This window comes from Cellulomonas sp. KRMCY2 (assembly GCF_000526515.1).
In the GTDB taxonomy this organism is placed as follows: domain Bacteria; phylum Actinomycetota; class Actinomycetes; order Actinomycetales; family Cellulomonadaceae; genus Actinotalea.
Genome location: NZ_JAGF01000001.1, coordinates 624,076 through 679,360, shown reverse-complemented (window position 1 = coordinate 679,360; position 55,285 = coordinate 624,076). Strand labels below are relative to the sequence as shown.

The window sequence follows — 55,285 nt, the reverse complement described above, 5'->3', positions numbered from 1 at the left end:
CGAGGCGCCCCAGGGCGCGCAGCAGCTCGTACTCGCGGTAGGCGACGGACTCGCCGATCTCCTTGACCGCGATGACCCGGCCGGAGAGCTTGACGAAGCGCACGACGTGCCGGGAGATGCCTCGTGGCAGCGCGGCGAGGTTCTCGGCCGGCCAGTCCTCGAGCGGGATGTGCCAGGGCAGGTCGAGCAGGGCCGGATCGGGCGCAGCGGCCGTGATCTGCAGCGACTGTGGCATCGCGTGCTCCTTCACAAGTGCGAGAGGGCGGGACGGCACATGGCCGTCCCGCCCTCTCGACCGAACGTCGGTCGGACCGTGCAGGTCAGACGTCGATGCGGTTGCCGGTCGAGGCCGAGAAGACGTGACGCTCGCCGGGCCGGATCGCTGCCCAGACCGTCTCGCCCTTCTGTGGCACCTGACGCGGGTCGACGCGCACGATGATCTGAGCCTCACCGGCACCCGAGTGGATCTCCTTGGCCGCTGCGCCGGCACCGGCGAGCTCGCCGTAGACGAACGCGTCGGAGCCGAGCTCCTCGACGAGGAGGACCTTGATCGGGATGGCGCCCTCGTTCGCCTGCGTGACCACGTCGAGCGACTCGGGACGGAAGCCGATGACGATGTGGCCCTTGTCCTCGGGGGCGATCTTCGCGATGACGCTGCGCTCGAGCGGGATGCGGGTCTGGCCGAGCTGTGCGGCGCCCTCGACGACCTGGAACGAGCCGATGTTCATCGCAGGCGAGCCGATGAAGCCGGCGACGAACACGTTCGTCGGGGTGTCGTACATGTCGCGCGGCGTGCCGACCTGCTGCAGGAGGCCGTCCTTGAGGACCGCGATCCGGTCGCCCATGGTCAGGGCCTCGGTCTGGTCGTGGGTGACGTAGACCGTCGTGACGCCGAGGCGGCGCTGCAGGGAGGCGATCTGGGTGCGCGTCTGGACCCGGAGCTTGGCGTCGAGGTTCGACAGCGGCTCGTCCATGAGGAACACCTGGGGCTGGCGGACGATCGCACGGCCCATCGCGACACGCTGACGCTGGCCACCGGAGAGGGCCTTCGGCTTGCGGTCCAGGTACTCGGACAGGTCGAGGATCTTGGCGGCTTCCTCGACGCGCTTGCGGATGTCGGCCTTGGGCGTGCCGGCGATCTTCAGCGCGAAGCCCATGTTGTCCGCAACCGACATGTGCGGGTACAGCGCGTAGTTCTGGAACACCATGGCGATGTCCCGGTCCTTGGGCTGGACGTCGGTGACGTCGCGGTCGCCGATCAGGATGCGGCCGGAGTTGACGTCCTCGAGGCCCGCCAGCATGCGGAGCGAGGTGGACTTGCCACAACCCGAGGGGCCGACGAGGACGAGGAACTCGCCGTCCTCGACGTGCAGGTCGAGCTGGTCGACCGCGGGACGTTCGGTCCCCGGGTAGGTACGAGTTGCCTTGTCGAACGTGACAGTTGCCATGGTGCTGATCCCTCCACCGGCAGGTACGTGCCGGACGATCCGTTGTGAATGGGAGTGTCAGGTGTCCTCTGTGACACCGGCACGGATGCTGCGGTCAGGTCTGACCAGCCTCATCCGTGCGACGAGGTCATCTTGCCACACATCGCTCCGGCCCACACAAGGGTCCCTCCGGCTCACACCAGGGCGGCGAGCCTGGTCAGCGCGGCCGCGAGCCCGTGCGGATCGGGCACCCGGAAGCGGGCGGCCGTGGGCCCCGGACCGACCCGGATCGTGACGTCGTCGGGCCGCAGGGCGGCGAACGCGCGCTCGTCCGTGACGTCGTCGCCCGCATAGAGCAGGACGCCGACCGCGAGGTCGCGGCGCAGGTCGGCGAGGGCGTCGCCCTTGGTCACCTGCAGGACGGACAGCTCGACCACGTCCTTGCCGCGCATCGTGTCGACGCCGTCGCGGTCCCCGACGGCCAGCGCGTGCGCGGTGAGCCGGGCAGCCTCCTGCGGCGTCGCGGTGCGGGTGTGCAGGACGACGGACGCCGGCTTGTGCTCGACCCGGGCGCCACCGGACGTCTGGCCGACGGCGGCGTCGAGCTCGGCGCCGATGCGGGCCCGCAGGGCCGACGACGCATCGTCGAGCACGAGGTCCGACCGCTGCAGCCCGCCGTCTGCCCAGAGACCACGTTCGGCACCGTGGCTGCCGACCAGAACCGTCCCGTCGGGCACCTCCGCCTTGTCCGCGAGGTCGTCGATCGTCCGGCCGGAGACCAGGGCGAGGTGGATGCCGGGGTTCGCGGCAAGGGCGGCGATCGCCCGGACCGCCGACGGCAGCGCGCGGCTCGCCGCCGGGTCGTCCCCCAGCGGTGCGAGCGCGCCGTCGAAGTCCAGCGCGACCAGTGCGGTGCCGCCGCCACGCACGTGGTCGGCCAGCGCGCCGAGCGCCGCGTCCAGGGTGGGGTCGGCTGCCGGGTCCGGGGAGTCAGCCATGGTCGGTCCCGCCCTGCGCCGCGTGCGCGGCGTCCTCGCCGCGAGCGGCCTGCCCGTCGTGGTCGTCGTGCGCCGTCTGCCCGTCGCGCCCGTCGCGTGCGGTCAGGTCGTCGCGGCGGTCGTGCCCGTCGCGCTCGTCGTGCACCGCATGCGTCAGGTGGCCGTCGTCCGGCAGGTCCGCGAGCGCCGCGAGGAAGCCGCGCGACCACTTGGCGACGTCGTCCTCGAGCACGCGGCGGCGCAGCCTGCGCATCCGCCGACGCATCTCGGGACGGTCCATCCGCACGGCGCGCTCGATGGTGTCCTTCATCCCGTCGATGTCGTGCGGGTTGATCAGCAGCGCGCCGGACAGCTCGTCGGCCGCGCCGGTGAACTCGCTGAGGACCAGCACCCCGTGGTCGTCGGTGCACGCCGCGACGAACTCCTTGGCGACCAGGTTCATGCCGTCGCGCAGGGCGGTCACGAGCATCACGTCGGCCGCGAGGTAGAGGGCTGCCATCTCCTGCGGCGGGTAGGAGTGGTGCATGTAGTAGATGGCCGCCGACCCGATGTGACCGTGCTCGCCGTTGATCCGACCGACCAGGGTCTCGAGCTCGTCACGCAGCTGCTGGTAGGCCTCGACGTTCTCCCGGCTCGGGCTGGCGACCTGCACCAGCGCGGCGTCCGGGACCTGCAGGCGCCCCTCGGCGAGCAGCTCACCGTAGGCCTTGATCCGGTGCCGGATCCCCTTGGTGTAGTCGAGTCGGTCCACCCCGAGCAGCAGGACGGCGGGGTCGCCGAGGTTCGTCCGGATCTCCCGGGCACGGGCCTTGACCTCCTCGGTGCGGGCCATCGCGTCGAAGCCGGCCGAGTCGATGGAGATGGGGAACGCCGCGGCCCGGACGTGGCGGATGCCGTGACCGTGGTGGTGCGCACCGCCACGCGTCGCGTGCCGGTGCGCCCGGGCGCCGACGACCGTCGCTCCGGGCCCGGTCGGCCCGACCGGGACGGAGATGATCTGCCCGCGCGTCGCCAGGTCGGTCAGCCGCCGCACGACGCGGACGAAGTTCGCCGCGTCACCGGTGCGCTGGAACCCGATCAGGTCCGCGCCGAGCAGACCCTCGACGACCTGCCGCCGCCACGGCAGCTGGGCGAAGATCTCCAGCGGCGGGAAGGGGATGTGGTGGAAGTAGCCGATCCGTACGTCGGGGCGCAGCTCGCGGAGCATCGCCGGCACGAGCTGCAGCTGGTAGTCGTGCACCCAGACCACGCCGCCCGGTGCAGCCTGAGCCGCCGCCGCCTCGGCGAAGCGCCGGTTGACCCGCTGGTACGCGTCCCACCAGTGCCGGTGGAACTCCGGCGGGCTGATCACGTCGTGGCACAGCGGCCACAGGGTGTCGTTCGAGAAGCCCTCGTAGTAGTCGGCGACCTCCTCGGCGGTCAGGAGCACCGGGACCAGGCGCATGCCGTCGGCCTCGAACGGCTCGGCCGTGACGTCGGCCGTGCCCGACCAGCCCACCCAGGCGCCGTCGGCCGCCTGCATCACGGGCTCGAGCGCGCTGACCAGGCCACCGGGGGAGCGCTGCCAGCTCTCGCTGCCGTCCTCCGCGACCGTGAGGTCGACCGGCAGGCGGTTCGACACCACGACCAGCTGGTACGCCGCGTCCGTCACTGGATCAGCTCCTTCGGATCAACCTCGAGGCTATCGGTGTGGGTGGCGGGCCGCTCGGCGCGTGCCGCGTCCTGCCCGGTCGGCGGCGGCTAGCGTGACGGCATGGAGCGCATCGGCGTCGTCCCCGGAACCGAGATCGGTGGCTACCGCATCCTCGGCCCGCTGGGGCAGGGCGGCATGGGTGCCGTCTACCGGGCGGTCGACGGCGAAGGCGTCGTCGTCGCCCTCAAGCTGCTGCACCCCCACCTCGGCGCCGACCCGGATGCGCGCGAGCGGCTGTCCCGCGAGGTCGCGAACCTCCAGCGGGTCCGGCACCCTGCGGTGGCCCGGGTGCTCGACGCCGAGATCGACTCGGCCGAGGCGTTCGTCGTGACCGAGCTGGTCGACGGTGAGGACCTGGCCGCCTGGGTGCGCTCGCACGGGTCGATGGGCTCCGTCGAGCTCGCGGACCTCGCCGAGAAGCTGCGGGCGGCGCTCGAGCTGGTGCACGACGCCGGGGTGCTGCACCGCGACCTCACGCCGGGCAACGTGCTGGTGACCGACCGCGGGCCCGTCCTGATCGACTTCGGGATCGCGCAGGCGGCCGAGGACGCCCGGGTGACGTCGACCGGGCTCGTCGTCGGTACGCCCGGCTACCTGTCGCCCGAGCTGCTCGAGGGCGGCGAGCCGTCCGAGGCCGGCGACTGGTGGGGCTGGGCGGCGCTGCTCGCCTTCGCCGCGACCGGTCGGCCACCGTTCGGCACCCGGCCGCTGCAGACCGTCCTGACCCGCGTGCAGACCGGCGAGGCGGACCTGTCCGGGCTGGACCGGCGGACGACCGCCGCTCTGCGCTCGGCGCTCGCGGTGGACCCGTGGCGGCGTCCGAGCCCGGAGCAGGTGGTCGCCGAGCTCCGGCTCGCCGCAGCCGGCGAGCCGGACCTCGAGCCGGACCTCGCGGCGGACGAGCCGGTGACGCAGCTGCTCGCCGACGGGGAGGGCACCCAGGTCACCGGTCCGCCAGGAGCGCCAGGTGCCGGTGGCACCCGGGTCATGCCGCTCGCCGCCGCGGCCCCGGTCGATGCTGCGGCAGGCGCACCGGACGCGGTGGGTGGTTCGGGCGAGGGTCCGTACCAGGAGGACGAGGCATACGAGGACGAGGGGTACGAGGACGACGATCTCGCCGACGACGAGGACGACGAGGACGACGAGGGGGAGTCGCAGGACGTCCCGCCCGAGCCGCGCCGTCGGGTGGGGACCGTCCTGGCGCTCGGCGCGGCGGTCGTCGCGGCGGGCGCCCTCCGGCCCGGCATCGCGCTCCTGGCCGCGGTCGCCCTTGCGGTGCTCGTGCGCAGCGTCGGCCTGGCGGTCTCCGGCGTGCAGGCTCGCCGGGCACGGCGCGGGCCGGGCCGCGGCGATGTCGCACGGGCCGTCGTCGGCTGGCCCTGGTACCTGCTGCGGGCCGTCGTCGGCTGCCTGCCCTCCGCACTCGTCGGCGCCAGCGTCGTGGTCGTCGCGGGCGGGGTCGGCTGGTGGCTCATCGACTCCGGACGGGTGCTGGTCGCGGAGCCCGCCGTCGGCGAACGCGCGGGCGAGCTGGCCGGCAACGCCGCATGGGTCACCCCGGCCCTTCTCGCCGTCGCGGTTCTCGCCGGCGTGCTGAGCCTGTGGTTCGGCCCGATGAGCCGCAGCACCCGCGTCGGTACGCGCTGGACGCTCGCCGCTGTCGCCCCGGGCCGAGCGGGCGCGGCCGCGCTGATCCTGGTGGCCCTCGCCGCGGCCGGGGTGCTGCTGACCTTCGTCGTGCTCGGTCACGGCACCGTCTGGTGGCCCCTGCCCGGTCCGCCCGACCTGCGGTGAACGTCACCGCGGCACCGTGCGCGGGTCCGTCCCGGTCAGAAATCGGTGCCGCCGCGTATCGTGTGCGCATGGCCAGCCCGCGTCAGCGCCGTCCGGGGCTGCTGCTCGCCCCGGTGGCCGTCGCGTTGGCGACTCTCGTCGCGGGTGCTGCGCTGCTCTCCCGCCAGGGTGCGCTCACCGTGCAGCAGTGCGTGCCGGGGGATGGCGCCGCCGGCTGGCTCGGGCTCCGGCTCGCCCTGCTCCGCGCTGACGTCGTCTGCCCGACGGGGACGCTGGCCGTCGGGGGCGACAGCCGGCAGGTCATGGGTGTCGTGGTCCTGGTGGCCCTGCCTGCCCTGCTCGCCCACGTCGCGGGAGTCGTCCTCGGGCTCGGTCTGCTGGCCCGGGTGCGCACGCTCGTGCGCGCCGCCGCAGCCGTCCTGGCCGCCGTCCTGCCGCGACTGCCCCGTGGCCGCGTGCAGGTCGTCCGCCGCGCGCCCGCTCTCCTGGTCTCGACGTGGTCCCGGGTCGCTGGACGCCTCGGTCTCGAGGTCCCGTGGCGACGCGGTCCACCAGAGCTCCTGTTCGTCTGAACCCGCTGCGCGGTGGGCCGGTGCCCCCGCGCGCCCAGTCGACCCGAGGAGTTCCTGTGCCAACCCTGACCGATGTCCACGCACCACCGGAGACCCGACCTCGCGGCTGGACCCGCCACCAGCCCTGGGTCTCCACCGCCTTGCGCGTCGGCCTGGCTGCCGTCGCCCTGGCTGCCGGGGCCAGCAAGATCGGTGACCTGCCGGCGAGCGTCCGCTCCGTGCGGGCCTACGAGCTCATGCCGGAGACGCTCGCCGTCGTGGTGGGCAACGCCCTGCCGATGGTCGAGATCCTGCTCGGCCTCCTGCTCCTGCTGGGACTGTTCACCCGCTTCTCGGTGATCGTCTTCGGCGCGCTGATGGTCGTGTTCACGATCGGCATCGCCTCCGCGTGGGCACGCGGCCTGGCGATCGACTGCGGCTGCTTCAGCCCTGGTGGCCCGACCGAGCCCGACCAGACGGCCTACCCGCAGGAGATCGCGCGCGACATCGCCTTCCTGGCGGGCGCTGCGGTCCTGGCCCGATGGCCGCGCTCGCGGTTCTCCCTGGACCACCGGCTCGACCTGCACTGAGCCGACCTGCACCTAGCCCGACGGGCACCGAACCCGCACACCCCTGACGCACCTGCTCCTGACCACGACTTCGAGAGGAACCTCATGTCCACCGCACCACGTCCCAGCAAGGCATCGCTCCGCGAGGAGGCACAGGCCGAGGCGCTGCGGCTGCGCGCCGTGCAGCAGCGGGTCGCCAAGCGCCAGCGCACGATCGCGATCGCGGCACTCGTCGTCGGCGTCGCCGTGCTCGCCGTCATCGTCACCCTGATCATGGCGCAGGCCAACAGGTCGCTGCTCGAGGACGTCGCGCGCCCGGCCGGCTCGACCCTGTCCGGAGGCATCCCGGTGGGGCCCGACGGCGTGGCCGGCACGACCGACGGCGCCGCCGCCGACGCGATCGTCGTCAGTGTGTACGCCGACTTCCTGTGCCCGTACTGCGGTCTCTTCGAGACGTCCAACGGTCCCGTCCTCGACGAGCTGCGCGAGGCGGGCGACATCGTCGTCGAGTACCACCCGGTCTCGATCCTCGACCGGCTGTCGGCGGGTTCGGGCTACTCGACGCGCGCCACCACCGCCGTGGCGCTCGTCGCGGACCAGGCACCGGAGTCCTTCATCGAGTTCAACGCGCTGCTGTTCGCGAACCAGCCGGCCGAGAACACCGAAGGGCTGACGAACGCCGAGATCGCGGATCTGGCCACGCAGGCGGGCGTGCCGGACGCCGTCGCGGCGACGATCGAGGACGGCAGCTTCCTCGAGCCGGCGAAGGACGGGTCCGGCGACGAGACGTCGTTCGTCCCGTGGGTGGCCGCCGCCACGGAGCAGGCGTCCAAGGACCTCGGCAGCCTCTCGACCCCGACGATCCTGATCGACGGGGAGAAGCTCGACCCGGAGGTCTACGACTGGCGCCAGGACGGCGTGCTCGCCCAGGCGATCGAGGACGCCCGGGGCTGAGTCGGCTCTCGCCCGACCCGCCGGTCACGGGCGGGTCGGGCCCGGCCGGACGGCGGGGCGGCGGCGCTCTGGCAGAATCTTGGCGTCGCCGCCTTAGCTCAGTGGTAGAGCTCCCGCCTTGTAAGCGGACGGTCGTCGGTTCGAATCCGACAGGCGGCTCGCGAAAGCCCGCATCCGATGATCGGGTTCGTGGTATGGACGCGCTCCCAGGGGCACTGCGCCGAACGGGTGACGGGCCGCTCCGGCAGGGCGTGAGGTTTGTCCTGTTTTGGGCCTCTCGTCGGGTGAAATGCGACCCGTGGCCCGGGTGAACCGGGTAACCAGGGAGTAACGGCGGGCTCCCGTCGGCCAGACTTGTGCTGTCCCGCCGCCCCGGTCTCGTTCCCCCCCAGAACTGACCGGTTCACGACAGGACGACCGGCACCCTCCGGTCAGCACGCCCAGTGGGCGACACCCCCCGGTGTTGCTGTTCCCCGACGTCCTAAGGACTCTCCCATGGCTTCTGCACGCCGCAAGTCTGCCGCCATCGCGCTTGCCGTCGTCGGCATCGCCGGCCTCTCGCTCGCGTCCGCCGCGCAGCTCAACATCGGCGCCTCGTCGCTCGGTGCCGGCGCCTCGGTCGTCTCCGCCTGCCAGGCCGCGCCGATCGGTGTCACCTTCGCGCCGTCCGCCGCCGTCGGTGGCTACAACGCCACCTCGGTCACGCTGACCGGCCTCGCCGCCACCTGCAACGGCCTCAGCTACAAGATCCAGGCGACCGGCGCCGCGGGCGTCCTGCTCGGCACCGAGGTCAGCGGGACCACCGGCACCGGCACCTCGCTCACCGCCGCGCTCGCGGGTGTCAAGGCCGACGCCGTCACCGGCATCTCGGTGGTCATCTACAGCTGACCACTGCGACGATTCGCGGCGATCTGATCGTTGTGGACGCCACTGAGGGTGCCGCAGCAGTCGGCGTGGGTCTCCCACGCCGACTGCTGAGCGGCGCCGTGAGCGTCCTGTGGATCGTCGGCTCGTTGACCGTCGGATGGTTCCTGTGGCCCAGCTCGTTGGGCGGCTGCACCACCCTGACGATCGTCTCGGGTCACTCGATGGAGCCGACCTACTACACCGGTGACCTCGTGGTCTCCCGGTGCGGGCCGGTCGAGGTGGGTGACGTGATCGTCTACAACCCGCCGAACATCGACGGTGCCCGGGTCATCCACCGCGTCATCGGTGGGGACACCGACGAAGGACTTGTCGTCCAGGGTGACAACAACGACTTCATCGACCCGTGGAGCCCGCGCAGCGAGAACGTGCTCGGCTCCGCCGTCCTGCACCTCCCGCACGTGGGCACCTTCGCCTCGATCCTGCTGAGTCCGCTGACCTGGGTCTCCCTGCTCGTGGTCGCCCTGGCCGTCGTCATCTGGCCAGGTCGTGATCTGCAGGACGACGAGACGGAGCAGTCGGCCGGCGAGCCGGAGTCGACGGACGAGGAGCCCGCCGAGGCGGATCTGCCGGGGCTGTGGGCACCCGAACCTGAAGGAGTGGAGGCAACGCGATGAGGCGCACGTTCGTCGGCCTGGTCGTCATGTCGCTGCTTGCTCTCGGCGGTCTGACCACCGCCAGCGCGGCGGGCCTGAACCTGGGCGCCGGAAGGATGACGGCAGCCACGGCGCATGCCTGCACGACGACCGCCATCCCGCTGGTCAGGTCGGATCCGGTGTGGGGAGGACTCGCCGGCTACGAATCCGTGACCGTGACCATCCCCTCGTCGTGCGCCGGTCTGCCGCTCCAGGTCACCGTCTACCAGACGTCCGACGGCAGGTCGCGCTCGTCGGGGAGCGTCCCGTCCATCGCCACCGGAACCGTCGTCGTCCCGATGAGCTCGCTCTACGGGCACATCTTCTACCCGGCCTATGGCTTCGCCGTCGTCATCGACGGATGGTCCGTTCCGGTCCAAGCCTGATCCGCCCCGCACGCACCACTTGTCAGGAGTTCACGCCATGGCCCGCCGCCCGGCTGACCGCATGAGCACGACGCGCCGCCGCTTCACGGCGTTCGTGCTCGTCGTGGTCGGCATCGTCGGGCTCGGCGTCGCATCGGCGGCCCAGCTCACCGTGGGTGCGGGGTCGCTCGGTGCCGGCACGGCTGCCGTGGCCTCCTGCCAGCCTGCCGGTCAGCCCATCTCGGTCGGGTTCACGACCACCACCTTCTCGGCCGGCCAGTACCAGGCCTCGGCCGTCACCCTGGGCAACGTGAACGCCGCCTGCGCGGGCCTCAAGTACCGGATCCAGCCAAGGGGTGCCGGTGGGGCTGCCGTCGGCTCGGAGCTCACCGGCACGGTCACTCTCGGCACGGGCGGCACCCTGACTGCGACCTTCCCCGCGAACGTGCCGGCGAGCACGATCACGGGCGTCGACCTCGTGATCCACAGTTGAGCGGCCGACGTCGGGGCCTGGCGGGCGCGCTCGCCGCCCTCGCGCTGCTCGCCACCATCTCCTTCGCGAGCGCTGCCTCCCAGCCGCTCGCCGGGGCCACCATGACGTCGACCGCGGTCGGTCACCCGTGCGCCGGCCCGGCCGCCGCGACGGCGACCAACGGCACGACCATGACGTTCTCGGCCGTGAGCATCACCGTCCCTGCAGGCTGTGCCGGTCGCACCGTCCTGCTCACGCTGCTCAACGGCACGACCCCCGTGGGCAGCGGCTCGGCCGCGGCTGCGGCATCGGGCGCCACCGTCGTCAGCCTCCCGACCTACACGGCGTTGTCGTCGCTGACCGTCCAGGCGACCGTCGGCGGCTGGAACCTGCCGACGACCTGGTCGTTCACACCCCCGCACATCTGGTGCACGGTCGTCAGCGGCGGATCCCCGGGTGCCACCTGTACCGCGACGGTCACCCGGTTCACCGGAATCAAGGAGTCCGGCAGCTTGGTCGCCGACTACTACGACGTCGTGGTCGAGACGACCTCCGCTCTGGCCCTCAGGTGGCAGGTCACCTTCAACCTTCCGCACCCGTTCTACGGCACCGTCCCGACTGCGCTCGGCAACTCCGATCTCGACGACTACTCGGACGTCGCGCGCTACTGGGACACGAACGACGCGACGCGGGAAGGCCAGTGCACCGCCGGCCAGCTCAAGGTGCGGGGGGTCAACAGCAACAACTCGGGCTCCAACTTCCGTGACGTCACCAGCGGTGCACCACGCCAGTTCTCGCTCGTCCTGAATCGCACGGAGGCGGCCTACCGTGACGTCCTCTCCGGCGGATGTGCCTAGGGACGAGGTCCGTGCGAACCGAGGCAACGGCGCCCGTGGCTCTCTGGGGCCCTCACCTCCGGCAAGCTCCGCTGCCGAACAACGGCCCGGTCGCGGCGTGCTGAACCGGCCCTGAGCCTGGTCAGCCCAGCGGCGTCAGCTTCGGCCGCTTGGCCGTCCGCTCGTCCCCCGAGGACCGGCCGCGCAGCCGGCGCGTCGCCCACGGGTAGGCGTGCGAGCGGAACCACTCGATGTCGTCGCGCACCTGCGCGGCGCGCGGCAGCGGCGGCAACGGCGCGAGCGGGTCGTCCCACGCCGGATCGTCCGGCTCCAGCCCGAGCGCAGCCAGGGCGCCCTGTGCGACCCGGCGGTGCCCCTCGGTGGTCAGGTGGATCCGGTCCGGAGCCCACATCCGCCAGTCCCGCAGCGAGCGCATCCCCCACAGGTCCAGGACGTGGGCGTCGTGGCGACGGGCGATCGACCAGATGTGCGCGTTGAGCACGGCGGCGCGGCCGCGGGTCCGGCGCACGACGGGGCTGTCCTTGGAGTCCATGCCGGTGCCGAGCAGGACGTCGACCCCCGCGGCGCGCAGCGCGACGACGGCGCGCTCCAGCTGGGCGGCCAGACGGTCCGGATCCGCAGCGGGACGCAGGATGTCGTTGCCGCCGCCGATCAGGCTCACGAGGTCGGGCTCCAGACTGAGCGCCGCCGGAACCTGCTCGCGCAGGATCGGGCCCAGGAGCCGGCCCCGCACGGCCAGGTTGGCGTACTCCAGCCGGCCGTCCTCGGCGCGTTCGGCGAGGTGCAGCGCGAGCAGGTCGGCCCAGCCCCGGCAGGTCGGCGCGGGGTCGGTGGCCGCGGTGCGCGTGGGCGGCTCGCCGCCGGGGACGTCCCACAGCCCCTCGGTGAACGAGTCGCCGAGAGCAGCGAAGCGTCGCCAGGGGACGTGCGGCGGTTCAGCAGGTACCGGGACGGCGTCGAGAAAGGAGTCCGAGCGGGTGAAATACACCTGCACAGTGTGCGCCGAAGCATACTTGTCGGGCTAATTCGGACGCCCTCGAACCGACCCACCCTGGACGGGGCGGGCACAGTGCGTCATCCTGAACAGGTCAGCGAAAAGCGGCAAACCCATCGCAAGGTGGGGACGCAAAGCCACGGGGCCCTCTGGGTCAGCCGGGTTACCGAACGACAGGGCCCAGTCATGAACATGACGGCATCGACCTCGATCCCCTCCACAGCGCAGTGCGCTGCTCCGAGAGCCGGCACGGCCGGCAGCTGCATCCCCTAGAGCCTCGGACGAGGCCTCCGCTCCACGAGTCACAGGACGTGACGACAGGAGCCACCGCCGGACACAGACGTCCGGCACAGGGAGTGCACAGGCAGGAAGCCATCTCGGACCCAGGAGGGGTGACAGATGATCAGCAACAAGAACCGCAAGGCGGCATCGGTCGCCCTGGTTGCCGTAGCGCTGGTGGGAGTGCGGACCGCGTCCGCAGCGGGGGTTGACCTCGGGGGGCAAGAGATCCTGATCGGGAGCAGCACGGCAGAGCAGTGCAACTCCTCACAGGTACAGATCGACTACGACGTCGCGTATGACGCCGCACTGCAGGGATACGGGGTGAGCGCCACCCAGCTGTCGGGGCTGGACGAGCGTTGCCAGGGTTACGACGTGATCGTGACTCTCAGTGGGCCCGGGGGGGCTCCGCTGGCGGAGATGACTGCAGTGGTGGATGCGTCGCAGATGCGAGTCGTGGTGCCGGCAACGACGCCGGTGGCAGCTGAGCAGCTCACGGGGGTGAGCATCGTGCTCAAGGAGACTGAGGCCTAGGCCTCGGTCGGCTGACGTGGGGCCGCTCCGTCTCGATGGAGCGGCCCCGTCGGCTGCCCCGGCGGGCCGGGGAACCACTCGATCGGCGTGGCGCCCTGGCGCGCGAGGAGCTCGTTGACCCGCGAGAACGGGCGCGAGCCGAAGAACCCGCGTGCGGCGGAGAGCGGGCTGGGGTGCGCGCTCGCGACCACCGGGACCCGGCCGAGCGCCGCCCGCACCTCCTGGGCGTCGCGGCCCCACAGCACGGCGACGAGCGGCCCGTCCCGCTCGACCAGCGCCGCGACCGCGCGGTCGGTGATCTCCTGCCAGCCCAGCTGCCGGTGCGAGCCGGGCTCACCGGCACGCACGGTCAGCACCCTGTTGAGCAGCAGGACGCCCTGGGCGGCCCATGCCGAGAGGTCACCGGACGGGCCGGGCGAGCCACCGACGTCGTCGGCCAGCTCGCGGTAGATGTTCTGCAGCGAGCGGGGCACCGGTCGGACCTGCGGCCCGACCGAGAACGCCAGCCCGACGGCGTGACCCGGGGTGGGGTAGGGATCCTGGCCGACGATCAGGACTCGCACGTCGGCGAGCGGCTGGGCGAACGCCCGCAGGACCGCGTCGGGCGCCGGCAGGTAGTGCCGCCCTGCGGCGACCTCGGCGCGCAGCAGGTCACCGATCGCGCGCAGCCGTGGCTCGACCGGGGCCAGCGCGGCGGCCCAGTCCGGCGCCATGATCTGCTCGAGGGGGAGCCGGGGCACGCCGCGAGACTACCGGCAGGCGACCGCACGGGCCCGGCGGCACGGGGCCGGCACGGGAATGACACGGCTGTCATTCGCGTCTACGATGGGCACTGCTCGAGCCTCGACGGCCGCGCAGCCGACAGACCGCTCAACCGACCTGCCGCTTGTGGACCGACTGCCGTAGTGAACCGACCTGGAGGACCGCATGGACGCCACCGCGACCGCGGCAGCCCCGTTCCGCACGGCCGCGACGTCGTCCGGCGCCGAGCTGTCCGAACGGGACCAGCAGATCCTCGCCTTCGAGCGGCAGTGGTGGAAGTACGCCGGCGCCAAGGAGCAGGCGGTCCGCGACCTCTTCGACATGTCGGCGACGCGGTACTACCAGGTCCTCAACGCGCTGATCGACTCACCCGCCGCCCTTGCCTGCGACCCGATGCTCATCAAGCGCCTTCGCCGCATGCGTTCCTCGCGTCAGCGAGCACGTACCGCGCGTCGCCTGGGCATCGAGGGCTGAGCGGCCAGGTCGACCCGCTAGCCTGTCCGCCGTGAGACCAGGCGAGCACCCCGACGCTGTTGACGAGTTCGACGAGGTCGACGCGTCCGGAGGCCCGCGCGGTGCACACCGTGCGCCGCGCTCCTGGTGGAGCCGGTGGTGGCCGTTCGTCACCGTCCTGGTCGTGTTCCCGGTGCTCGCCTACGGCCTCGTGACGTGGCTGTCCGACTGGGACGGGCTCTCCGGCGTCGAGCTGCCGAGCTTCAGTCAGTCCGAGGACGACACGCAGGAGCCCAGCGCCGGCGCGACCGCGACCGAGACCGCGACAGCAGCGCCGGTGGAGACGCCGGCGGTCACGCAGGAGCCGACGCCTGAGCCGGTCGCCGATCTCACCCGGCCGGTCTCGGTGCTCAACGCGACGTCGAGGGCCGGCCTGGCCGGTGGTGCCTCGGACCGGCTCGAGGCAGCCGGGTTCACCGCCGCCACCGCCGACAACTGGGACGGCGACGACCTGGAGACCTCGGTCGTCTACTACCCGGCCGCTGCGGACGTCGCCACCGCCCAGGCGGTCGCGGCTGCCCTCGGCATCGCCACGGTGCAGGAGGACGCCGCACAGGCCCCGGACGGCCTCGTCGTGGTCCTCGCCGCCGACTACGAGCCCTGAGCGACGGGCCGACGTACCGCCGTCCTCAGCAGCCGGATGCCCCTGCCGCCGTGCGGCCGGCCGCACTAGGCTCCGCAGGATCGTGGCCGCGCACGTCGCGGTCGACACCAGAGGCAGCACGACAGGAGCAGGCATGGCTCAGGGCACCGTGAAGTGGTTCAACGCTGAGAAGGGCTTCGGTTTCATCACCCCGGCCGATGGCGGTCCTGACCTCTTCGTCCACTTCAGTGCGATCCAGGCGGACGGGTACCGCGCCCTCGAGGAGGGCCAGGAGGTCGAGTTCCAGGTGGGCCAGGGCACCAAGGGCCCGCAGGCCGAGCAGGTCCGCGGCGTCTGACCGACCTCGCCCCCGGCGACCCCGATCGGCGTGACGTCTCGCCGTGGGCGGAACGGGCGCGCGTCGCTTGCACTCTCGGGTACCGAGTGCCAATAATGAGTTAGCACTCTCGACCCGAGAGTGACAGAAGAACCTGGTCCGGTGAGGGCCGGGGTGCCGACGGGACGTGACCGTCGCGACTCCGGTCCGTCCGTCGCGGGCACCATGTCCAGGTCACCGCCACAACCGGAGGACCATCCGAATGGCCAAGATCATTGCCTTCGACGAGGAGGCCCGCCGCGGCATGGAACGGGGCATGAACGCCCTGGCCGACGCCGTCAAGGTCACACTCGGCCCCAAGGGCCGCAACGTCGTGCTCGAGAAGAAGTGGGGCGCCCCCACCATCACCAACGACGGCGTCTCGATCGCCAAGGAGATCGAGCTCGAGGACCCCCTCGAGAAGATCGGTGCCGAGCTCGTCAAGGAGGTCGCCAAGAAGACCGACGACGTCGCAGGCGACGGCACCACCACCGCAACCGTGCTCGCCCAGGCGCTCGTGCGCGAGGGTCTGCGCAATGTCGCCGCCGGCGCCAACCCGATCGCGCTCAAGCGCGGTATCGAGAAGGCCGTCGAGGCCGTCACCGTGCAGCTGCTCAAGGCTGCCAAGGAGGTCGAGACCAAGGAGGAGATCGCCGCGACTGCGGGCATCTCCGCCGGGGACCCGGCGATCGGTGAGCTCATCGCCGAGGCGATGGACAAGGTCGGCAAGGAAGGCGTCATCACCGTCGAGGAGTCCAGCGCGCTGGGCCTCGAGCTCGAGCTGACCGAGGGGATGCGCTTCGACAAGGGCTTCCTGTCGGCGTACTTCGTGACCGACGCCGAGCGTCAGGAAGCGATCCTCGAGGACGCCTACGTCCTGCTGGTCGAGTCCAAGATCACCAACGTCAAGGACCTGCTGCCGCTGCTGGAGAAGGTCATCCAGTCCGGCAAGCCGCTGTTCATCGTCGCCGAGGACCTCGAGGGCGAGGCCCTGGCCACGCTCGTCGTGAACAAGATCCGCGGCACCTTCAAGTCGGTCGCCGTCAAGGCTCCCGGCTTCGGGGACCGTCGCAAGGCGATGCTGCAGGACATGGCCATCCTCACCGGTGGCCAGGTCATCTCCGAGACCGTCGGTCTCAAGCTGGAGAACGCCGGCCTCGAGCTGCTCGGGCAGGCGCGCAAGGTCGTCGTCACGAAGGACGAGACCACGATCGTCGAGGGCCTCGGCGATGCCGAGCAGATCGCCGGTCGGGTCTCGCAGATCCGTGCCGAGATCGAGAACTCCGACTCCGACTACGACCGCGAGAAGCTCCAGGAGCGCCTCGCGAAGCTGGCCGGTGGCGTCGCCGTCATCAAGGCCGGTGCCGCAACGGAGGTCGAGCTCAAGGAGCGCAAGCACCGCATCGAGGATGCTGTGCGCAACGCCAAGGCCGCTGTGGAAGAGGGCATCGTCGCCGGTGGTGGCGTCGCGCTCATCCAGGCCGGCAAGCTCGCGTTCGAGTCGCCTGAGATCCTGGCGCTCGAGGGCGACGAGGCAACCGGTGCTCGCATCGTGCACCTGGCGATCGACGCCCCGCTCAAGCAGATCGCGATCAACGCGGGTCTCGAGGGTGGCGTCGTGGCCGAGAGGGTCCGCAACCTGCCTGCAGGTCACGGCCTCAACGCCGCGACCGGGGTCTACGAGGACCTGCTGGCAGCCGGCGTGAACGACCCGGTCAAGGTGACCCGCTCTGCCCTGCAGAACGCGGCCTCCATCGCAGCCCTGTTCCTGACCACCGAGGCCGTCGTGGCCGACAAGCCGGAGCGTCACGCGCCGGCCGGTGGCGGCGACGGCGGCGGCATGGGCGGGATGGACTTCTGATCGGATCCGATCAGAGTCCGACCCGCGCAGCCTGACCAGCGCGGCACGGACGACGGGCGTCTCCTTCGGGAGGCGCCCGTCGTCGTACAGGATGGGGGAGTGGACATCCCGGAGCGACTGCTGCACTCGATGGTGGGCGCCGACGGTGGCCGGAAGTGGCTCGAGCGCCTGCCCGGCCTCGTCGAGCGTGCGGTGGACCGGTGGAGCCTGGCCGTCGGCGCACCGTTCGAGGACGGCATGTCGGGCTGGGCGGCCCCGGTCACGCTCCCGTCCGGGGCGGCGGTCCTGAAGATCTCCTACCCGCACGACGAGGCGCGGCACGAGGCCGCAGCCCTGCGGGTCTGGGACGGCCACGGTGCCGTCCGGCTCCTGGAGTCCTGCGACGAGGACTGGGCGCTGCTGCTGCGTCGCGCTACGCCGGGGACGGCCCTGCGCGACGAGCCGGTGCAGGTCAGCGAGCAGATCGCGATCGGCGCCGCGCTGCTCCGGCAGATGGGGGCCGTGGAGCCACCCGCGTCGGGTCCGTTCCCTGCGCTCGTCACGGTGGCCGACCGCCTCGCCGGGATCGCGAGCGAGCGGCTCGACCGGCTCGGGGGCCAGGCACCCGTGACGATGGACCGAGGGCTGGTCCGGCATGCCGTCGATCTGCTCCGGACGCTGCCCCGAGACCCGCCTCGCAGCGGCCTGGCGCACGGTGACCTCAACCCCGGCAACATCCTGCGCGACGACGTCGACGGGTCGAGCAGCTGGTTGGCGATCGACCCCAAGGCCGTCGTCGGCGATCCGGCCTGGGACCCGTGGCCGCTGCTGACGCAGCTGGGGGACTGGACCACGACCGTGACCCCGGCACGTGAGCTGGCCGATCGCACCCGGCTGCTGGCCGACCTGACCGGGCTCGCGCCGACGCGGATCGCTGCCTGGTCCGTGGCGCGCAGCGTCGAGTCGGCCCTGTGGTCCGCCGACCGTGGCTGGTGGACCGGCCCTCGGGGTGCCGACGGCGATCTCGCGCGAGCCCAGGCGTGGGACCAGGCTGCCGGGCTCCTCGGCGCCGGGTGAGGGCCGGTCGGGGCGGGTCGGGGTGGGTCGGTCGACGGCCGGCCGAGCGGGCCGGTCAGGGTGGATCAGTCAGGGCGGGTCGGTCGGCTGTGCGTGGCCCCGTCCGCCGGCGGTCGCGCGCCGGGACCCGCAGCCCGGAGGCGCGCAGGCGTCGCACGAGCTCGCGGGAGTCGACCAGCGTCGCCCCGAGGGCGATGAGCTCGTCGTACCGATCCGCCGGGATGTCGTAGTGGTCGCGGTCGAAGCCGCGCTCCGGCAGCCCGGCACGCGCGGCGAAGTCGCGCAGCTCGGCCAGCGACTCGTCACTGACCAGATGGCCCCAGATCCGGCCGTGCCGGGGCCACAACGGAGGGTCGAGCAGGACAGCCATCGCACGATCCAACCATCGGACCGGTGGACCACCGAACCGGCGACCACCGGCCCGTGGGCCGCCGTACGGTGCACCTCCCGGCTGTCGACCGCCCGGCGGCCCGCCCGGCGGCGGCGATCCCGTTGCTCAGCGCAGGAACAGCCGGGCCGCCTGCTGCTCGGCGTCGGCGTAGTGCTGGGCGGCGGCGCCGAGCTGCGCGGTGATCTGGTCGAGGCTCGCCTCGACCCGCTGCTGGGTGATGGTCCAGTCCGCGAGCACACCACCGAAGGCGGTGGCCGCTCCGCCCCGCCAGCCGGCCTGGAGGTCGGCCAGATGGCGCATCAGGGCACCGACCTCCGTGCGGATCACTGTCACCGAGGCGTTCGCCGCTGCGCTCGCCTGGGCAACCTGGGCACTGTCGACCTCGTACCTGCTCATCAGTCCTCCTGTGTCGTGGCTCCTCGGAGTCGCGACGCTAGACGGCCGGGTGCCACGCCGTCGGGCGGGGTCGGCGGACCTGTGGACGAGTGAGCGGTCAGTGCTGCTGTGGAGCACGCGTCCCGTGGTCGGTCCGCTTGCCGTCGGCCTCCATCGCTGCCTCGTCCGCTCCCGCGGCGGCCTCGGCGGAGCGGGGGCCCTCGACGTGCGGCTCGGTCTCGATCCGGGCCAGCTCCTTGCGGAGCCGGTGCAGCTCGCCGGCGAGGTTCTGCCGCGCGGGCTCCTCCCAGTGCGTGCCGAGCGGGCTCGCGAAGAGCCGCGGGCGGTGCTCGAGGCGTTCGAGGATCGCGATCCGGGCCCGGACGAACTCCTCGAGCGGCAGGTGGGCGTACTCCGCGCGGACGTCGGCCAGGTACGCCTTGTACCGCTGCGGGTCAGCGGCCAGCATCGCCAGGTCGGCGTCGCACAGCACCGCGCAGTCGAAGTCGTCGGGTCGCGGGGCATGCCGCGCCAGCGTCTCGACGAGGTCGACGACCCGGTCGACGGCAACCTGCGGCACTCCCAGCCCGGTCAGCTCCGAGCGCGCCAGCGCAGCGCTCGCGTGCTCGTCCTCGCCACCGCGGTGGGCGTAGGAGGCGCGCTCGGCCGCGCTGAACACCGCGCCGTGGTACCAGGCTGCGAGTCGGACCCGGTCGGGCTCGTGGGTCTCCTCGGCGAGCTCGTCGACCCTCGCCAGGACGTCAGCGAGGTGCCGGACGTTGTGGAAGACCCGTCCGGGTTCGGACCACCTGTCGAGCAGGGACTGGCCGACCCTCTCGATCTCCGGGACCGACGCCGTCGCTCCGGCTCCGGTACAGGCCCTGATCCAGGCCGAGATCAACCACTGGGGTGCGTCATGGACGCCCATCGCCGAGCCTCACGTGTCGGGGGACAACGACTGGCCATCGTAGCCCCGGTTTCGGGCTCCGGCTGCCGGAGCGCGGTGCCGTCCCGGCAGGTGGTCCGGCACCCGCGTCGGGCGTGGTCACGCATCCGCCGGTCACCCCTCCGCCGGCTGCCGCACGGCCGGCAGCACGAGCCGGACAGTCGCCCCGCCCCCGGGGGTCTCGGAGATCTCGACCGAGCCGTCATGGGCCGCGACGATGGCGTCGACGATCGCCATGCCGAGGCCGGCCCCGCCGGAGTCCCGGCCTCGCGCGGCGTCGACCCGGTAGAAGCGCTCGAAGATGCGCCCCCGGTGCTCGGCCGCGATCCCCGGGCCGTGGTCCCGGACCTCCAGGACGACGCCGGTGCCCTCGGGGTGCAGGCGGCCGACGGCGATCTCGACCGGTGTCCCGGCCGGCGTGTGCTGCGTGACGTTGCCGATGAGGTTCCCGAGCACCTGGCGCAGCCGGTTCTCGTCGCCGGACGTCACGGCGCCGGCCGTCGTGCCCCCCGCCGTGAGCGGCTCGAGGCGGACCGGGCGCGTCGGGTCGAGGGCCCGCAGATCGCCGGCCGCGTCCCCGGCCAGCACCGCCAGGTCCACCGGCTCGTCGCGCTGCGGCCGAGCCTCGTCGAGGCGCGCGAGGTGCAGCAGGTCCTCGACGAGCACGCCCATCCGGGTGGCGGAGTCCTCCATCCGGCGCATGGTCCGGCTGACCTCGTCGGTGGTGGTCAGCGCGCCCATCCGGTACAGCTCGCCGTACCCGCGGATCGTGGCGAGCGGCGTGCGCAGCTCATGGCTGGCGTCGGCGACGAAGCGCCGCATCCGCTGCTCGGAGGCGGTCCGGACGGCGAACGCGCGCTCGATCTGGGTGAGCATCCCGTTGAGCGCGACGGCGAGCCGGCCGACCTCGGTCGAGGCGGGGGCGTCGGGTACGCGTCGGCTCAGGTCCCCGTCGGCGATCGCCGCTGCGGTGTCCTCGATCTGACGCAGCGGGCGCAGCGCTCGCCGGACCCCCCACGAGCCGGCTGCGGCCCCGAGCGTGACGACGGCGATGCCGATGGCCAGCAGGACCGTGCGCATCTGGTCGAGCGTCGCGTCCGCGGAGGTCATCGGCAGGGCCACGGCGACCGAGCCGACCAGGCTGCCGCCCTCGGCGGCGAGCGGCAGCGCGAGCACGCGCCATCGACCGCCGCCGGAGGTCGACGGCACGCTGAAGGCCGCACCGTCGAGGGCCACGACCTCGTCGACGGTCATGGTGGGCACCTGGGCGTCGTCGTCCGCGTCCGTCCCCCAGCGGACCGTCGCACCGGTCCGGTCGGAGAAGACGACGTAGTAGTCGCTGGGCAGTCCCTCGCCGGACGCCTCGGGCTGCGGCAGCCCGCCGGACGCCTGGCGCACGAGCAGGGGTGCCGCCGATGCGAGCTGCGCGTCGAGCTGGTCGACGAGCGACTGGCGCAGCAGGGTCAGGGCGGTCACACCGGTCAGGGTGAGCCCGAGGACCAGCAGGAGCGCGAAGACCGCCGTGAGCTGGGTGCGCAGCGGGAGACGGCCCCACGGTCCGGGCCCCGCCGCCGGGCGCGGTGCCGCGGCCGGGCTCGGCTCCGCCACCGGGTTCGGTGCCGCCGCCGTCTCGGGTGGTGTCGCGGTCATGACACGCCCGGCGGGAGGCGCAGCATGTAGCCGACCCCGCGCTTGGTGTGGATGAGCGGCCGGAGCGGGGGCGTCTCGGATCCCACGCCGTCGGGTCGGTCGACCTTGCGGCGCAGGTAGGAGATGTAGGACTCGACGATGCTGCCGTCGCCGCCCCAGTCGTACTGCCACACGTGGTCGAGGATCTGTGCCTTCGACAGCACCCGGCCGGCATTGAGCATGAGGTAGCGCAGCAGGGCGAACTCGGTGGGGGACAGCTCGATCGGGCGCCCTGCCCGGCGGACGTCGTGCGAGTCCTCGTCGAGCTCGAGGTCGGCGTAGCGCAGGATGCTCCCGTCGTCCTGGCCGGCCGCCGTCGTCCTGGTGCGGCGGAGCACGGCACGGATCCGGGCGACCACCTCCTCGAGGCTGAAGGGCTTGGTCACGTAGTCGTCCCCGCCGACCGTCAGGCCGGCGACCTTGTCCGCGGTGTCGTCCCGCGCGGTCAGGAACAGGACCGGGACGTGCTGGCCGCGCTCGCGCATCCGCCGGGTCACCTCGAAACCGTCGAGGTCGGGGAGCATGACGTCGAGCACCACGAGGTCCGGCGCGGTGTCCTTGATCAGGGCGAGCGCGGACAGGCCGTCGGCTGCGGCATGGACCTCGAAGCCGGCGAAGCGGAGCGACGTGGTCAGGAGCTCGCGGATCGTCGGCTCGTCGTCGACGACGACCAGCCGAGCCTCCGAGGCGGGGTCTGCGGTCATACGACCAGTGTGCGCCGCGATCCTGAGAGTCCGCTGGGAGAACCCTGGACGCCCACGGCGTGCTCCGGCCCGTGCGACCGGGGCTCACGGGCCGGAGCCCCGGTCTCCCCGCCCGCACGGGCCGGAGGGTGGCGGTCAGACGGCGGGGCCGCCGGCCTTGAGAGCAGCCAGGCGCGCGTCGATCTCGGCGGCGCCGGACTCCGCCTCGAGGTCCTCGAACTGGGCGTCGAGGGACGATGCCGCGACCTCGGCCTGCCCTGCCACGCGGGCCTCCTCGCGGCGGACCTTCTCCTCGAAGCGTGAGACCTCGCTCGTCGGGTCGAGCACGTTGATCGAGGAGATGGCCTCCTGGACCTGGGACTGCGCGTCGGCCGACTTCGACCGGGCGACGAGCTGGTCGCGCTTGGAGCGCAGCTGCTCGAGCTTGTCCTTCATCTGGACCAGGCCCGTCTTGAGCTTGCCGACCACATCGGTCTGCGAGGCGATCATCGGCTCGGCCGAGCGGGCCTCGCCCTCGAAGGCGATCTGCTTCGACAGCGCGATCTTGGCGAGGTTGTCGAACTTGTCGGCGTCGGCGACGTTGCCGCCCGCCCGCAGCTCGTCGGCCTTGGCCGACGCTGCGGCGGCCTTGCGACCCCAGTCGGCGGCCGCTGCGACGTCCTCGGCGTGGTCGGCCTCGGCCAGCCGCAGGTTGCCGATGGTCAGCGCGACGGCGTCCTCCGCCTCGGCGATCGAGTTCGTGAAGTCCCGCACCATCTGGTCGAGCAGCTTCTCGGGGTCTTCCGCCCGGTCGATCAGTGCGTTGATGTTGGCCCTGGTGAGCTGGGCGATACGGCCCAGGATGGTCTGCTTCTCAGCCATGCGACATGCCTTCCGTGAGGTGGAGCCTTCGTGGTCCCGTGGTCCCGTGGTCCGTGCCGATCGGTCGATGTGGTCGTTCAGAAGCGGCCGCCTCCTCCGCGGCGCCCTCGGGAGCCGCCGCCGCCGAAGCTCCCGGCCGAGCGCCCGCCGGACGAGCGCCCGCCGAAGGAGCCGCCACCGAAGCCGCCGGAGCGCCCGCCGGACGAACGCCCGCCGAACCCGCCCCCGCCGCCGAGGATCTGGTCGAGCAGGATGCCGCCGAGGATCAGCGCCCCGGTGTTGCCGCCGCCGGAGCCGCCGCCCGACCCGCCGCCGAACCCGCCGCCCTGCTGCTGCTGCCACCGGGCGACGTCGGCCTCCGCGAGCTGCTGGGCCTGGCCGGCGAGCTGTTCGGCCTGCTGGGCGGCGGCCAGGGCCGCGACCGGGTCGGTGCCGCCGGTCTGCTCGGCGTGCTGAGCCAGTCGCGCAGCCTCGGCCAGGCGCGTCCTGGCCTCCGCGCCGACCGCCCCACGCCGGGTCTCGATGAACTCGGAGACCGCGCGGATCTGCGAGCCGAGGCGGCCGAGCAGCTGGCTGAGGTGCCCACGGGCGCGGGCGAGCTGTTCAGCCTGGTCGCGCGCAGGGGCGAGCGCCGCGTCGAGTGCCGCCTCGGCCTCGGTGAGCCGGCGCAGCGCGGCGAGCGGGTCGCCGGTGCTGCGCTCGGCCTGCGCCGAGGTGATCGCCTGCGACGCGACGGCGGCTGCGGCGGTCACCGCGGCGTCCTGCGGGGCGAGCCGGGCGGCGTCGGCCACGTCCGCGCCGAGGGACGCCAGGGCGGCGTCGATCCGCGTTCCGGCTGCCGCGAGGTCCTCGCCCGCCCGGTCCACGGCGGCCAGGAGCGTGACGGACTGCGCGACGGCATCCTCCGCCGCACGGGCGAGGGCGACGGCCGCACCGCGGTCGGTCTCGACGACCGCGGTGCCCTGGGCGACGCTCGCCCGGGCGTGGGCCAGCAGGGCCGTCGCCTGGTCGACGTTCCCGCTGACCGACGCGAGCGAGGCGGCCGGGTAGGTGGTGGCGAGCTGGTCGAGCGTGGCGCGGGCAGCCGGCACCCGGCCCTGCACCTCGACGGCGCGCTGGTCGGTCTCCTGCAGCACCTGAGGGGCTCGCGCCTGGAGGTCGCGCAGGCGGTCGAACTCCTCGGCCTGGGCGTCGAGGGCGGTGTCGACCTGCTCGCACAGGGCGAGGACCTCGAGCAGCATCCCGCGGCGCTGGGGCTCGGTCTCCGGCACCGAGTCGTCGAGCTGCTGACGCAGCGTGAACGCCCGTGCGGTCCGCGCCCGGCTCTCGGTCAGCACCTGGCCGAAGGTCCGCGTCGCCTCGAGGCCGAACTGCGCCTCGGCGAAGCCCAGCTCCTGCTCGGACGTCTTGATCGCGTCGTCGATCGCGACGAGGGCCTGGCTCGCCCGCCGGTTGAGCTCCTCGGTCGGCAGGGCCGCGAGGCCCTGGACCGGTCGTCCGTCGGGTCCGCGGGCGCCGGCCGGGGCGACAGCACGGCGGGACCGGACGATGACGACGATCAGCAGCAGGATGCCGCCCACCGCGAGCAACGGGATCCACGGGAAGCTGCCGGAACCGGATCCGGATCCGGTGCCCGAGCCGCCGCCGGCCGCGTCCCGGTAGCCCTCGGCGGCGGCGACGGCCGCGCCGGCCCAGTCGCTCTCGCCCAGCTTCGGCTCGATCCGGTCGTAGGCGACGGCGGACAGCTGGTCGTCCGTCAGCGGGACCGCGTTGTCGACCGAGACGCCGTAGCGCCGGTCCTCGACGGCGACGGCGAGGAGCAGGTCGTTGACGCCGAGCCCCGAGCGCTCCGCCGTGTCGTTCGCCCAGTCGAGCCCGTCGGCACCGTCGAAGGTGTCGACGAAGACCACGAAGAGCTGGTAGCGCGTGTCGGCTGCGAGCTGGTCGAGCGCTGCCGTGACCTCGGCCGTCCGCCCGCCGAGCACCTGCGCGGTGTCCGTGATGTCACCGGCGACGTCGATCGGTGGCTCGGCCGCCGCGGGTCCGGCGGCCAGGACCGCGAGCGGGGCGGCACAACCGATGGTCAGGGCGAGCGCGGCACAGCGACGCAGGGCGAGGGTCACACCCCGATCCTTGACCACCGGGCACCGGGCCGCAATGCACCGGCGGGTCATGATGATCTCGGTCCGCCGGCCGCCGGAAGGGCGCTGTCCAGGGGCTTTGGCGCTGGACGCGCTCCCATCTACACTTTCCCGGTGATCCTCACCGTCATCGAGCACATGCCGTCGTGTCCACTGGACCGGTTCGCCACCTGGCTCACCGAACCCCGGGGCGACGACGCAGCACCCGTGACCCTCCGCGTCGTGCGCGCCTGGGCGGGCGACCCGATCCCCGCCGACGCCGCAGCGGTCGGCGACGGCCTCATCGTCCTCGGCGGGCAGGGCAACGCCTACGACGACGACGCGTCGCCGTGGCTCCCGGCCACCCGCCACCTCCTGGCCGATGCGGCGCGCACCGGCCGGCCGACGCTCGCCCTGTGCCTCGGCGCACAGCTGCTCGCCGTCGCCACCGGTGGCCGCGTCCAGGTCGACGCCCCTCCCGGCCGCGAGGCGGGCATCATCGACGTCCACCCCCGGCCGGACGCCGCACGCGACCCGCTGCTGGGCCGGCTCGCCGCCGACGTGCCCGCCGACCACCCCCTGGCCGGTGGCGTGCTGCTCGCCATGCCGACGATGCACGCCGACGCGGTCGTCGACCTTCCCCGCGGGGCCGTGTGGCTCGCCTCGTCGCGGCTCTACCCCTACCAGGCGTTCCGGGTCGGCGACGCGGCCTGGGGGCTGCAGTTCCACCCGGAGGCCTCGCCGGAGACGTTCGCCGCGTGGGCGGACCTGCACGACGACGTCGACACCGCCGTGATGGTCGCGGAGTTCGCCGCCCGCGCCGCTCAGGTCGAGGCCGGCGGCCGCGCCATCGCCGCGCGCTTCGTCGAGATCGCGCAGCGTCGGGCCGACGGTCTGCCGCTGGCCGACCCGGAGCCCGCCCTCAGCCGGTGACGAGGTCCTCGGCGTCGACGATCCGGTACGCGTAGCCCTGCTCGGCGAGGAACCGCTGCCGGTGGGCGGCGAAGTCCTGGTCGACGGTGTCCCGCGCGACGACGGCGTAGAAGTGCGCCGTCCGGCCGTCGGCCTTCGGGCGCATGATCCGGCCGAGCCGCTGCGCCTCCTCCTGGCGTGAGCCGAACGAGCCGCTGACCTGGATGGCGACCGCGGCCTCCGGCAGGTCGACCGAGAAGTTGGCGACCTTGCTCACGACGAGCCTGCTGACCTCGCCGGTCCGGAAGGCGGCGAACAGCCGCTCGCGCTCGCGCACCGTCGTCGCGCCGGTGATCAGGGGTGCCCCGAGGTGCTCGGCCAGCTCGGTGAGCTGGTCGATGTACTGCCCGATCACCAGCACCTGGTCGTCCGGGTGGTTGGCGACGAGCTGTTCGACGACCAGGTTCTTGCCGGTCGCGCTCGCCGCGAGGCGGTACTTGTCCTCCGGCTCGGCGGTGGCGTAGGCGAGCCGCTCGCGGTCGGGCAGGGTCAGGCGGACCTCGACGCAGTCGGCCGGTGCGATGTAGCCCTGCGCCTCGATGTCCTTCCAGGGCGCGTCGAACCGCTTGGGTCCGATGAGCGAGAAGACCTCGTCCTCGCGCCCGTCCTCACGCACGAGGGTCGCGGTCAGGCCGAGCCGCCGTCGGGCCTGGAGGTCCGCGGTCATCCGGAAGATCGGCGCGGGCAGCAGGTGCACCTCGTCGTACAGGACCAGACCCCAGTCGCGGGCGTCCAGCAGCTCGAGGTGCGTGTAGACGCCCTTCCGGCGGGTGGTCAGGACCTGGTAGGTGGCGATGGTCACCGGCCGGACCTCCTTGCGGGCGCCGGAGTACTCGCCGATCTCGTCAGCGGTCAGGGTGGTGCGCTTGATCAGCTCGTCGCGCCACTGGCGGGCCGAGACGGTGTTGGTCACCAGGATCAAGGTCGTGGTCTGGGACCGGGCCATCGCGCCGGCCCCGACGAGCGTCTTGCCGGCGCCGCAGGGCAGCACGACGACGCCCGAACCGCCGTGCCAGAAGCCGTCGATGGCCTGCTCCTGGTAGGGCCGCAGGGACCAGCCGTCCTCGACGAGGGCCATCGCGTGCGCCTCGCCGTCGACGTAGCCGGCGAGGTCCTCGACCGGCCAGCCGAGCTTGAGCAGCACCTGCTTGAGGTGACCGCGCTCGCTCGGGTGCACCACGACGTCGTCGGTGTCGATCCGCGCGCCCAGCAGGCCGGCGGTGCGCCGCGAGCGCAGCACCTCCTCGAGCACCGCGCGGTCCAGGGAGTGCAGGACCAGGCCGTGCACCGGGTGGCTGAGCAGCTGCAGACGCCCGTAGCGGGCCATCGTCTCCGCGACGTCCACGAGCAGCGAGTGCGGCACCGGGTAGCGCGAGTACTCGAGCAGCACCGCGATCACCTGCTCGGCGTCGTGCCCCGCGGCACGCGCGTTCCACAGGCCCAGCGGGGTGAGCCGGTAGGTGTGCACGTGCTCGGGTGCGCGCTCCAGCTCGGCGAACGGGGCGATCGCGCGTCGGCACGCCGTGGCTGCGTCGTGGTCGATCTCGAGCAGCAGCGTCTTGTCGGACTGCACGATCAGCGGGCCGTCGGTCATCGATCTCCTGTCGTCCTGCGGTGATGCGTCGAGCGGACCGGTCGGTCAGACCGGGGTGACGTTGGCGATGCGGTGCACGGCGACGGTCAGCTCCGCCTCGCGCTCGGCGTCGACCGCGCGCACCCGGCCCGCGTCGACCCGCAACGGACGCACCCGGCGACGCTGGGTGATCCCCTCGGGCCCGACGAGCTCGAGCCACACCTCACGCCCCTCGGCCGCTGCCTGCCGCAGCAGGGCCAACGACAGGACCGGGTCAGGTGTTCCCTCCGGGTCGACGACGTCGCGCACGGCGTCCGGCTCGGTGCCGGGCAGGATGGCCAGCTCACGACGGTCGGCACCGAACAGGTCCTTGACCACGCGTCGCAGCCTGCGCTCCATCGCCTGGTCGGCGAGCGTCGCTGCCGCTGCGCTGGCCGCGCTGCCCGGCGTCGAGCCGGTCCGGCGCGACCGGGGCCCGCGGACCCGCCGCGGCGCCGCCTCGGTGAGCACGAGCCGGCCGGCGGCGTCCTCGGTCACCGGCGCGAGGCCGCGCTCGCGCAGCGCGGCGAGCAGGGTGGCGGGGCTCGCCTGGGCCGCGATCACCGTGGGTGCGAGGCGCAGCAGGCCGAGGCTGCGCAGGGCCTTGTCCTCGACGAGCCCGGCGAGCAGGGTCGGGTCGTCGGCGCGCAGGTAGGACGACGCGATGCCCACCCGGACGTGACCGTGCCGTCGCGCCGCGTCGAGGACGAGGTACTCCAGCGGCTGGGGCACCCCGGAGCGGGCGTGCCGGGAGAGTGCCGACAGCAGGTCCTCTGCCGACCGGCCCGAGTCGAGGGCCGCGCGGATGCTGGACTCGGTGAAGCGCACGGTCAGGCCGGCCCCGCGGGACTCGACGTCCGCTGCCTGCTCGAGCAGCTCGGCGAGCTCGGGCGACGGCCGTCCCGGCACGATCCCGGTCAGGTCGCCCTGCAGCAGGACCTCGTCGACGGCGACCGGCAGGGCGCGCGCGAGCACGTCGGCCGCGTCGGCTGCGCCGGCGACCAGCGCGCGTCCCGCACTGCTGATCGCGCCTGCGCCCACCAGGCCGAGGACGCCGGCCTCGCGGAGCACCGCCTGCACCGCCGGCAGCGGCGGGGCGGCGCGCGGGGTGCGCCAGCAGAGCACCTCGTGCACCTGCGCGGGGTCGAGGGCCGTCGGCGCGGCCGGTGTCCCGGCGTCCGCCAGCACCGTGAGTGCCGCCGTCCGCAGCCGCGGCGCCCAGGGCCTGCGCGACTCCGGGTCGAGGGCCGCCCGCAGACTGCCCCGGTCGTCGCGTGAGCCGACCAGCCACGCGGCCCGTTCGGTCGTCAGCCATGCCTCGGCCAGCGCGTGCCAGCGGCCGGGCAGCGGCAGTCGGAGCCAGTCGTCGGTGTCGAGGGTCGGCGCGAACGACGGCGGGTCCCCACCGTCGTCGGCGAGCAGTCCCGCCGCGCCGGCGAGCTCGACCGCGAGGGCTGCCGTCTCGTCGGTGACGTCGAGCTGGCCCGCGAGGCGACGCAGCTCCCGGGAGCCGAGCCCGCCGGACCGCAGGACGGGCGGCTGCTCCTGTCCCCACCGGACCAGGACCTCGCGGGCCAGACGCACCGCTTCCTGCGCGTGCTGGGCCGACTCGGCATCGACGGTGCTCGGCTGGACAGCTGTGCCGTCGGGTGCCGGTGCCACCGGCGGCCGGGCGTGCGTCCGGCCGCCGCGCAGGGCGAGCGCGACCTCACGGGGCAGGACGACGTGCTGCGGATCCCCGATGGCGAGCAGCCCGTGGCGCAGCAACCACTCGACGGCGGTGCGGGCCGGTGTCTCGGAACCGGCGACGCCGGCCGGTGACCGTCCGACCGGCGGGCCCCAGGCAAGCGCGTCGAGGACCGCCCGGGCGCCGGGAGGCCCGGCGTCGAGCAGGGCCGCCACGACCGTCGGCTCGGCGAGGTGTGCCGCGAGCCGGTCCAGATCCGTCGCGTCGTCCGGGGCCGGGCCGTCCGGTGCGGGCAGCGCGACCTCGGCGGCGAGCCGGGCGATCGCGTCGGTCGAGCGCCGGGCGAGGGAGGCGGCGAGCGTCGGGCCGAGGCCCGCCGGATAGGGGCCCAGGACGTCCGCGAGACCCGGCGTCGGATGCAGCGCGAGCTCCGGGAGCGCGGCCGGGTCGGTCGGCGAGGAGGCCAGGATCTCGGCGCCCAGCGGCTCGTCGGTCCACACCAGAGCCAGGTCGTGCGCGGTGCGCACCGAGCCCAGGACCTGCGCGACGTCCAGACCGACGGCACGGGCGACGCGGTCGACGGTGACGCCGCGGGCGGCAGCCGGGTGGCCGGTCGGGTCGAGGGCCAGCACGGCCTCGAGGACGGCGAGCACCTGCGCGTCGACGCCGGCGAGCGCGCGGTCGAGGCTCGCCCGGTTCGCTGCCCGTGCCGCGAGCGTCCGGACCGACGAGGGCGGGGGAGCGGCCAGGTCGGGGCGCGCTGCAAGGAGCGCGATCAGGCCTGCCTCGCCGCGTGCCCTGAGGTGCTGCGTGAACGGGGCCATCCGGACAACGATACGCGGGGCCCGGTGCCGCGGGTCCCGCCGCAGCACGATCCGACGCTCGGCGCCCGCCTGCGGGGCCGGTGCGTGCGATGCGGCCGGCGCGCGACGCGGCTGGTCAGGCTCGGGCGAGCCGTTCGAGGCCACCGATGGCGAGCTCGGCGGCGAGCCGGGCCTCGGGCCCGGGGGCGTGGCCCGCCTCGACGCGGGCGATGCAGTGGCTGACCAGGCTCATCAGGAGGGCGAGCACGGCCTCGTCGGGCTCGGTGCCGGGGCCGCCGGCGCCGAGGTCACGGATCGCCGCGGCGAGCGGTGCGGCGCTCTCGCGGTGGCCGGTGAGCAGCGATGCCTGGACGTCGGCCGGCAGCTCCACCCCGGTGAGGGCCGCAGCCAGGCGATGGTTGCCGGCTGCGGCGCTGCCGGCGGCTGCGGCGAAGTATGCGCGGACGAGGTCCTGCGGCGCTGCGGCGTCGCCGGTCGCGTGGCTCAGCGCAGCGCGCCACCGGTCGAAGCCCTCGAGCACCAGCGTGACCAGCATCTCGTCGGCCGAGGCGAAGTACGCGTAGACGGACGGTCGGGCGAGTCCGCTCCGCGCCGCGACGGCGGTCACCGTCACCGCGGCACCACCGCGCTCGAGTGCGATCTCCTCGGCTGCTCGCAGGATCACGGCGCGCTGCTTGGCGCGGTGCTCCGCGATCGTCGGCTCGGTGATCTTCGGCATGGTCGACCCATCATCGCGCACGGTGCCCGGAACCGACGAGGCGTTGCTAGGGTCTCGACAGGACTGTCGGCAAGACCCTTCCCCATCGCATCCCAGGAGACCTCGTGGAGATCGTCAAGAACGTCGCACTCGTCCTGCACTTCATCGGGCTGGCGAGCCTCATCGGCTCCTTCCTCGTCCAGGCCAAGGCGTCGCACAAGCGGGTGGACCCCGCGATGCTGCACGGTGCGCTCACGCAGCTGGTCACCGGCCTCGTGCTGGTCGGCGCCAACCAGTCGCTCGGCGAGGAGGTCGACAACGCCAAGATCGGCGTCAAGCTCGTCGTCCTGCTCGTGATCGGCGTGCTGGTCTGGCGCAAGCGCAGGGCGCGCTCGATCAGCACCGGTGAGTGGGGCGCCATCGGTGGTCTGACCATCCTCAACGTGGTCATCGCCGTCTTCTGGTGACCATGGAGACCGGCCGGCCGGAGCCGCTCGCGGCGAACCGCTGAGTGCCGGGCGACGGTCAATCGCGACGACGGCGCCCCTGCTGGCCGGTAGCCTGGGCACTGTCCGACGTCCCGACGACCCATCAGGGGTTCCAGTGCCCACCGGCAAGGTCAAGTGGTTCGACGCCGAGCGCGGCTTCGGCTTCATCGCGAGCGACGAGGGCGATGAGGTGTTCCTGCATGCCTCCGCCCTGCCGGCCGGCGCCGCGGCCCCGAAGCCCGGCACCAAGGTCGACTTCGGTGTGGCTGACGGTCGTCGCGGCCCCCAGGCGCTGTCGGTCAAGCTGCTCGACCCGCCGCCCTCGGTCGCCAAGGCCCAGCGCAAGCCGGTCGACGACATGGTGGTCATCGTCGAGGACCTGATCAAGCTGCTCGACAACGTGGGCAACAGCATGCGTCGCGGGCGGTACCCGGAGAAGGGCAAGGCGACGCAGATCGCCACCATGCTCCGCGCCGTGGCCGACGACCTCGAGGAGTGACGATGGCCACCGCGACGAAGGACGCCGTGCTGTCCGGTGCGGTCGACCTTGCGCGCGCCGCCGCTCAGGCGGTCGCCGAGGGGGCCGATCTGGTCGGCGAGTACCTCGGAGCGGTCATGGCGGGCGAGCGGCTCGTCGCGCACCGGTTCGCCTCGACGGCAGCCGGCTACCGCGGCTGGCACTGGACAGTCACCCTGGCCCGCGTCCCGCGCGGCCGGGTCGCGACGGTCTGCGAGGTCGACCTCCTGCCCGGGGACGACGCGATCCTCGCCCCCGCGTGGGTCCCGTGGTCCGAGCGACTGCGGCCCGGTGACCTCGGGCCCGGCGACGTCCTGCCGTACCTGGCGGACGACGACCGGCTCGAGCAGGGCTACGAGGCCGCCGGCGATGCCGACGTCGACGAGATGGTCATCTTCGAGCTCGGGCTCGGCCGCGAGCGCGTGCTGTCCTGGCAGGGACGCTCGGACGCCGCGACACGCTGGTACGCCGGCTCGCACGGGCCCACGGCGCCGACGGCTGTCGCTGCCAGCGCGCCGTGCTCGACGTGTGGCTTCCTGCTCCTGATGGCCGGATCGCTGCGCACCGAGTTCGGCGTCTGTGCCAACGAGTGGTCGCCGGACGACGGGCGCGTCGTGAGCATGGACCACGGCTGCGGCGCACACTCCCAGACCGATCTCGCCGAGGCGCCGAGCGACTGGCCGGACCCGGCGCCGGTGGTCGACGAGATGGACCTCGAGCTGGTCCGGCTGCTGGACACCGAGGCGGAGGCCGCCCAGGCGGAACAGCCCGGGCTGGTGAGCGAGGCGGAGGCCGCCCAGGTGGAGCAGCCCGAGCTGGCCACCGAGGCCGACGACGCCCCGGAGCCCGGGCCGGTCGCCGACGACGCGTGAGCCCCGACCCGTTCGGTACCGCGGGCCTGCGTGCCGCGGTCCTGGCGGCATGGGTCGCCCACCCCGCCCGGTTCCGTGAGGACGCCAACGCGGAGGAGGACCACGGCCGCGGGTACTACCGCGACCGGGTGGTCGTCGAGCTCGCCCAGAACGCGGCCGATGCTGCGGTGCGGGCCGGGGTGCCCGGCCGTCTCCTGCTCCGGCTGACGACGACCGGGTCGGGCGGCACGCTCGTCGCAGCCAACACCGGGGCGGTGCTCGACGCGGCTGGTGTCGCATCCCTGGCCTCGCTGCGCGCATCGGCCAAGCGCAGTGCGGTCGGCCCGGCGCCGGAGGGCCACGTGGCGGCGGCCCCGACGGTCGGCCGGTTCGGGGTCGGCTTCGCAGCCGTGCGGTCGGTCGCCGACGAGGTCGTCGTCGCCTCGACCTCGGGTGCCGTGCACTTCTCGCTCGAGCGCACCGCGGAGCTGCTGGCCCGGGACGTGCCGCCCGACCTGACCGCCGAGGTCGACCGGCGGCACGGCTCACTGCCCGCGCTGCGCCTGCCGTTCGCGGTCGACGGGCCGGTCGACCTCGTGACCGGCGCCTGGGACACCGCTGTCGTCCTGACGTTGCGCGACCTTCCGGCCGTCGAGCAGGTGCGCTCCCAGCTCGAGGCCGTCGGCGACGCCCTGCTGCTCGCGCTGCCCGGTCTCGCGGCGGTCGAGGTCGACGTCGACGGCCGGTTCCGTGAGGTCCGGGACGTCACCGAGCGGTGGGTCGTCGCGAACCGCAGCGGGAACCTCGACCCGCGACTGCTGGCCGACCGGCCGGTCGAGGAGCGGGACCGGACCGGCTGGCAGGTGACCTGGGCGGTGCCCCGTCGCGGGACGACGGCCGAGCACGCGGCGGTCGTGCACGCGCCGACGCCGACCGACGAGCCGTGCACGGTCCCCGCGCTCCTCGTGGCCACGTTCCCGCTCGACCCGTCGCGACGTCACGTCGCTCCCGGACCGCTCACGGACGTGCTCGTCGCGCGGGCCGGCGAGGTCTGGGCCGAGCTCCTCTCGGCGTGCCGGGACGAGCAGGAGCGCGATCGCGGGGCGCCGGACCGTACCGGTCACGGCACCGCGCCGCACCCGCTCGACCTCATCGTCGGCGGCCTTCCGGCCGGTGCGCTCGACTCCGCGCTGCGTGAGGTGGTCGTCGAGGCGTCCCGCCGGGTGCCCGTGTTCAGCCCGGTGGACGGCGGACCCGCGCTGAGCGCCGGCGAGGTCGTCGTGCTCGACGGGCCTGCAGGCCGCGACCCTGCCGTCCTGCGGGTGCTCGGGGCGTGGCTCCCCGGCCTGGTCGAGATCGGCTCGCACCATCGGCACCTCGTCCGTCTGCTCGACCTCGCTACCACCGAGCTGGGCGACGTCGTCGACGCGCTGCCGACCACCGAACCGGACCGGCTGATCGCGCTGTACGACGCCTTCGCGGCCGCCGACAGCAGCACGCTCGAACAGCTGGCCACGCTCCCGGTGCTGCTGGCCGACGGTCGTACGGTCCGCGGCGCACGCGGACTGGTCCTGCTCGACGAGGGTGTCGACCCGGCTGCCGTCCGCTCGCTCAACCGCTGGGGGCTGCGCGTGGTCGAGCCCCGTGCGGCGCACCCGCTGCTCGAACGCCTCGGCGCGACCAGGGCCGACGCCGCGGCCCTGCTGCGTCACCCGGTGCTGCGTGAGCGCGTCCTGGGCGGCGACGTCGAGGACGACGTGGCCGACGTCGAGACCCTGGTCGAGGGCGACGACCTCGCGGTCCGCCGGGACGGCGAGGGCGGCTCGCGCCGGACCGACCCGACCGCGCTGGTCGTGCTCGGGCTCATCAGCGCCGTGCTCCGGGCCGGCGTGACCCCCGATCGGGAGCCGTGGTTCGGCGAGGTGCTGCTGCCCGCGGCGGACGGCGAGCTGGTCCCGGCGAGCGGGCTGGTGCTCCCGGGCTCACCGGCCGCGCAGTGGTTCGACCCGGAGGTGCTGCCCCCGCTCGATGCGAGCCGGGTCGAGCGCTGGGGCGCGGCCCTCGAGGTCGTCGGGGTGCGCAGCGGTCTGACTGTCGTCAGCGTGCACGCCGGGGACGACGAGTCCGCAGCGCGCAGCGAGGACGACGGGCTGCTGTCCGACGCGCTGGACGGCTGGGACGAGTACCTCGACCTGCTCGGACCCGACGTCGCGACGGCCACCGAGCTCCACGCGGTCGCCGACCTCGACGCGGTCCGCGACGAGGCGTGGCCCGCGGTGCTGCACGCGCTGGTCGCGGGCGAGGCCCGCCGTGCCCTGATCGCACCGGTGCGCCTGCCGGACGGCGGCACCGCCCCGTCCTACACCGCGTGGTGGCTGCGTCGGCGCGGTGGGCTGGGCCTCGACCGGCCGTTCGCCCTGCCCGACGCCGCAGCCGGCCCCGGCGCGACTCGCGGACCCGGTCAGCGGGCCGTCGCCGCCCTGCTCGGTGAGGCACCGGCCGTCGTCGCCGGGCTCGACGCCGAGGTGCTGGGTGTGCTCGGGGGCGTCGCCGACACCGCGGACCTCGACGAGGCCGGCTGGGCCGACGTGCTCGATGCGCTGCCCGTCGTCGCCGAGCCGGTCGACCTGGCACTGGCTGTCGAGATCTGGCGCGGCCTGGCCCGCCGCGCGGTGCGCGACCCGGGCTTCGCGATCGACCTCGAACGGGTCAGCGTGCTGCCGGCCCTGGTCGACGACGGCCACGGCCGCCCGAAGGCCGTCGTCGTGCCGGCGGACGAGGTGGCCGTCGCGACGCCGATGTGGGCCCAGCACCTGCGGGCCGGCCCGTTCGTCGTCGTACCGCCGTCCGCCGCCTCGGCCATGGCCGAGGCGCTCGACGCCGACCTCGCCGCCGAGCGGGAGGCCGGTGCCGTGACGTCGGTCGGCAACGTGGTGCCGACACCCGAGGTGATCGGTGCGGTCTTCCCGGCGGCACCTGCGACGTGGGTCGAGCACGAGGACCTGCTGGTCGACGGCGAGCCGGTCGACTGGTGGGTCGTCGAGCCGGAGGTCCCCGGCGGGTCGCCGACCGTGCACGCCGCCACGACGGACGGTCTGGTGCGCGGCCTGGCGCACGTGCTCGGCGCCTGGCATGCCGCGAGCATCGAGCGGCTGCTCACCGACCCGGCGTCGGCCCCTGCGGTGCTCCTGGACCTGGCCGGCCAGGAAGAGCCGTGAGCCGGGCCGGCCGGTCGGTCGGCACGGGCGGCGACCCCCAGCAGGCCTCGCGTCGTCCCGGCGCGGCCCGCACGGCGGCGCTCGCGGTCTACCTGCCGGCCCTGGTCTTCGAGATCGGGATCGGCGCCGTCCTGCCCGTGGTCGCCCTGAGCGCGACGGCCCTCGGCGCCTCCCTCGCGACGGCCGGCCTGATGATCGCCCTGCTGGCCGTCGGGCAGATCGTCGGCGACATGCCGGCGGGGGCTCTGGCGGCGCGGATCGGCGACCGACGGGCGATGCTCGTCGCGGCGGCGCTGTCCGTGCTCGCCCTCGCCGGGGCGGCCCTCGCGCAGGACGTGGTCGCGCTCGGCGTCTGCATGCTCGCGCTCGGTGCGACGAACGCGGTGTTCACCCTGGCGCGGCACTCGTACCTCACCGAGGTGACGCCCGTGCTCCGTCGGGCCCGGGCGCTGTCGACGCTCGCCGGCGTCCAGCGGATCGGCACCTTCATCGGCCCGTTCGCCGGTGCCGGGCTGATCCACCTGACCGACCTGCGCGCGCCCTACTGGCTGGCGGTCGGCACGTCGGTCGCCGCCGCCGTCGTGGTCGCCGTCGTGCCCGACGTCGCGGGCGGCCGGGCACCTGTCACACGCGTCTCGACCTGGCGGGTGCTGCAGGACCACCGCCACGTCTTCGCAACCCTCGGCATCGCCGTGGTCCTGGTCGGCGCCGCCCGGGGCAGCCGCCAGACCGTCCTGCCGCTGTGGTCGGAGCACCTCGGGCTCGCGCCCGCCACCACGAGCATCGTCTTCGGCCTGTCCGGGGCCGTGGACATGCTGCTGTTCTACCCGGCCGGCAAGGTCATGGACAGGTTCGGCAGGCTGTGGATCGGCATCCCGTCGATGCTCGTGGTGGCGGTGGCCTTCGTCCTGCTGCCGCTGACCGACGGCTTCGGCTCCCTGACCCTCGTGGCGATGCTGCTCGGCCTCGGCAACGGCATGGGCTCGGGCATCCTGATGACTCTCGGGTCGGACGTCGCGCCGCCGGCGACCCGGTCGCGGTTCCTCGGCATCTGGCGCCTGCTGCAGGACGGCGGCAGCGCGGGCGGGCCGCTGATCGTCGCCGGGGGTGCAGCCCTCGGGTCGCTGGCAGCCGGGATCGCCGCGATGGGCGGGGTCAGCCTCGCGGCCGCGGCGGCGCTGGGCCGCTGGACGCCCCGGTTCTCGGTGCACGCGAACCGGACGTCGCGCCGTCGAGCCCTGGCGTCAGGGGTGTCCGAGCAGCTGGTGCGACCGCGCCTGGTGCCGTCGCTCCCAGACCAGGGCGAGGAAGCCGAGGACCAGGCCGGTGGCGCTGATCGCCACGGCCCGCCAGCTGACGACCGTCGCGACGGCCAGGGCCGTCGTCACGACGAGCGCGACGGCCCACAGGGCGATCCCGAGCCAGAAGACCCTACGCAGGTCGAGCTCGAGCGGTCGTAGCCGGCTCGGGCTCAGCAGGCTCGGACGTCGCTCGTGCTCCATGGCGCCCACCCTAGCGACGCCCCGGCGCCGGGCAGCCACCAGGGCGACGGCGCCGACGACGGCCCCGAGGGTGTTCATCAGGACGTCCTGCGGTGTGGGGACGCGCTCGGGGAAGAACGCGAGCTGGGAGAGCTCGATCGCGGTGGAGAACGCCGCACCGAGCGGCACCGCCGTCCACGCCGGCCGGCGCATCGCGAGCGGTACCAGGATGCCGAACGGGACGAACATCACGACGTTGGCCACGGCCTCGACGACGGTCAGGTCGATCGCCGTGGGCAGTCCGATCGTGTGCAGCCGGGCGAGCAGGCCGGTGAGCCAGTCGAGGTCACCGGGATCCGCCAGCCGGGGCCACTGGGTGACCCGCAGGACGAGGAGCAGGTAGACCGCCAGGGCGATCCGCAGGGTCCGCAGGCCCCTGGTCGGATCGCGTTCGAGAACGCTCTCACGCGTGGCGCGACTTTCTGCCACTCTTGGCGCCATGACGCAGACCTCCACCCCCACGTCGACGCGCCCCGTTGGACGCGTCGACTCCTATTTCAAGATCACCGAGCGCGGTTCGACCATCGGGACCGAGGTCCGCGGCGGTCTGGTGACCTTCTTCACGATGAGCTACATCATCGTGCTCAACCCGATCATCCTCGGGTACGTCCAGGACGACGGCGGCACGGGCAACTTCCTCGGTGGGGGCGCCGAGCCGAACGTGGCAGCCATCGCCGCGGCAACCGCGCTGATCGCCGGCCTGCTGTCGATCCTCATGGGTGTGGTGGCCAACTTCCCGCTGGCGCTCGCCGCGGGCCTCGGCCTCAACGCCGTCGTCGCCTACTCGATCGCCTCGCTGCCCGGCATGACCTGGCCGGACGCGATGGGCATCGTCGTGCTCGAGGGCCTGATCATCCTGGTCCTGGTCCTGACCGGCTTCCGGACGGCCGTCTTCAAGGCCGTCCCGGTCGAGCTCAAGATGGCGATCTCGGTCGGCATCGGCCTGTTCATCGCGTTCATCGGGTTGTTCGACGCCGGCTTCGTGCGGATCCCGTTCGCGCAGAAGACCCCGGTCGAGCTGGGCGTCGCCGGGTCGCTGGCCGGCTGGCCGCTGCTCGTCTTCGTCGTCGGCCTGCTCCTGGCGATCGTCCTGATGGTCCGCAAGGTCCGCGGTGGCATCCTCATCGCCATCGCAACCGCGACCGTCTTGGCCGTTGTCATCGAGGCGATCGCCAAGGTCGGTCCGATGAAGGACCCGAGCGGCGCCGTGATCAACGCAACCGGGTGGGAGCTGAACAACCCGGCCGTGCCGGACGGCGGCATCGTCCAGGCCCCGGACTTCTCGCTGCTCGGCCAGTTCTCGCTCTTCGGCTCGATCGAGAAGATCGGCTTCATCGCCGTCGCGCTCCTGGTCTTCTCGATCATGCTCGCCGACTTCTTCGACACGATGGGCACGATGGTCGCCGTCGGCGGTGAGGCCGGTCTGCTCGACGAGCAGGGCAACCCGCCGCGGACCAAGCAGATCCTGGTCGTCGACTCGATCGCAGCGGCCGCCGGTGGCGCGGGCAGCGTCTCGTCGAACACGAGCTACATCGAGTCCGCCGCGGGCGTCGGCGACGGCGCACGCACGGGCCTGGCGTCGGTGGTCACGGGTGTCGCGTTCCTGCTCGCGACCTTCCTGGCTCCGCTGGTCGACATGGTGCCGTTCGAGGCGGCCACCCCGGCGCTCGTCGTCGTCGGCTTCCTCATGGTCATGCAGGTCTCGGGGATCGACTGGAAGAACTACGAGGTCGCCATCCCGGCGTTCCTGACGATCGTCCTGATGCCGTTCACCTACTCGATCACGGTGGGCATCGGGGCCGGCTTCATCGTCTTCGTCGTGATCAAGCTCGCGCTCGGCAAGGTCAGGGCCGTGCACCCGCTGATGTGGCTGGCCGCGGCCCTGTTCGTCGTCTACTTCACCCTCGGCCCGATCAAGGACCTGATCGGGATCTGACCCGGCACACGCCGACGGCCCCGCGAGCACGGCGGGTTCTCACGGTCGCTGCACCACCTCGTTCCTGGGGAAGTGCAGCGACCGTGGTCGTTTCTGGGTGTCGTGAGCGGTTCGTGGTGGAGCTTGATCGTGTCGGGTCGGTGACGGTGGCGCCCCGAGTGGTCGGCGAACCGGAACCCCCGCCCCCCGCCCCCCGCCCCCCCGCCCCCCGGAGTTGGGCTTGTGCGGAGTCCGGGTAACACCAGGCGCTACTGAGACTCCGCACAAGGGCTGCACTTGAGCGGACGGCTGGAGGTCGGCTCGGCGAGCACCTGGGCGGGGCCGTCCGTCGCCGCCTGGCGGCCCCGCAGAGACCACCCGGAGCGCTGGGACCTGCGCGGGCGCGGTGGGCTAGTTTGGGCGCACCGCTCGGCAATCAGGAGGACGACGTGCGCATCTCGGTCATCGGCTGTGGCTACCTCGGGGCGGTCCACGCGGCCTGCATGGCCCAGCTGGGGCACGAGGTGATCGGCGTGGACGTCGACGCCGCCAAGGTCGAGCTGCTCGCGGACGGCAGGGCACCGTTCTACGAGCCCGGCCTGCCGGAGCTGCTCGACGAGGCGATGGCCACCGGGCGCCTGCGCTTCACGACGGACATCGCCGAGGTCGCCGGTGCCCGGGTGCACTTCGTGTGCGTGGGCACCCCGCAGAAGCGCGGGGAGAACGCCGCAGACCTCCGGTACGTCGACGCGTCGGTCACGGCGCTGCTGCCCCACCTGGCGGCCGGTGACGTCGTCGTGGGCAAGTCCACCGTCCCGGTCGGCACTGCCGAGCGGCTGGCCGAGCGGGTCGTGGCCGCGCAGCCCGAGGCCACCGTGCTGTGGAACCCCGAGTTCCTGCGCGAGGGCTTCGCCGTGCAGGACACGCTGCACCCCGACCGCATCGTGTACGGCGTCGCACCCGGGCCGGCCGGCGCCCGCGCGACGCAGGTCCTCGACGAGGTGTACGCCGGTCCGCTGAGCGACGGGACACCCCAGGTGGTGACGGACTACGCCACCGCCCAGCTGGTCAAGGTCGCGGCCAACTCGTTCCTCGCCACCAAGATCTCCTTCATCAACGCCATGGCCGAGCTGTGCGAGGCCACCGGTGCCGACGTGACCCAGCTCGCCGACGCCATCGGCCACGACGTGCGCATCGGCCGTCGGTTCCTGAACGCCGGGCTCGGCTTCGGCGGCGGCTGCCTGCCCAAGGACATCCGTGCCTTCATGGCCCGCGCAGGCGAGCTGGGTGCCGACCAGGCGCTGTCGTTCCTGCGCGAGGTCGACGCGATCAACATGCGCCGCCGGGTCCGGGTCGTCGACCTGGTCCGCGAGGTCTGCGACGGGTCGATCGTCGGACGGCGGGTCGCGGTGCTCGGTGCGTCCTTCAAGCCGGACAGCGACGACGTCCGGGACTCGCCCGCGCTGAGCGTGGCGGCCCAGATGGGTCTGCAGGGCGCCCGGGTCGTGGTGACCGACCCGCAGGCCCTGGCCAACGCCGAGCGGGCATGGCCCAGCCTGACCTTCGCCGCGACGGCGCAGGAGGCGGCCGCCGGGGCCGACGTCGTCGTCCTGGCCACCGAGTGGGCCGAGTACCGCGCGCTGGACCCGGTGGCCTTCGGCGAGATCGTCGCGGGCCGGCGGATCGTCGACGGACGCAACGTCCTGGACCCCGTGGCCTGGCGCGCAGCCGGGTGGCACTACCGTGCGCTGGGCCGCCCCTGACGGGACGTGTCCGACGTCACCCTCCTGGGCCGGGTACTTACCCGAGGTAATGACCTAGGATAGGTACATGGCCGTCAGTCCCGTTGCCCCTGCTGCACTCACCTCCGTCACCGCGTCCCCCTCCGCCGCGGCGTGCCGTCCGGCGTCGCTCGCGGGCGACCTGCGGGTGGCCCTGACGCGCGCGACCCGCCGGCTGCGGTTCGAGCGCAGCAGCGAGCGCATCACCGACGGCCAGTACGCCGTGCTCGCGGCGCTCTCCAACCGCGGCCCGATGACGCCGACGGCCCTCGCCGAGGACCAGCACGTCCAGCCGCCGCCGATGACCCGGACGATCAACGTCCTGGCCACGGCGGGGCTCGTCCGCCGTGACGAGCACCCGACCGACCGCCGCCAGGTGATCGTCTCGGTCACCGAGGCCGGGCTGGCCGAGGTCCGCGAGACCCGCCGCCGCCGCAACGAGTGGCTGGCCAAGCGCCTGGCGGGCCTCGAGCCGGCCGAGCGCGAGGTGCTCGCCCGGGCAGCGGTGCTGCTGGAACGGATCGCATCGCAGTGAGCCCGACGTTCGCCTCGCTGAGGTACTTCAACTACCGGCTGTGGTTCGGCGGTGCCCTGGTGGCCAACGTCGGCACCTGGATGCAGCGCGTGGCCCAGGACTGGCTCGTCCTGACGGTGCTCACCAAGGACTCCGGCGTCGCGGTCGGCATCACGACCGCGCTGCAGTTCGCACCCACGATCTTCCTCTCCGCGTGGGCCGGTCTGCTGGCCGACCGCCTGGACCGCCGCAAGCTGCTGATCGGCACCCAGGTCGCGCTCGGGGTGCTCGCCGCGGGCCTCGGTGCGCTCGTGCTGAGCGGCAACGTCGAGCTGTGGCACGTCTACGTCTTCGCCACGCTCCTGGGCTGCGTCTCGGCGATCGACGGCCCCGCCCGGCAGACCTTCGTCGCCGACATGGTCCCCGCCGAGCGGCTGTCCAACGCCGTGGGCCTCAACAGCGCCTCGTTCAACGCCGCACGCATGATCGGCCCCGGTCTGGCCGGTCTGCTGATCGCCTGGGTCGGTATCGGCTGGGTCTTCGCGATCAACGCGGTGACCTTCTCCGCGACCATCCTGGCCCTGACCCGGATGCGCACCCATGAGCTGCAGCCGGTCCCGTACGCCGTGCGCGGCAAGGGACAGATCCGCGAGGGTATCGCCTACGTGCGGCGCCGGTCGGACATCCTGGTCGTGATGGCGGTGGTCGGTGTGGTCAGCACCTTCGGCCTCAACTTCCAGCTGACCAGCGCGATGATGGCGCGGACCGAGTTCGACAAGGGGCCGCAGGAGTACGGCATCCTCGGCTCGATCCTGGCGATCGGCTCGCTCGCCGGCGCGCTCCTCGCCGCCCGTCGAGAACGCCCACGGGTGCGGCTGGTGATCGGCGCGGCGTTCGCCTTCGGGATCGCCTCGGGCGTGATGGCCCTGATGCCGACCTACGAGAGCTACGCCCTGGCGACGATCCCGGTCGGGCTGGCGTCGCTGACCCTGCTGACGGCCGCGAACGCGACCATCCAGATGTCCGTCGACCCGGTGATGCGTGGTCGGGTGATGTCCCTCTACATCGTCGTGTTCCTCGGCGCGACGCCGGTGGGCTCGCCCCTGATCGGCTGGGTGGCCGAGACGTTCGGCGCCCGGTGGTCGATCGGCGTCGGGTCGATCTCCGCCCTGCTCGTCGCCGCGGCCGCGGCGGCGTGGGCGCACCGGCACTGGAACCTCGAGGTCCGCTACAGCCTCGTCCAGCGTCCACACCTCCAGGTGCGTCACCTGGGGCGGGCCGCCGAGGACGAGGAGCGCGTCGCGACGGCGGATGCGCTCAAGGCCCAGCAGGCGTCGGACGCCGCGACGGCAGCCTGACCGGGTCGCTTCGCCGGGCTGCCCCTGCCTCGCCGGGCTGCCGCTCGGGCGCCGGTCGGCGGGTCAGACCGCCGGGGTGCGCTCGGTGGCCTGGACGCGGCGAACCGTGCGGAGGCCAAGGCCGGTGGCCGTCGCGCCGACGACGATGAGCAGCGGGACGAGCAGGAACGCCGTGTGCGGGCCGAAGACGTCCGCGAGCGAGCCGAGCAGGAACGGCGCGATCCCGACCGCCCCACCGATCCCGAGCGAGGAGCGACTCTGGGCCTTGTCGGGCCGGCCGTCCGACGCGCGCATGACCAGGGAGATGGCCAGCGGGAAGTGCGTGCCGTAGCCGAGCCCGGCCAGGACCAGCCCGGCGATCGCGAGGGTCGGCGACGTGGCGACCCAGAACAGCAGCCAGCCCGCCGCTGCCACCGCGAACCCGACGAGCAGCAGCTTCTCCGGGGCCTTGCGCCGGGAGAGCGGACCGACGATGAAGCGGGACACGGACATCCCGATCACCAGTGCGGAGACCGATGCGGCCGCGACGGAGCCGGGGGCGTCGGTCCGTCGGGCCAGCAGGTCCGAGGCCCAGAAGGTCGTGGAGAACTCGATCCCCACCCCGCACACGAGCGCGACCCAGAAGAACCAGAACGCGGTGCTGAAGCCCCGCCCCGCCCGGCCCTGGGCCGCTGCGTCGGTCGCCGAACGGTCGACGATGCCCCGCCCCAGCGGACCGGACGCGCTGAGCGAGGCCATCGCCAGCGCGGCAACGACCGCCAGGAGGGCGGTGAGGCCGACGGCGGGGCGCCATCCCCAGCCGAGACCCACCGCCGTGCCCAGCGCGAGCGGCGCGAGGAGCCCGACGGCGGCTCCCATCGCGTTCGCCTCGGTGACCGCGGCCGCCCCGGCCGGGCCATGGTGGAGGGAGAGCGCGGGCTGGGCCGCCGAGATGGTCAGGTTGCCGCCGATGGCGATCACGAAGCAGCTCGCGAGCGTCTCGGGCAGGCTCGAGCCGGACAGCAGGAGGGCGATCCCGGTCAGCAGGAAGGCCGACCCGGTCAGCGACATGGCCCGCCGGCCGAAGCGCTGGGCGACCTGCGAGCTCACCAGACCGGACAGGATCGTGCCGCACGCCATCGCGGTGCCGTGCAGCCCGGCCAGCCCGCGCGAGATGCCCTGCTCGTCGGCGATCAGGGGAACCGCGGGGGAGAAGCAGTAGAGGTACCAGCCCCAGGTGATGAACGGCGCGTAGAGCGTCAGGGTCAGCCGGTCCCGCACGAGCCGTGGGACCAGCAGATCGTCACGGGTCCGGCTCACCTCGGGGCCATGGCGGAGCTCGGCCTGCCGGTGGTCATCCGAGCCGCTCGACGACGTGGTCGATGCAGGTCGTCAGCGCACGGACGTCGGCCGGGTCGATCGCCGGGAACATGGCGACCCGGATCTGGTTGCGGCCGAGCTTGCGGTAGGCCTCGATGTCGACGATGCCGTGCCGGCGCAGGACCGCGCACAGCACGGCGGCGTCGACCGACGGGTCGAGGTCGATCGTGCCGACGACGGTGCTGCGGGCGGCCGGGTCCGCGACGAACGGCGAGGCCCAGTCCCGGGCCTGCGCCCAGCCGTACAGGTGGCGTGCGGACTCGGCGGTGCGCGCCGTCGCCCAGGGCAGGCCGCCGTGCTCGAGCATCCAGTCGATCTGCTCGGCCAGCATCACGAGCGTCGCGATGGCCGGTGTGTTGAGGGTCTGGTCGAGGCGCGAGCTCGCGATCGCCGTGGTCAGCGAGAGGAAGTTCGGCATCCACCGGCCGGCGGCGCTGATCTGCTCGGCCCGCTCGATCCCGGCCGGCGAGCACAGCGCCAGCCACAGCCCGCCGTCGGACGCGAACGACTTCTGCGGCGCGAAGTAGTAGACGTCGGTCTGCGACACGTCGACCGGCAGTCCGCCGGCGCCCGACGTCGCGTCGACCAGGACGATCGCCTCGCCGGCCGTGCCTGCCGGGCGGACCACGGGTGCCGCGACACCGGTCGACGTCTCGTTGTGGGCCCACGCGTAGGTGTCGATGCCGGCCTCGGGCTCGGGCAGCGCGAGCCTGCCGGGCTCGGCCGTCCGCACCGTGGGTGTGCCGAGGAACGGCGTGCGCTGGACGGCGCGCGCGAAGGTCGTGCCGAACTCGCCGTGCGCGCACAGCTGCGCGCGGTCGACGATCAGGCTGAACGTCGCGAGGTCCCAGAACGCCGTCGACCCACCGTTGCCCAGCACCACCTCGTAGCCGTCGGGCAGCGCGAACAGCTCGGCGAGACCGGCCCGTACCCGGCCGACGACGGCGCGAACCGGGGCCTGCCGGTGGGACGTGCCGAGCAGGGTGCCACCGACGGCCGCCAAGGCCTCGACCTGCGCCGCGCGCACCTTGGACGGGCCGGAGCCGAAGCGTCCGTCCTGGGGCAGCAGGCGCGCGGGGACGTCGATCGTCGTGGGGTCGGTCGTGGGGGTCACAGCACAACTCTAGGCCGCGCGAACGTGCTGCACCGGAGGGTCGCGCCGCACCGTAGCCTTGGGCCCGACGGCACCGGTCACAGAAAGGGCGCCACGCGTGAGCGATCTCATCGACACCACCGAGATGTACCTGCGGACCATCTTCGAGCTGGCCGAGGAGGGCATCGTCCCGCTGCGCGCACGCATCGCCGAGCGGCTCGGGCACTCCGGGCCGACGGTGTCGCAGACCGTCGCCCGGATGGAGCGCGACGGCCTGGTGGTCGTCAGCGGCGACCGCCACCTCGAGCTCACGGAGGCCGGCCACCTCAAGGCCACCCGGGTCATGCGCAAGCACCGGCTGGCCGAACGCCTGCTGACCGACGTGATCGGGCTGGACTGGGCCTTCGTGCACGACGAGGCCTGCCGCTGGGAGCACGTGATGAGCGACCGGGTCGAGCGCCGGCTGGTCGAGATCCTCGACCATCCCCAGCGCTCGCCGTACGGCAACCCGATCCCCGGGCTCGCCGAGCTGGGCGAGCACCTGCCGGCCGAGGGCTTCCTCGACGGGGTCATCAGCCTCGTCCACCTGGTCGACCTGCCGGCGTTCGCGCCGGGCAGCGAGCCTGCTGCGCCGCACGAGTCGGTCATCGCGCGGCTGGGCGAGCCGGTGCAGACCGACACGGAGCTGCTGGAGCGGCTCGCCGCGGCCGGGGTGGTGCCCGGGGCGCGCGTGACGATCGAGCGCGGCGAGGGGGTCGTCACCGTCGGCGTGCCCGGCGCGGAGCACGTCCTCGACCTGCCGGACGACATCGCGCGCCACGTCTTCGTGAGTGTGACGAACGAATCACTCGCCGTTCCGTGACCTGAGCGTGACATTTCAGCGAACGGTCGGGTACTGTCTGGGTTGCTCCTCCGAACCCTCCTCGGTGGATGCCCTCGGTCGGTTTCGCCTAGTCCTGCCACCGACTGAGGTTTCGTACGAACCGCTGGCAGGAGCGGGGGAACCACCATCGGGCGCCGGAGACGGCGTCCTTGGGGTGAAGCCGCGTGAGCACCGGAAACGGTGTGATCGAGGCCGGGTGATCTCCCACCCGAACCCGACAGCTCACCTCGTAGGCGTTCGGAGAGGTATCGCGTGACCGTCAGCCCCCCGCGTGCGCGCCATCGCGCAGCACGTCGCCCCGTGACCCCACTGGACGACTTCGCGACAGCCGCCACCGGCAGCTTCGCCTCCGTCGGCCGCAAGTCCGCTGTCGTCGCCGCCTCCGGTGGCCTGATGATGACGATGGCCATGCCGGCCTCTGCGGCCCCGGCCGAGGGCCCGTCCAACGTCCTTCCGGCCGTCGACGTCTCGGCCCTGACCGCCCAGGCCCGCGCCGCTCTGGCGACCTCGCCGATCGTCTCGGTCCCGGTGGACGCCGCATGGTCGTTCGACGCCCCCGACATCACTGTCGTCGCGAACCCGGAGCCTGAGCCCGTCGTGGTCCGCACGACGTCGACGTCGCGGTCCGCCGACCGGGTCGAGGTCGCGTCCAACCCGATCCCGCAGACCGTCGAGGGCAACGCCGTCCTCGAGGTCGCTGCCCGCTACGTCGGGACGCCGTACGTCTCCGGTGGCACGACGCCCGACGGCTTCGACTGCTCCGGCTTCACCTCGTACGTGTACGGGCAGCTGGGTATCTCGCTGTCGCACGCATCGGCGGACCAGCGGTACGCCGGCGTCGTCGTCTCACGGGCCGACGCGCTGCCGGGCGACCTGATCTGGTCCCCGGGCCACGTCGGCATCTACGCCGGTGGCAACACGCAGATCGACTCCCCGCGGCCTGGCAAGACGATCCAGTTCCGCGACATCTGGCAGAGCAACCCGATCTTCATCCGCGTCACCGGCTGACGGCGCAGCACCCGTACGGCACGACCCCGGACCGATCGGTCCGGGGTCGTCCTGTGTCCGACCGACGGCGGTCGCGCAGGTGTCTGTCGTACGCTGTCAGCGCTGCTCCACCAGCCGGACCCGCGCAGCCAGCCGGGGCCGACCGCTCCGGTCAGGGAGACCGCCGTGCTGATGACCCGCGAGTCGACGGGCGGTCCGCCTGCGCTCCCCGCCCCGCACCAGGTGCAGCACGGGCCCGCCGACGGGTCGGCCGCGGCCCGGGTGCATCCCTCCGCCGCCCTGCGTCGCGCGCTCCTGCTCAATGCGAGCCGCGAGCCGCTCTGCGTGGTGAGCGTGCACCGCGCGGTCAGCCTCGTGCTCAGTGGCAAGGCTGTCGTCCTCGAGACGGACGGTCAGCTGCTCCGCTCGGAGCGCTTGTGCCTGCCGGCCCCGCAGGTCCTGTGCCTGACGCGCTACGTCCATGTGCCGTTCCGGGGGACCGTCCCGCCCAGCCGGCGCACCGTCCTGCAGCGGGACGGGCACCGGTGCGCCTACTGCGCGGGACCGGCGGACACCGTCGACCACGTGCATCCCCGCTCGCGCGGTGGCCTGCACCAGTGGACGAACGTGGTGGCGGCCTGCTCGCGCTGCAACCACCGCAAGGCCGACCGGTTGCTGTCCGAGATCGGGTGGCAGCTGCTGATCGCACCGACGGTACCCCGGGGCGGGTCCGCGCTGCTCGCTGTAACGGTTCGCCCGCATCCCTCCTGGTCCGCCTACCTTGCCTCCTGACCGGCGCCCGCGTCGTTAGGACCCGCGGCGCGGCGATCCGGGGCAGACTGGCCCCAGGGGCAGTCGCACAGGAGGCAGCATGACTCACGAAGACGTGGTCCTGGTGGGTGTGGACGGTTCGCCGGCGAGCCTCCACGCAGTCGACTGGGCCGCCGCGCTGGCCAAGGTGCACGGCTTCGGCCTGCACCTCGTCTGTTCGTACTCGATGCCGTCCTTCACCGCTGCCGCGCTCGACGGGGGCTACGCCGCCCTCGACGACACGGCCATCGCCGAGGGCGCCCGTGCTGTCCTCGACGAGGCCGTCGCGCGCATCGCGCCGACAGGTGTCCGGACGACGTCGGCCGTGGCGACAGGCGATGCGGCAGCGATCCTGGTCGAGCTCTCCCGGGGTGCGGCGGCAGTGGTCGTCGGGACCCGTGGTCGCGGTGGCTTCGCCGAGCGGCTCCTCGGTACTGTCTCCTCCGCCCTGCCGGCGCACGCCCACTGCCCGACGGTCGTCGTGCCGTTCCGGCCCGAGAAACCCGCCGCGAGCTCGCGGGGTACCGGGACGACGCCGCAGGAGGCCGCCACAGGCCCGCAGGAGCCCGTCACGGGCCCCGAGGTGGCCGTCGCGGGCGGATGGGCGATCGGTGCACCGAGTGAGGACGCTGCGGGCCGGCCGGTGGTCCGCAGGATCGTGGTCGGTGTTGACGGCTCGCCCGCCGCGGAGGCTGCTCTCACCCGGGCGGTCCACGAGGCCGAGATCTGGGGCGCCGAGCTCACGGCGCTCGCCGCGGTCCCGGTCGGGACCGGTGCGGGCATCCTGGCCTGGCTGCCCGCCGCCGTCGACCACGAGGCCGTGCTCCGTGACGTCGCCGAGGGCCTCGACGTGGTGGTCGACCGTGCCCTCGCCGACCATCCGGGCGTCCAGGTCCGTCGGCACGTGCTGGACGGCACAGGTGCCGCGTTGCTGACCGAGTTCTCGTCGGCCGTCGACCTCGTGATCGTCGGGTCCCGCGGTCGCGGGGGGTTCGCCGGCCTGCTGCTCGGCTCGACCAGCCAGGCGGTGCTCCACCATGCCGCGTGCCCCGTCATGGTCGTCACGACCCGCGCGAGCGCCGAGGAGTGGTCGCCGACCGAGCTCAGCTAGGTGCGGCCGACCGAGCTCAGTCAGGTGGTGCAGCCGATCGCGGTGGTGCAGCCGACCGCTCGGTCAGTTGCGGTTGCGGTACAGCCGCATCGTGATCGGCGCGACCACTGCCGTCAGCAGCGCCGAGGCGACCAGCACCCAGGCGACCTGGCTCACGGTCGCGGTCCCGGCCATCAGCCCGCGGATGGCGGTGACGAGGTGGCTGACGGGGTTGACGCCCACCCATGCCTGCAGGAACGGCGGCATGGTCGCCGGGTCGGCGAAGACGTTGCTCGCGAACGTGAGCGGCATCAGGATCAGCATCGAGGTGCCCATCACCGCGTTGGGTGAGCGCAGCACCAGCCCGAGCGCGGTGAAGATCCAGCTGAGTGAGAACGCGAACACCAGCAGGAGTGCGAGCGCGAGCAGGACGCCGGTGATGCCCCCGCCTGCGCGGAACCCGAGGGCGAAGCCGAGGCCGATGGTGATCGTTGAGGCGATCGTGTAGCGGACCGTGTCGCCCAGCAGCGCGCCGACGATCGGCGAGGGCCGCCACACCGGCAGCGACCGGAAGCGGTCGAAGACGCCCTTGGTGATGTCGGTGTTGATCGTGAACCCGGTGTAGACGGTGATCATGAGGACCGTCTGCACGAGGATCCCGGGCAGCAGGTACTGCAGGTAGGTCCGCACGTCCCCGGCGATGGCCCCGCCGAAGAGGTACGTGAACATCAGGGTGAAGATGATCGGCGTCAGCGTCACGTCGAAGAGCTGCTCGGGGACGTGCTTGATCTTGAGCAGGGCGCGCCAGCCGAAGGTCAGGGCGTTCGCGAGTGGACCCGGCCGCGGCGGCTGCTCGCGTGGCGCGATCGCGGCGCGCAACGGGTTGATCTCGACGGCCGCGCTCTGCTGGGTGGTGATCTCGCTGCTCATGCGACCTCCTCCTGGCGGCCTGTCGTGGCCTCGTCGTCGTCGGTGTCCTGTGCCGGATGGCCGGTCAGGGCCAGGAAGACCTCGTCGAGGCTCGGCTGGCCCAGGGCCAGACCGGCCACGTCGATGCCGGCGTCCAGCAGCGCCGGCAGCAGGTCGATCGCCGAGTGTGGACCGTCGATCCGGGACCAGAGCGTGAAGGAGTCGCCGCCGACCGCGACCGGCCCGCCGAGGGCCCGCTCCATCACCTCCTGCGCGAGGGCCCGCTGGCTCGCGTCGGCCACGGTCAGGTGCACCGAGCCGGAGCCGACCGACGCCTTGAGCTGGCTGGCCGTGCCCTCGGCGATCACCTTGCCGTGGTCGATGACGGCGATCCGGTCGGCCAGCTGGTCGGCCTCCTCGAGGTACTGGGTCGTGAGCAGGACGGTGGCGCCGTCGGCGACCAGCACCCGGACGATGTCCCAGACCTGGTTGCGGCTGCGCGGGTCGAGGCCGGTGGTCGGCTCGTCGAGGAACAGCACACGCGGGCTGGTCACCATGCTCGCGGCCAGGTCGATCCGGCGGTGCATCCCGCCGGAGAAGGTCTTGACCTGACGGTCGGCGGCCTCCTCGAGGTCGAAGGCGTGCAGCAGCTCGGCGGCGCGGCTGCGGGCAGCAGGCCGTGAGTAGCCGTACAGCCGGGCCAGCAGGACGAGGTTCTCGGTGCCGGTCAGGTCCTCGTCGACCGAGGCGTACTGGCCGGTCAGGCCGACCAGCCCGCGCACGGTGTCGGCGTCGTGCACGACGTCGTGACCGAGCACCCGGGCCGACCCGGCGTCCGGGCGCAGCAGGGTGGCGAGCATCCGCACGGCCGTTGTCTTGCCTGCGCCGTTGGGGCCCAGGACGCCGTACACGGTGCCTGTGCGGACAGCGAGGTCGATGCCGTCGACGGCCTTGGTCGTCTTGAAGTGCTTGACGAGGCCGTGTGCCTCGATGGCGAGCTCGGTGGACGTCATCGGTCCATGGTGCATCGGGCCACTGACAAGGAACAGTCCCTATCGACCCCTATCGACCCGAACCGGGCAGCTGGGTGCGCCGGACGAGCGGGGTCAGGACGACCGTCGACCGGGTGCGGCGCACGAACGGCTCGGCGTTGATCCGCTCGACCACCGCGTCGAGGTGCCGGACGTCGTGCGCGCGGACGCTCACGACGGCGTCCGCCTCGCCCGTCACGGTGCTCGCGGCGACCACCTCCGGGTAGCGCGAGAAGGCCTCGCGCATCGTGGCCGGGCTGGTCGAGCCGGTGCAGAACACCTCGACGTGCGCCTCGGTGGCCCAGCCCAGCGCCGCGGGGTCGAGGCGCACGGTGAAGCCGTCGATCACCCCGCGGGCACGCAGCCGGTCCACGCGGCGCTTGACGGCCGAGGCGGACAGGTTCACCTGCGCGCCGATCCGGGCGAAGCTCGCGCGCGCGTCCTGCGCGAGCTGGTCGAGGACGGCGGCATCGATCCGGTCGAGCGGCCCCGTGGTCGGGGTGGCGTCGACCTGGTCGTCGGCGGCGGGCGGCATGGGCACAGCATGCCCGATGCCGGGCGGTGCTGGGTGGGTGTCGGGCAGTGCCGGGTGGGGTGCTGGGTAGGTGCAGGTGGTGGCTGGTCAGTGCGCGGTCGGTCGGTGCAGCGCGTCGACCAGCTGGTCGAGGCCCCAGTCCAGGTCGGCCTGCTCGATCGTCAGCGGTGGTGCGAGCCGCACCGTCTGGCCGTGGGTGTCCTTGACCAGGACGCGTCGGGTCAGCAGCCGCTCGCTGAGCTCACGGCCGGTCCCGTGCCCGGGGTCGATGTCGAACCCGGCCCACAGCCCGACCCCGCGGACGGCGACGATGCTGCCGTCCGCGACGAGGTCCGCGAGCCGGGCGTGCAGGTGGTTGCCGAGCTCGCGGGCCCTGGCCTGGGGCTCGCCGGTCTCGAGCAGCCCGATGACGGCGAGCCCGACGGCGCAGGCCAGGGGGTTCCCGCCGAACGTCGAGCCGTGCGTGCCGGGCGTGAGCACCTCGAGCACGTCACGTCGGCCGACCACCGCCGAGACCGGGACGACCCCGCCGCCGAGGGCCTTGCCCAGGAGCACGAGGTCCGGCCGGACGCCGACGAGGTCGCAGGCCAGCGTGGACCCGGTCCGGCCGAGGCCGGACTGGATCTCGTCGGCCACCAGCAGGACGCCGTGCCGGTCGCACAGCGCTCGTGCGGTGGGCAGGTAGTCGGCCGGCGGCACGATCACACCCGCCTCGCCCTGGATCGGCTCGAGGAGGACGGCGACGGTGGTCTCGTCGATCGCTGCGGCCAGCGCCTCGGCGTCGCCGTACGGCACGACCCGGAAGCCCGGCGTGTACGGCCCGAAACCGGTCCGCGCGTCGTGGTCGGTGGAGAAGGAGATGAGGGTCGTCGTCCGGCCGTGGAAGTTCCCGTCGGCGACCACGATGGTGGCGCGGTCCGGTGCGACGCCCTTGACCTCGTAGCCCCACTTGCGGCTCGCCTTGATCGCGGTCTCGACGGCCTCGGCACCGGTGTTCATCGGCAGCACGAGGTCGGCGTCGATCAGGTGCGCGAGGGCGTCGGCGAACGGCTCGAGCAGGTCGTGGTCGAAGGCTCGCGAGGTGAGGGTCACCCGGTCCAGCTGGGCGTGCGCCGCGGCGATGATCGCGGGGTGCCGGTGGCCGAAGTTGAGCGCCGAGTACCCCGCGAGCAGGTCGAGGTAGCGGACCCCTGCGGAGTCGCGCAGCCAGGAGCCCTTGCCGTCGGTCAGGACGACGGGCAGCGGGTGGTAGTTGCCCGCGAGGTGGCTCACCGTCAGCGGTGTGGTCATGGCTGTGCGCGCCGGATCTCGAGCGTGCAGCACTTGGCGCCGCCACCGCCCTTGAGCAGCTCGCTCGTGTCGACGCCGAACGGCTCGAAGCCGCGCTCGCGCAGCTGGGCGGCGAGGTCGACCGCCCCCGGTGCCACGACGACGCGTCGACCGTCGGACACCGCGTTGAGCCCGAGCGCGACGGCGTCGGAGGCGCTCGCCATGATCGCATCGGGGTACCGGGCGGCGAGCACGGCCTGCGAGGCCGCCGAGAAGGCCGGCGGGTAGTAGGCGATCAGGGGCGAGGCGGGGTCGCTGTCGATCACGGCGAGCGCGGTGTCGAGGTGGTAGTAGTGCGGGTCGACGAGCTCGAGCGTCACGACCTCGCGGCCGGTCAGGGCGGCGAGCTCGGCGTGCGCGGCGACGGCGGTGCGGAAGCCCGAGCCGCCGAGGATGACGTCGCCGACCATGAGGATGTCGCCCTCGCCCTCGTTGGTCTCGGCGGCGGTCTGGGTCACGAAGCCCTGGTCGGCGAACCACTTCTGGTACGCGGGGCCCTCGGCGGCGCGCTCCGGGTAGGTGAACTTCGCGGAGTAGACCAGGCCGTCGACGACGGTGGCGCCGTTGGCGGCGTAGACCATGTCCGGCAGGCCGGGGATGGGCTCGATGAGGTCGACCGTGTGGCCCCAGGCCAGATAGGTCGCGCGCAGGTTCTCCCACTGCCGCACGGCGCGCGCCGTGTCGGTGGCACGCGTGACGTCCATCCACGGGTTGATCTCGTAGCTGACCTCGAAGTGCTTCGGGGAGCACATCAGGTAGTGCCGTGGGGTGGAGGTACGCGTCGTCGTCATGGGTCCTCGGGTCTGTCGGGGGTGGCTTCTGACGAGGCTAGGTCCGCGGGCGACCGAGCGGCGGGTCGCAAACCTGCGTGTCGGACGTCGATCCGTTGCGCGGATCGGCCGATCGGCGGCGGAACGTTGCGCGTCGTCAGGTCGCGGCTCGGAGCTCGGCCGATGCACGGGCCATCACCACGCGGAGCATCGTACCGAGCACGGGCCGCAGGACCCGGGCGGTGGCGCCCGCCGGCAGGCCGCGCAGGTGCACGTCCTCGACCCAGGTGAGCGCGCAGTGGTCCGGGCCGAGGGGGCGGACACGGACCTCGGCGGTGCCCAGGAGCACCGGCCCGAGCTTGCGGTAGACGGCGAGCCCGGAGGTGGCCGCGGCGGTCGACGGCGGGTCGAGGCGCTCGATCACCATGCGGTCGGCCAGACCGGGTGCGCCGGCCGTCGCGAACGGACCGCTGACGGCCTCGAAACGGTCACCGACGCGCAGGCCCGCGGTGGCGTCGATCCGGGTCATCGGCACCCAGCGCGTGTGGTTGCGGACGTCGGTCACCACGTCCCAGACCTGCTCGGCGGGGACCCGCAGCACGCGCGTGGCGGTGGCGGGCGGGCGTGGGCGGGGCACGGTCCACGGTAACTTGTGGGCATGGAGAAGCGTGTTCTGGGACGGACCGGACGCCCCGTCAGCGTCATCGGGCTGGGCTGCTGGCAGCTCGGCGGGGACTGGGGCGAGGTGACGTCGGACCAGGGTCTGGCGGTGCTCGACGCGGCCGTCGACGCCGGCGTGACCTTCCTCGACACCGCCGACGGGTACGGCGACGGGCGCAGCGAGAAGCTCATCGGTGAGCTCCTGCGCCGGCGCGGTCCGGACGCGGGCCTGACGGTGGCGACCAAGATGGGCCGTCGCGCCAACCCGCACGTCGAGGGGGCCTACACGCTCGACGCCTTCCGCACCTGGACCGACCGGTCGCGGGAGAACCTGGGCGTCGACACGCTCGACCTGATCCAGCTGCACTGCCCGCCGACCCCGGTCTTCGAGCGGGACCGGACCTATGACGACCTCGACACGATCGTCGCCGAGGGCCGTGCCGCCGCGTACGGCGTCTCGGTCGAGACCGTCGCCGAGGCGCTCACCGCGATCGCCCGGCCGAACGTCGCCACCGTGCAGATCATCCTCAACGTGTTCCGCCGCAAGCCGCTCGAGGCCGTGCTGCCGGCC

The 55,285-nt window shown here is 73.2% G+C and carries 54 protein-coding genes, 1 tRNA gene, 1 pseudogene and 2 riboswitches (2 of these 58 running past the window's edge); of the genes and pseudogenes, 31 read left to right on the top strand and 25 right to left on the bottom strand.

Features of this window, described 5'->3' with window-relative positions; genetic code table 11:
• From K415_RS0103385 to K415_RS0103370, 4 genes are all read right to left on the bottom strand, one after another.
• Positions 1-235, bottom strand: partial view of a DUF4032 domain-containing protein gene (locus K415_RS0103385; protein ID WP_024285699.1) — the start only. 1,010 nt of this gene lie to the left of the window's left edge; only the first 235 of its 1,245 coding nucleotides appear in the window; its start codon is at positions 233-235; its stop codon lies off the left edge, out of view.
• Positions 236-320: 85 nt separating this feature from the next.
• Positions 321-1,448: an ABC transporter ATP-binding protein gene (locus K415_RS0103380; RefSeq protein ID WP_024285698.1), complete on the bottom strand. Its 1,128-nt coding sequence runs from the start codon at positions 1,446-1,448 to the stop codon at positions 321-323.
• A gap of 173 nt (positions 1,449-1,621) precedes the next feature.
• The gene (otsB, locus tag K415_RS0103375; RefSeq protein WP_029663062.1) at positions 1,622-2,425 is read right to left on the bottom strand and encodes a trehalose-phosphatase; all 804 of its coding nucleotides are present in this window, start codon (positions 2,423-2,425) and stop codon (positions 1,622-1,624) included.
• Entirely contained in the window at positions 2,418-4,076 is a 1,659-nt protein-coding gene (locus tag K415_RS0103370; protein WP_024285697.1) for a trehalose-6-phosphate synthase, read from the bottom strand. The genes otsB and K415_RS0103370 overlap by 8 nt, the downstream gene beginning before the upstream one ends.
• Before the next feature lie 102 nt (positions 4,077-4,178).
• Between K415_RS0103370 and K415_RS0103365 the strand changes: the two genes are divergently transcribed.
• From K415_RS0103365 to K415_RS0103315, 10 genes are all read left to right on the top strand, one after another.
• Positions 4,179-5,912, top strand: a complete 1,734-nt coding sequence (locus K415_RS0103365; RefSeq protein WP_024285696.1) for a serine/threonine-protein kinase — start codon at positions 4,179-4,181, stop codon at positions 5,910-5,912.
• Positions 5,913-5,980: 68 nt separating this feature from the next.
• A complete protein-coding gene (locus K415_RS0103360; protein WP_024285695.1) occupies positions 5,981-6,484 on the top strand; it encodes a hypothetical protein in 504 nt (167 codons plus the stop codon).
• Between the two features lie 56 nt (positions 6,485-6,540).
• Positions 6,541-7,053 carry a MauE/DoxX family redox-associated membrane protein gene (locus tag K415_RS0103355; protein WP_024285694.1) on the top strand — a complete coding sequence of 171 codons (513 nt, stop codon included), beginning with the start codon at positions 6,541-6,543 and terminating at the stop codon, positions 7,051-7,053.
• 84 nt (positions 7,054-7,137) lie between these two features.
• Positions 7,138-7,986: a thioredoxin domain-containing protein gene (locus K415_RS0103350; RefSeq protein ID WP_024285693.1), complete on the top strand. Its 849-nt coding sequence runs from the start codon at positions 7,138-7,140 to the stop codon at positions 7,984-7,986.
• Between the two features lie 87 nt (positions 7,987-8,073).
• Positions 8,074-8,145, top strand: a tRNA-Thr gene (locus K415_RS0103345).
• A 336-nt stretch (positions 8,146-8,481) separates the two neighbouring features.
• A complete protein-coding gene (locus tag K415_RS0103335) occupies positions 8,482-8,874 on the top strand; it encodes a hypothetical protein (RefSeq protein WP_024285692.1) in 393 nt (130 codons plus the stop codon).
• 65 nt (positions 8,875-8,939) lie between these two features.
• Positions 8,940-9,527, top strand: a complete 588-nt coding sequence (locus tag K415_RS0103330) for a signal peptidase I (RefSeq protein ID WP_155859343.1) — start codon at positions 8,940-8,942, stop codon at positions 9,525-9,527.
• Entirely contained in the window at positions 9,524-9,931 is a 408-nt protein-coding gene (locus K415_RS0103325) for a hypothetical protein (RefSeq protein ID WP_024285690.1), read from the top strand. Before K415_RS0103330 ends, K415_RS0103325 begins: the two co-directional genes overlap by 4 nt.
• 61 nt (positions 9,932-9,992) lie before the next feature.
• On the top strand, positions 9,993-10,403 hold the full coding sequence (locus K415_RS0103320) for a hypothetical protein (RefSeq protein ID WP_034661000.1): 411 nt from the start codon (positions 9,993-9,995) through the stop codon (positions 10,401-10,403).
• Entirely contained in the window at positions 10,400-11,239 is an 840-nt protein-coding gene (locus K415_RS0103315) for a hypothetical protein (RefSeq protein WP_024285688.1), read from the top strand. The genes K415_RS0103320 and K415_RS0103315 overlap by 4 nt, the downstream gene beginning before the upstream one ends.
• A 121-nt stretch (positions 11,240-11,360) precedes the next feature.
• Here the strand turns inward: K415_RS0103315 and K415_RS0103310 are convergent, their stop codons facing one another.
• Entirely contained in the window at positions 11,361-12,227 is an 867-nt protein-coding gene (locus K415_RS0103310; RefSeq protein WP_024285687.1) for an SGNH/GDSL hydrolase family protein, read from the bottom strand.
• Between the two features lie 102 nt (positions 12,228-12,329).
• A riboswitch (cyclic di-GMP riboswitch) is annotated at positions 12,330-12,404 on the top strand.
• Between the two features lie 228 nt (positions 12,405-12,632).
• Between K415_RS0103310 and K415_RS0103305 the strand changes: the two genes are divergently transcribed.
• A complete protein-coding gene (locus tag K415_RS0103305; protein WP_024285686.1) occupies positions 12,633-13,046 on the top strand; it encodes a hypothetical protein in 414 nt (137 codons plus the stop codon).
• Here K415_RS0103305 and K415_RS0103300 read toward each other — a convergent pair.
• Positions 13,043-13,786 carry a uracil-DNA glycosylase gene (locus K415_RS0103300; RefSeq protein WP_024285685.1) on the bottom strand — a complete coding sequence of 248 codons (744 nt, stop codon included), beginning with the start codon at positions 13,784-13,786 and terminating at the stop codon, positions 13,043-13,045. The two genes, K415_RS0103305 and K415_RS0103300, sit on opposite strands and share 4 nt — an antisense overlap.
• 187 nt (positions 13,787-13,973) lie before the next feature.
• On the opposite strand from K415_RS0103300, the gene K415_RS0103295 reads away from it, so the two are divergent.
• From K415_RS0103295 to K415_RS0103275, 5 genes are all read left to right on the top strand, one after another.
• Entirely contained in the window at positions 13,974-14,282 is a 309-nt protein-coding gene (locus K415_RS0103295) for a DUF3263 domain-containing protein (protein WP_024285684.1), read from the top strand.
• A gap of 31 nt (positions 14,283-14,313) precedes the next feature.
• Entirely contained in the window at positions 14,314-14,925 is a 612-nt protein-coding gene (locus tag K415_RS0103290) for a LytR C-terminal domain-containing protein (protein WP_024285683.1), read from the top strand.
• A 133-nt stretch (positions 14,926-15,058) separates the two neighbouring features.
• The gene (locus K415_RS0103285) at positions 15,059-15,262 is read left to right on the top strand and encodes a cold-shock protein (protein ID WP_024285682.1); all 204 of its coding nucleotides are present in this window, start codon (positions 15,059-15,061) and stop codon (positions 15,260-15,262) included.
• A gap of 241 nt (positions 15,263-15,503) precedes the next feature.
• Positions 15,504-17,141, top strand: coding sequence for a chaperonin GroEL (gene groL, locus K415_RS0103280; RefSeq protein ID WP_024285681.1), 1,638 nt, complete (start codon positions 15,504-15,506; stop codon positions 17,139-17,141).
• 99 nt (positions 17,142-17,240) lie between these two features.
• Positions 17,241-18,197: an aminoglycoside phosphotransferase family protein gene (locus K415_RS0103275; protein ID WP_024285680.1), complete on the top strand. Its 957-nt coding sequence runs from the start codon at positions 17,241-17,243 to the stop codon at positions 18,195-18,197.
• 55 nt (positions 18,198-18,252) lie between these two features.
• On the opposite strand, the gene K415_RS0103270 is transcribed toward K415_RS0103275, so the two are convergent.
• From K415_RS0103270 to K415_RS24980, 7 genes are all read right to left on the bottom strand, one after another.
• The gene (locus K415_RS0103270; protein WP_024285679.1) at positions 18,253-18,567 is read right to left on the bottom strand and encodes a DUF4031 domain-containing protein; all 315 of its coding nucleotides are present in this window, start codon (positions 18,565-18,567) and stop codon (positions 18,253-18,255) included.
• A gap of 126 nt (positions 18,568-18,693) precedes the next feature.
• Positions 18,694-18,984: a WXG100 family type VII secretion target gene (locus tag K415_RS0103265; RefSeq protein WP_024285678.1), complete on the bottom strand. Its 291-nt coding sequence runs from the start codon at positions 18,982-18,984 to the stop codon at positions 18,694-18,696.
• A gap of 97 nt (positions 18,985-19,081) precedes the next feature.
• On the bottom strand, positions 19,082-19,891 hold the full coding sequence (locus tag K415_RS0103260) for a hypothetical protein (RefSeq protein WP_024285677.1): 810 nt from the start codon (positions 19,889-19,891) through the stop codon (positions 19,082-19,084).
• A 132-nt stretch (positions 19,892-20,023) separates the two neighbouring features.
• Complete coding sequence (locus tag K415_RS0103255; protein ID WP_024285676.1) at positions 20,024-21,559, bottom strand: cell wall metabolism sensor histidine kinase WalK; 1,536 nt, start codon at positions 21,557-21,559, stop codon at positions 20,024-20,026.
• Positions 21,556-22,302, bottom strand: coding sequence for a response regulator transcription factor (locus tag K415_RS0103250; RefSeq protein WP_024285675.1), 747 nt, complete (start codon positions 22,300-22,302; stop codon positions 21,556-21,558). The genes K415_RS0103255 and K415_RS0103250 overlap by 4 nt, the downstream gene beginning before the upstream one ends.
• A 135-nt stretch (positions 22,303-22,437) precedes the next feature.
• On the bottom strand, positions 22,438-23,163 hold the full coding sequence (locus K415_RS0103245) for a PspA/IM30 family protein (RefSeq protein WP_024285674.1): 726 nt from the start codon (positions 23,161-23,163) through the stop codon (positions 22,438-22,440).
• Between the two features lie 77 nt (positions 23,164-23,240).
• The gene (locus K415_RS24980) at positions 23,241-25,286 is read right to left on the bottom strand and encodes a TPM domain-containing protein (protein ID WP_029663053.1); all 2,046 of its coding nucleotides are present in this window, start codon (positions 25,284-25,286) and stop codon (positions 23,241-23,243) included.
• 132 nt (positions 25,287-25,418) lie between these two features.
• On the opposite strand from K415_RS24980, the gene K415_RS0103235 reads away from it, so the two are divergent.
• A complete protein-coding gene (locus K415_RS0103235) occupies positions 25,419-26,216 on the top strand; it encodes a type 1 glutamine amidotransferase (protein WP_024285672.1) in 798 nt (265 codons plus the stop codon).
• Here K415_RS0103235 and K415_RS0103230 read toward each other — a convergent pair.
• The 3 genes from K415_RS0103230 to K415_RS0103220 form a co-directional block, all read right to left on the bottom strand.
• A complete protein-coding gene (locus K415_RS0103230) occupies positions 26,206-27,849 on the bottom strand; it encodes a DNA repair helicase XPB (protein WP_024285671.1) in 1,644 nt (547 codons plus the stop codon). The genes K415_RS0103235 and K415_RS0103230 overlap by 11 nt on opposite strands.
• A 45-nt stretch (positions 27,850-27,894) precedes the next feature.
• A complete protein-coding gene (locus K415_RS0103225; protein WP_029663051.1) occupies positions 27,895-30,378 on the bottom strand; it encodes a helicase-associated domain-containing protein in 2,484 nt (827 codons plus the stop codon).
• Positions 30,379-30,493: 115 nt separating this feature from the next.
• On the bottom strand, positions 30,494-31,096 hold the full coding sequence (locus K415_RS0103220) for a TetR/AcrR family transcriptional regulator (RefSeq protein WP_024285669.1): 603 nt from the start codon (positions 31,094-31,096) through the stop codon (positions 30,494-30,496).
• Between the two features lie 104 nt (positions 31,097-31,200).
• Between K415_RS0103220 and K415_RS0103215 the strand changes: the two genes are divergently transcribed.
• From K415_RS0103215 to K415_RS0103195, 5 genes and pseudogenes are all read left to right on the top strand, one after another.
• Positions 31,201-31,542, top strand: coding sequence for a hypothetical protein (locus K415_RS0103215; RefSeq protein ID WP_024285668.1), 342 nt, complete (start codon positions 31,201-31,203; stop codon positions 31,540-31,542).
• 136 nt (positions 31,543-31,678) lie between these two features.
• Positions 31,679-32,062 (top strand): cold-shock protein, encoded by a 384-nt coding sequence (locus K415_RS0103210; protein ID WP_024285667.1) that lies wholly within the window; start codon positions 31,679-31,681, stop codon positions 32,060-32,062.
• A gap of 2 nt (positions 32,063-32,064) precedes the next feature.
• A complete protein-coding gene (locus tag K415_RS0103205; protein ID WP_024285666.1) occupies positions 32,065-32,952 on the top strand; it encodes a DUF3027 domain-containing protein in 888 nt (295 codons plus the stop codon).
• Positions 32,949-36,149: a sacsin N-terminal ATP-binding-like domain-containing protein gene (locus tag K415_RS0103200; RefSeq protein ID WP_024285665.1), complete on the top strand. Its 3,201-nt coding sequence runs from the start codon at positions 32,949-32,951 to the stop codon at positions 36,147-36,149. Before K415_RS0103205 ends, K415_RS0103200 begins: the two co-directional genes overlap by 4 nt.
• Positions 36,146-37,369, top strand: a pseudogene (locus tag K415_RS0103195) (MFS transporter); the annotation flags it as partial. The gene K415_RS0103200 and the pseudogene K415_RS0103195, both read left to right, overlap by 4 nt.
• A gap of 24 nt (positions 37,370-37,393) precedes the next feature.
• On the opposite strand, the gene K415_RS25080 reads toward K415_RS0103195, so the two are convergent.
• Positions 37,394-38,131: a VanZ family protein gene (locus K415_RS25080; RefSeq protein ID WP_081784851.1), complete on the bottom strand. Its 738-nt coding sequence runs from the start codon at positions 38,129-38,131 to the stop codon at positions 37,394-37,396.
• Here K415_RS25080 and K415_RS0103185 point away from each other — a divergent pair.
• The 4 genes from K415_RS0103185 (at position 38,130) to K415_RS0103170 (ending at position 43,258) form a co-directional block, all read left to right on the top strand.
• On the top strand, positions 38,130-39,626 hold the full coding sequence (locus tag K415_RS0103185) for an NCS2 family permease (RefSeq protein WP_024285662.1): 1,497 nt from the start codon (positions 38,130-38,132) through the stop codon (positions 39,624-39,626). The genes K415_RS25080 and K415_RS0103185 overlap by 2 nt on opposite strands.
• 428 nt (positions 39,627-40,054) lie before the next feature.
• Complete coding sequence (locus K415_RS0103180) at positions 40,055-41,368, top strand: UDP-glucose/GDP-mannose dehydrogenase family protein (protein WP_024285661.1); 1,314 nt, start codon at positions 40,055-40,057, stop codon at positions 41,366-41,368.
• A gap of 67 nt (positions 41,369-41,435) precedes the next feature.
• Positions 41,436-41,921, top strand: coding sequence for a MarR family winged helix-turn-helix transcriptional regulator (locus K415_RS0103175; RefSeq protein WP_024285660.1), 486 nt, complete (start codon positions 41,436-41,438; stop codon positions 41,919-41,921).
• Positions 41,918-43,258: an MFS transporter gene (locus K415_RS0103170; protein ID WP_024285659.1), complete on the top strand. Its 1,341-nt coding sequence runs from the start codon at positions 41,918-41,920 to the stop codon at positions 43,256-43,258. Before K415_RS0103175 ends, K415_RS0103170 begins: the two co-directional genes overlap by 4 nt.
• A gap of 63 nt (positions 43,259-43,321) precedes the next feature.
• On the opposite strand, the gene K415_RS0103165 is transcribed toward K415_RS0103170, so the two are convergent.
• Positions 43,322-44,557 (bottom strand): sugar MFS transporter, encoded by a 1,236-nt coding sequence (locus K415_RS0103165; protein WP_024285658.1) that lies wholly within the window; start codon positions 44,555-44,557, stop codon positions 43,322-43,324.
• Positions 44,558-44,591: 34 nt separating this feature from the next.
• On the bottom strand, positions 44,592-45,731 hold the full coding sequence (gene serC / locus K415_RS0103160; protein WP_024285657.1) for a phosphoserine transaminase: 1,140 nt from the start codon (positions 45,729-45,731) through the stop codon (positions 44,592-44,594).
• A 97-nt stretch (positions 45,732-45,828) separates the two neighbouring features.
• Here serC and K415_RS0103155 point away from each other — a divergent pair, with 97 nt between their 5' ends.
• The 4 genes from K415_RS0103155 to K415_RS0103140 all read left to right on the top strand — a co-directional run bounded on the left by K415_RS0103155 (position 45,829) and on the right by K415_RS0103140 (position 49,501).
• Positions 45,829-46,572: a metal-dependent transcriptional regulator gene (locus K415_RS0103155; protein WP_024285656.1), complete on the top strand. Its 744-nt coding sequence runs from the start codon at positions 45,829-45,831 to the stop codon at positions 46,570-46,572.
• Between the two features lie 112 nt (positions 46,573-46,684).
• Positions 46,685-46,843: riboswitch (cyclic di-AMP (ydaO/yuaA leader) on the top strand.
• A gap of 50 nt (positions 46,844-46,893) precedes the next feature.
• Positions 46,894-47,601 carry a C40 family peptidase gene (locus K415_RS0103150; protein WP_369795172.1) on the top strand — a complete coding sequence of 236 codons (708 nt, stop codon included), beginning with the start codon at positions 46,894-46,896 and terminating at the stop codon, positions 47,599-47,601.
• A 171-nt stretch (positions 47,602-47,772) separates the two neighbouring features.
• Positions 47,773-48,372: an HNH endonuclease gene (locus tag K415_RS0103145; RefSeq protein WP_081785161.1), complete on the top strand. Its 600-nt coding sequence runs from the start codon at positions 47,773-47,775 to the stop codon at positions 48,370-48,372.
• Between the two features lie 79 nt (positions 48,373-48,451).
• Entirely contained in the window at positions 48,452-49,501 is a 1,050-nt protein-coding gene (locus K415_RS0103140; protein WP_024285653.1) for a universal stress protein, read from the top strand.
• Positions 49,502-49,564: 63 nt separating this feature from the next.
• Here the strand turns inward: K415_RS0103140 and K415_RS0103135 are convergent, their stop codons facing one another.
• The 6 genes from K415_RS0103135 to K415_RS24165 form a co-directional block, all read right to left on the bottom strand.
• Positions 49,565-50,410, bottom strand: a complete 846-nt coding sequence (locus tag K415_RS0103135) for an ABC transporter permease (protein WP_024285652.1) — start codon at positions 50,408-50,410, stop codon at positions 49,565-49,567.
• Positions 50,407-51,402 (bottom strand): daunorubicin resistance protein DrrA family ABC transporter ATP-binding protein, encoded by a 996-nt coding sequence (locus K415_RS0103130; RefSeq protein WP_024285651.1) that lies wholly within the window; start codon positions 51,400-51,402, stop codon positions 50,407-50,409. The genes K415_RS0103135 and K415_RS0103130 overlap by 4 nt, the downstream gene beginning before the upstream one ends.
• Positions 51,403-51,451: 49 nt before the next feature.
• A complete protein-coding gene (locus K415_RS0103125) occupies positions 51,452-51,955 on the bottom strand; it encodes an Lrp/AsnC family transcriptional regulator (RefSeq protein ID WP_024285650.1) in 504 nt (167 codons plus the stop codon).
• A gap of 87 nt (positions 51,956-52,042) precedes the next feature.
• Positions 52,043-53,245, bottom strand: a complete 1,203-nt coding sequence (gene rocD / locus K415_RS0103120) for an ornithine--oxo-acid transaminase (RefSeq protein ID WP_024285649.1) — start codon at positions 53,243-53,245, stop codon at positions 52,043-52,045.
• Entirely contained in the window at positions 53,242-54,075 is an 834-nt protein-coding gene (gene ddaH / locus K415_RS0103115; RefSeq protein WP_024285648.1) for a dimethylargininase, read from the bottom strand. The genes rocD and ddaH overlap by 4 nt, the downstream gene beginning before the upstream one ends.
• A 136-nt stretch (positions 54,076-54,211) precedes the next feature.
• Positions 54,212-54,691: an SRPBCC family protein gene (locus K415_RS24165; RefSeq protein ID WP_197024651.1), complete on the bottom strand. Its 480-nt coding sequence runs from the start codon at positions 54,689-54,691 to the stop codon at positions 54,212-54,214.
• Between the two features lie 21 nt (positions 54,692-54,712).
• On the opposite strand from K415_RS24165, the gene K415_RS0103105 reads away from it, so the two are divergent.
• A protein-coding gene (locus tag K415_RS0103105; protein ID WP_024285646.1) for an aldo/keto reductase crosses the window boundary here: on the top strand, positions 54,713-55,285 show its 5' portion. Its footprint extends 417 nt past the window's final position; only the first 573 of its 990 coding nucleotides appear in the window; the start codon lies at positions 54,713-54,715; the stop codon falls past the right edge of the window.

What these genes read in the sequence shown, in the direction of transcription:
- K415_RS0103380 (WP_024285698.1), bottom strand. Translation starts at nt 1,448, where the DNA reads ATGGCAACTGTCACGTTCGACAAGGCAACTCGTACCTACCCGGGGACC.
- otsB (WP_029663062.1), bottom strand. Translation starts at nt 2,425, where the DNA reads ATGGCTGACTCCCCGGACCCGGCAGCCGACCCCACCCTGGACGCGGCG.
- K415_RS0103365 (WP_024285696.1), top strand. Translation starts at nt 4,179, where the DNA reads ATGGAGCGCATCGGCGTCGTCCCCGGAACCGAGATCGGTGGCTACCGC.
- K415_RS0103360 (WP_024285695.1), top strand. Translation starts at nt 5,981, where the DNA reads ATGGCCAGCCCGCGTCAGCGCCGTCCGGGGCTGCTGCTCGCCCCGGTG.
- K415_RS0103350 (WP_024285693.1), top strand. Translation starts at nt 7,138, where the DNA reads ATGTCCACCGCACCACGTCCCAGCAAGGCATCGCTCCGCGAGGAGGCA.
- K415_RS0103335 (WP_024285692.1), top strand. Translation starts at nt 8,482, where the DNA reads ATGGCTTCTGCACGCCGCAAGTCTGCCGCCATCGCGCTTGCCGTCGTC.
- K415_RS0103325 (WP_024285690.1), top strand. Translation starts at nt 9,524, where the DNA reads ATGAGGCGCACGTTCGTCGGCCTGGTCGTCATGTCGCTGCTTGCTCTC.
- K415_RS0103320 (WP_034661000.1), top strand. Translation starts at nt 9,993, where the DNA reads ATGAGCACGACGCGCCGCCGCTTCACGGCGTTCGTGCTCGTCGTGGTC.
- K415_RS0103305 (WP_024285686.1), top strand. Translation starts at nt 12,633, where the DNA reads ATGATCAGCAACAAGAACCGCAAGGCGGCATCGGTCGCCCTGGTTGCC.
- K415_RS0103295 (WP_024285684.1), top strand. Translation starts at nt 13,974, where the DNA reads ATGGACGCCACCGCGACCGCGGCAGCCCCGTTCCGCACGGCCGCGACG.
- K415_RS0103285 (WP_024285682.1), top strand. Translation starts at nt 15,059, where the DNA reads ATGGCTCAGGGCACCGTGAAGTGGTTCAACGCTGAGAAGGGCTTCGGT.
- groL (WP_024285681.1), top strand. Translation starts at nt 15,504, where the DNA reads ATGGCCAAGATCATTGCCTTCGACGAGGAGGCCCGCCGCGGCATGGAA.
- K415_RS0103270 (WP_024285679.1), bottom strand. Translation starts at nt 18,567, where the DNA reads ATGGCTGTCCTGCTCGACCCTCCGTTGTGGCCCCGGCACGGCCGGATC.
- K415_RS0103265 (WP_024285678.1), bottom strand. Translation starts at nt 18,984, where the DNA reads ATGAGCAGGTACGAGGTCGACAGTGCCCAGGTTGCCCAGGCGAGCGCA.
- K415_RS0103260 (WP_024285677.1), bottom strand. Translation starts at nt 19,891, where the DNA reads ATGGGCGTCCATGACGCACCCCAGTGGTTGATCTCGGCCTGGATCAGG.
- K415_RS0103255 (WP_024285676.1), bottom strand. Translation starts at nt 21,559, where the DNA reads ATGACCGCGACACCACCCGAGACGGCGGCGGCACCGAACCCGGTGGCG.
- K415_RS0103250 (WP_024285675.1), bottom strand. Translation starts at nt 22,302, where the DNA reads ATGACCGCAGACCCCGCCTCGGAGGCTCGGCTGGTCGTCGTCGACGAC.
- K415_RS0103245 (WP_024285674.1), bottom strand. Translation starts at nt 23,163, where the DNA reads ATGGCTGAGAAGCAGACCATCCTGGGCCGTATCGCCCAGCTCACCAGG.
- K415_RS0103230 (WP_024285671.1), bottom strand. Translation starts at nt 27,849, where the DNA reads ATGACCGACGGCCCGCTGATCGTGCAGTCCGACAAGACGCTGCTGCTC.
- K415_RS0103225 (WP_029663051.1), bottom strand. Translation starts at nt 30,378, where the DNA reads ATGGCCCCGTTCACGCAGCACCTCAGGGCACGCGGCGAGGCAGGCCTG.
- K415_RS0103220 (WP_024285669.1), bottom strand. Translation starts at nt 31,096, where the DNA reads ATGCCGAAGATCACCGAGCCGACGATCGCGGAGCACCGCGCCAAGCAG.
- K415_RS0103205 (WP_024285666.1), top strand. Translation starts at nt 32,065, where the DNA reads ATGGCCACCGCGACGAAGGACGCCGTGCTGTCCGGTGCGGTCGACCTT.
- K415_RS0103185 (WP_024285662.1), top strand. Translation starts at nt 38,130, where the DNA reads ATGACGCAGACCTCCACCCCCACGTCGACGCGCCCCGTTGGACGCGTC.
- K415_RS25080 (WP_081784851.1), bottom strand. Translation starts at nt 38,131, where the DNA reads ATGGCGCCAAGAGTGGCAGAAAGTCGCGCCACGCGTGAGAGCGTTCTC.
- K415_RS0103175 (WP_024285660.1), top strand. Translation starts at nt 41,436, where the DNA reads ATGGCCGTCAGTCCCGTTGCCCCTGCTGCACTCACCTCCGTCACCGCG.
- K415_RS0103145 (WP_081785161.1), top strand. Translation starts at nt 47,773, where the DNA reads ATGACCCGCGAGTCGACGGGCGGTCCGCCTGCGCTCCCCGCCCCGCAC.
- K415_RS0103140 (WP_024285653.1), top strand. Translation starts at nt 48,452, where the DNA reads ATGACTCACGAAGACGTGGTCCTGGTGGGTGTGGACGGTTCGCCGGCG.
- K415_RS0103135 (WP_024285652.1), bottom strand. Translation starts at nt 50,410, where the DNA reads ATGAGCAGCGAGATCACCACCCAGCAGAGCGCGGCCGTCGAGATCAAC.
- K415_RS0103130 (WP_024285651.1), bottom strand. Translation starts at nt 51,402, where the DNA reads ATGACGTCCACCGAGCTCGCCATCGAGGCACACGGCCTCGTCAAGCAC.
- K415_RS0103125 (WP_024285650.1), bottom strand. Translation starts at nt 51,955, where the DNA reads ATGCCGCCCGCCGCCGACGACCAGGTCGACGCCACCCCGACCACGGGG.
- rocD (WP_024285649.1), bottom strand. Translation starts at nt 53,245, where the DNA reads ATGACCACACCGCTGACGGTGAGCCACCTCGCGGGCAACTACCACCCG.
- ddaH (WP_024285648.1), bottom strand. Translation starts at nt 54,075, where the DNA reads ATGACGACGACGCGTACCTCCACCCCACGGCACTACCTGATGTGCTCC.